55 protein-coding genes, 5 pseudogenes and 1 riboswitch (1 of these 61 cut by a window edge) are annotated in these 55,987 nt (G+C 56.8%); of the genes and pseudogenes, 28 read left to right on the top strand and 32 right to left on the bottom strand.

Annotated features, from left to right (window positions below):
• Window positions 1-187: 187 nt before the first annotated feature.
• The 3 genes and pseudogenes from ACYAR8_RS10920 to ACYAR8_RS10930 form a co-directional block, all read right to left on the bottom strand.
• Entirely contained in the window at window positions 188-1,069 is an 882-nt protein-coding gene (locus ACYAR8_RS10920; RefSeq protein WP_463579916.1) for a methyl-accepting chemotaxis protein, read from the bottom strand.
• Window positions 1,070-1,096: 27 nt separating this feature from the next.
• Window positions 1,097-2,215: pseudogene (locus tag ACYAR8_RS10925) on the bottom strand (HAMP domain-containing protein); the annotation flags it as partial.
• Window positions 2,216-2,323: 108 nt separating this feature from the next.
• The gene (locus ACYAR8_RS10930) at window positions 2,324-3,253 is read right to left on the bottom strand and encodes a S66 peptidase family protein (protein ID WP_463579881.1); all 930 of its coding nucleotides are present in this window, start codon (window positions 3,251-3,253) and stop codon (window positions 2,324-2,326) included.
• A gap of 1,230 nt (window positions 3,254-4,483) precedes the next feature.
• On the opposite strand from ACYAR8_RS10930, the gene ACYAR8_RS10935 reads away from it, so the two are divergent.
• Entirely contained in the window at window positions 4,484-4,696 is a 213-nt protein-coding gene (locus tag ACYAR8_RS10935) for a hypothetical protein (protein ID WP_074893740.1), read from the top strand.
• A gap of 177 nt (window positions 4,697-4,873) precedes the next feature.
• Window positions 4,874-6,367 (top strand): cell division protein ZapE, encoded by a 1,494-nt coding sequence (gene zapE, locus ACYAR8_RS10940; protein ID WP_463579882.1) that lies wholly within the window; start codon window positions 4,874-4,876, stop codon window positions 6,365-6,367.
• Between the two features lie 649 nt (window positions 6,368-7,016).
• Here the strand turns inward: zapE and ACYAR8_RS10945 are convergent.
• A complete protein-coding gene (locus tag ACYAR8_RS10945) occupies window positions 7,017-7,454 on the bottom strand; it encodes a hypothetical protein (protein WP_231986859.1) in 438 nt (145 codons plus the stop codon).
• Between the two features lie 401 nt (window positions 7,455-7,855).
• Here ACYAR8_RS10945 and ACYAR8_RS10950 point away from each other — a divergent pair, with 401 nt between their 5' ends.
• Together ACYAR8_RS10950 and ACYAR8_RS10955 are read left to right on the top strand one after the other, a co-directional pair.
• Window positions 7,856-8,116 (top strand): hypothetical protein, encoded by a 261-nt coding sequence (locus tag ACYAR8_RS10950; RefSeq protein WP_463579883.1) that lies wholly within the window; start codon window positions 7,856-7,858, stop codon window positions 8,114-8,116.
• 627 nt (window positions 8,117-8,743) lie between these two features.
• The gene (locus ACYAR8_RS10955) at window positions 8,744-10,483 is read left to right on the top strand and encodes a hypothetical protein (RefSeq protein ID WP_463579884.1); all 1,740 of its coding nucleotides are present in this window, start codon (window positions 8,744-8,746) and stop codon (window positions 10,481-10,483) included.
• A gap of 51 nt (window positions 10,484-10,534) precedes the next feature.
• Here ACYAR8_RS10955 and ACYAR8_RS10960 read toward each other — a convergent pair whose 3' ends face one another.
• Entirely contained in the window at window positions 10,535-11,254 is a 720-nt protein-coding gene (locus tag ACYAR8_RS10960) for a hypothetical protein (RefSeq protein WP_463579885.1), read from the bottom strand.
• Between the two features lie 384 nt (window positions 11,255-11,638).
• Window positions 11,639-12,550 carry a LysR family transcriptional regulator gene (locus ACYAR8_RS10965; RefSeq protein ID WP_463579886.1) on the bottom strand — a complete coding sequence of 304 codons (912 nt, stop codon included), beginning with the start codon at window positions 12,548-12,550 and terminating at the stop codon, window positions 11,639-11,641.
• 142 nt (window positions 12,551-12,692) lie between these two features.
• Between ACYAR8_RS10965 and ACYAR8_RS10970 the strand changes: the two genes are divergently transcribed.
• From ACYAR8_RS10970 to ACYAR8_RS10980, 3 genes are read left to right on the top strand one after another with little or no spacing between them, the layout of a single operon-like run.
• A complete protein-coding gene (locus tag ACYAR8_RS10970; protein ID WP_463579887.1) occupies window positions 12,693-14,090 on the top strand; it encodes an amidohydrolase family protein in 1,398 nt (465 codons plus the stop codon).
• Between the two features lie 11 nt (window positions 14,091-14,101).
• Window positions 14,102-14,575: a DMT family transporter gene (locus tag ACYAR8_RS10975; protein ID WP_463579888.1), complete on the top strand. Its 474-nt coding sequence runs from the start codon at window positions 14,102-14,104 to the stop codon at window positions 14,573-14,575.
• Window positions 14,576-14,626: 51 nt separating this feature from the next.
• Complete coding sequence (locus ACYAR8_RS10980; protein ID WP_463579917.1) at window positions 14,627-14,782, top strand: SMP-30/gluconolactonase/LRE family protein; 156 nt, start codon at window positions 14,627-14,629, stop codon at window positions 14,780-14,782.
• A gap of 121 nt (window positions 14,783-14,903) precedes the next feature.
• On the opposite strand, the gene ACYAR8_RS10985 is transcribed toward ACYAR8_RS10980, so the two are convergent.
• From ACYAR8_RS10985 to ACYAR8_RS11000, 4 genes are all read right to left on the bottom strand, one after another.
• Entirely contained in the window at window positions 14,904-16,229 is a 1,326-nt protein-coding gene (locus ACYAR8_RS10985) for an NAD(P)/FAD-dependent oxidoreductase (protein WP_463579918.1), read from the bottom strand.
• Between the two features lie 111 nt (window positions 16,230-16,340).
• Entirely contained in the window at window positions 16,341-17,009 is a 669-nt protein-coding gene (locus ACYAR8_RS10990) for a haloacid dehalogenase type II (protein WP_463579889.1), read from the bottom strand.
• 182 nt (window positions 17,010-17,191) lie between these two features.
• Window positions 17,192-18,547, bottom strand: a complete 1,356-nt coding sequence (locus ACYAR8_RS10995; RefSeq protein WP_463579890.1) for an aspartate aminotransferase family protein — start codon at window positions 18,545-18,547, stop codon at window positions 17,192-17,194.
• Window positions 18,548-18,571: 24 nt separating this feature from the next.
• Window positions 18,572-19,657: a phosphotransferase gene (locus ACYAR8_RS11000; protein ID WP_074892781.1), complete on the bottom strand. Its 1,086-nt coding sequence runs from the start codon at window positions 19,655-19,657 to the stop codon at window positions 18,572-18,574.
• Window positions 19,658-19,956: 299 nt separating this feature from the next.
• Between ACYAR8_RS11000 and ACYAR8_RS11005 the strand changes: the two genes are divergently transcribed.
• Entirely contained in the window at window positions 19,957-20,637 is a 681-nt protein-coding gene (locus ACYAR8_RS11005; RefSeq protein ID WP_108119548.1) for a GntR family transcriptional regulator, read from the top strand.
• Between the two features lie 469 nt (window positions 20,638-21,106).
• Here ACYAR8_RS11005 and ACYAR8_RS11010 read toward each other — a convergent pair whose 3' ends face one another.
• The gene (locus ACYAR8_RS11010; protein WP_108119546.1) at window positions 21,107-22,069 is read right to left on the bottom strand and encodes a tyrosine-type recombinase/integrase; all 963 of its coding nucleotides are present in this window, start codon (window positions 22,067-22,069) and stop codon (window positions 21,107-21,109) included.
• A gap of 275 nt (window positions 22,070-22,344) precedes the next feature.
• On the opposite strand from ACYAR8_RS11010, the pseudogene ACYAR8_RS11015 reads away from it, so the two are divergent.
• Both ACYAR8_RS11015 and ACYAR8_RS11020 read left to right on the top strand, forming a co-directional pair.
• A pseudogene (locus tag ACYAR8_RS11015) lies at window positions 22,345-23,106 on the top strand (MCP four helix bundle domain-containing protein); the annotation flags it as partial.
• Window positions 23,107-23,175: 69 nt separating this feature from the next.
• Window positions 23,176-23,964: a methyl-accepting chemotaxis protein gene (locus ACYAR8_RS11020; RefSeq protein WP_407075192.1), complete on the top strand. Its 789-nt coding sequence runs from the start codon at window positions 23,176-23,178 to the stop codon at window positions 23,962-23,964.
• Between the two features lie 125 nt (window positions 23,965-24,089).
• Here ACYAR8_RS11020 and ACYAR8_RS11025 read toward each other — a convergent pair.
• A pseudogene (locus ACYAR8_RS11025) lies at window positions 24,090-24,425 on the bottom strand (DUF1264 domain-containing protein); the annotation flags it as partial.
• Window positions 24,426-24,647: 222 nt separating this feature from the next.
• Between ACYAR8_RS11025 and ACYAR8_RS11030 the strand changes: the two are divergent.
• A complete protein-coding gene (locus ACYAR8_RS11030; RefSeq protein ID WP_003425025.1) occupies window positions 24,648-24,872 on the top strand; it encodes a DUF6555 family protein in 225 nt (74 codons plus the stop codon).
• A gap of 87 nt (window positions 24,873-24,959) precedes the next feature.
• Here ACYAR8_RS11030 and ACYAR8_RS11035 read toward each other — a convergent pair.
• A pseudogene (locus ACYAR8_RS11035) lies at window positions 24,960-25,168 on the bottom strand (hybrid sensor histidine kinase/response regulator); the annotation flags it as partial.
• Window positions 25,169-25,305: 137 nt separating this feature from the next.
• On the bottom strand, window positions 25,306-25,740 hold the full coding sequence (locus tag ACYAR8_RS11040; RefSeq protein ID WP_003425026.1) for a MerR family transcriptional regulator: 435 nt from the start codon (window positions 25,738-25,740) through the stop codon (window positions 25,306-25,308).
• Between the two features lie 91 nt (window positions 25,741-25,831).
• Between ACYAR8_RS11040 and ACYAR8_RS11045 the strand changes: the two are divergent.
• The 10 genes and pseudogenes from ACYAR8_RS11045 to ACYAR8_RS11090 all read left to right on the top strand — a co-directional run.
• Window positions 25,832-26,470, top strand: a pseudogene (locus tag ACYAR8_RS11045) (arsenic resistance protein); the annotation flags it as partial.
• 115 nt (window positions 26,471-26,585) lie between these two features.
• Window positions 26,586-26,909, top strand: coding sequence for a DUF190 domain-containing protein (locus ACYAR8_RS11050; RefSeq protein WP_003425054.1), 324 nt, complete (start codon window positions 26,586-26,588; stop codon window positions 26,907-26,909).
• A gap of 95 nt (window positions 26,910-27,004) precedes the next feature.
• Window positions 27,005-27,077, top strand: a riboswitch (Fluoride riboswitch).
• 80 nt (window positions 27,078-27,157) lie between these two features.
• Window positions 27,158-28,504, top strand: coding sequence for a voltage-gated chloride channel family protein (locus ACYAR8_RS11055; protein WP_011267047.1), 1,347 nt, complete (start codon window positions 27,158-27,160; stop codon window positions 28,502-28,504).
• Window positions 28,501-28,866: a hypothetical protein gene (locus ACYAR8_RS11060; RefSeq protein WP_003317538.1), complete on the top strand. Its 366-nt coding sequence runs from the start codon at window positions 28,501-28,503 to the stop codon at window positions 28,864-28,866. The genes ACYAR8_RS11055 and ACYAR8_RS11060 overlap by 4 nt, the downstream gene beginning before the upstream one ends.
• An 80-nt stretch (window positions 28,867-28,946) precedes the next feature.
• Window positions 28,947-29,270, top strand: coding sequence for a DUF190 domain-containing protein (locus tag ACYAR8_RS11065; RefSeq protein WP_003425060.1), 324 nt, complete (start codon window positions 28,947-28,949; stop codon window positions 29,268-29,270).
• 42 nt (window positions 29,271-29,312) lie between these two features.
• On the top strand, window positions 29,313-29,579 hold the full coding sequence (locus tag ACYAR8_RS11070; protein ID WP_003317536.1) for a hypothetical protein: 267 nt from the start codon (window positions 29,313-29,315) through the stop codon (window positions 29,577-29,579).
• Between the two features lie 94 nt (window positions 29,580-29,673).
• Window positions 29,674-30,015, top strand: coding sequence for a hypothetical protein (locus ACYAR8_RS11075; protein WP_003317535.1), 342 nt, complete (start codon window positions 29,674-29,676; stop codon window positions 30,013-30,015).
• Window positions 30,016-30,088: 73 nt separating this feature from the next.
• Window positions 30,089-31,372 carry a phosphopyruvate hydratase gene (gene eno, locus ACYAR8_RS11080; protein ID WP_463579891.1) on the top strand — a complete coding sequence of 428 codons (1,284 nt, stop codon included), beginning with the start codon at window positions 30,089-30,091 and terminating at the stop codon, window positions 31,370-31,372.
• A gap of 115 nt (window positions 31,373-31,487) precedes the next feature.
• Entirely contained in the window at window positions 31,488-32,033 is a 546-nt protein-coding gene (gene ppa, locus ACYAR8_RS11085; protein WP_003317533.1) for an inorganic diphosphatase, read from the top strand.
• Entirely contained in the window at window positions 32,033-32,635 is a 603-nt protein-coding gene (locus tag ACYAR8_RS11090; RefSeq protein WP_003317532.1) for a uracil-DNA glycosylase, read from the top strand. The genes ppa and ACYAR8_RS11090 overlap by 1 nt, the downstream gene beginning before the upstream one ends.
• A gap of 8 nt (window positions 32,636-32,643) precedes the next feature.
• Here the strand turns inward: ACYAR8_RS11090 and ACYAR8_RS11095 are convergent, their stop codons facing one another.
• On the bottom strand, window positions 32,644-33,813 hold the full coding sequence (locus tag ACYAR8_RS11095) for a TDT family transporter (protein ID WP_010428856.1): 1,170 nt from the start codon (window positions 33,811-33,813) through the stop codon (window positions 32,644-32,646).
• Window positions 33,814-33,930: 117 nt separating this feature from the next.
• On the opposite strand from ACYAR8_RS11095, the gene ACYAR8_RS11100 reads away from it, so the two are divergent.
• The 6 genes from ACYAR8_RS11100 to ACYAR8_RS11125 all read left to right on the top strand — a co-directional run bounded on the left by ACYAR8_RS11100 (window position 33,931) and on the right by ACYAR8_RS11125 (window position 38,943).
• Window positions 33,931-34,827, top strand: a complete 897-nt coding sequence (locus tag ACYAR8_RS11100; protein ID WP_003317531.1) for a LysR family transcriptional regulator — start codon at window positions 33,931-33,933, stop codon at window positions 34,825-34,827.
• Between the two features lie 157 nt (window positions 34,828-34,984).
• A complete protein-coding gene (locus ACYAR8_RS11105) occupies window positions 34,985-35,977 on the top strand; it encodes a beta-propeller fold lactonase family protein (RefSeq protein WP_003317529.1) in 993 nt (330 codons plus the stop codon).
• A 329-nt stretch (window positions 35,978-36,306) separates the two neighbouring features.
• A complete protein-coding gene (locus ACYAR8_RS11110; protein WP_003317528.1) occupies window positions 36,307-36,687 on the top strand; it encodes a COG4315 family predicted lipoprotein in 381 nt (126 codons plus the stop codon).
• Window positions 36,688-37,208: 521 nt separating this feature from the next.
• On the top strand, window positions 37,209-37,880 hold the full coding sequence (locus tag ACYAR8_RS11115) for a hypothetical protein (protein WP_463579892.1): 672 nt from the start codon (window positions 37,209-37,211) through the stop codon (window positions 37,878-37,880).
• A 14-nt stretch (window positions 37,881-37,894) separates the two neighbouring features.
• Window positions 37,895-38,581, top strand: coding sequence for a tetratricopeptide repeat protein (locus ACYAR8_RS11120; protein WP_074892523.1), 687 nt, complete (start codon window positions 37,895-37,897; stop codon window positions 38,579-38,581).
• Between the two features lie 272 nt (window positions 38,582-38,853).
• Window positions 38,854-38,943 (top strand): hypothetical protein, encoded by a 90-nt coding sequence (locus ACYAR8_RS11125; protein WP_425438899.1) that lies wholly within the window; start codon window positions 38,854-38,856, stop codon window positions 38,941-38,943.
• Between the two features lie 44 nt (window positions 38,944-38,987).
• Here the strand turns inward: ACYAR8_RS11125 and ACYAR8_RS11130 are convergent, their stop codons facing one another.
• The 6 genes from ACYAR8_RS11130 to ACYAR8_RS11155 form a co-directional block, all read right to left on the bottom strand.
• Window positions 38,988-39,203, bottom strand: coding sequence for a helix-turn-helix domain-containing protein (locus ACYAR8_RS11130; RefSeq protein WP_074892524.1), 216 nt, complete (start codon window positions 39,201-39,203; stop codon window positions 38,988-38,990).
• Window positions 39,204-39,454: 251 nt separating this feature from the next.
• A complete protein-coding gene (locus ACYAR8_RS11135; protein ID WP_463579893.1) occupies window positions 39,455-40,558 on the bottom strand; it encodes a tetratricopeptide repeat protein in 1,104 nt (367 codons plus the stop codon).
• Between the two features lie 153 nt (window positions 40,559-40,711).
• The gene (locus ACYAR8_RS11140; RefSeq protein ID WP_463579894.1) at window positions 40,712-41,017 is read right to left on the bottom strand and encodes a hypothetical protein; all 306 of its coding nucleotides are present in this window, start codon (window positions 41,015-41,017) and stop codon (window positions 40,712-40,714) included.
• Between the two features lie 103 nt (window positions 41,018-41,120).
• The gene (locus tag ACYAR8_RS11145) at window positions 41,121-42,488 is read right to left on the bottom strand and encodes a glutamine synthetase family protein (protein ID WP_108119543.1); all 1,368 of its coding nucleotides are present in this window, start codon (window positions 42,486-42,488) and stop codon (window positions 41,121-41,123) included.
• A 69-nt stretch (window positions 42,489-42,557) separates the two neighbouring features.
• Window positions 42,558-43,952 carry an aspartate aminotransferase family protein gene (locus ACYAR8_RS11150; RefSeq protein WP_463579895.1) on the bottom strand — a complete coding sequence of 465 codons (1,395 nt, stop codon included), beginning with the start codon at window positions 43,950-43,952 and terminating at the stop codon, window positions 42,558-42,560.
• Between the two features lie 86 nt (window positions 43,953-44,038).
• A complete protein-coding gene (locus ACYAR8_RS11155; protein ID WP_463579896.1) occupies window positions 44,039-44,824 on the bottom strand; it encodes an SDR family NAD(P)-dependent oxidoreductase in 786 nt (261 codons plus the stop codon).
• 96 nt (window positions 44,825-44,920) lie between these two features.
• Between ACYAR8_RS11155 and ACYAR8_RS11160 the strand changes: the two genes are divergently transcribed.
• Entirely contained in the window at window positions 44,921-45,826 is a 906-nt protein-coding gene (locus ACYAR8_RS11160; RefSeq protein ID WP_074892530.1) for a LysR family transcriptional regulator, read from the top strand.
• Between the two features lie 121 nt (window positions 45,827-45,947).
• Here the strand turns inward: ACYAR8_RS11160 and ACYAR8_RS11165 are convergent, their stop codons facing one another.
• The 11 genes from ACYAR8_RS11165 to ACYAR8_RS11215 form a co-directional block, all read right to left on the bottom strand.
• Window positions 45,948-47,558, bottom strand: coding sequence for a gamma-glutamyltransferase family protein (locus ACYAR8_RS11165; RefSeq protein ID WP_074892531.1), 1,611 nt, complete (start codon window positions 47,556-47,558; stop codon window positions 45,948-45,950).
• A gap of 22 nt (window positions 47,559-47,580) precedes the next feature.
• Window positions 47,581-48,360, bottom strand: a complete 780-nt coding sequence (locus ACYAR8_RS11170; RefSeq protein ID WP_463579897.1) for an amino acid ABC transporter ATP-binding protein — start codon at window positions 48,358-48,360, stop codon at window positions 47,581-47,583.
• A gap of 2 nt (window positions 48,361-48,362) precedes the next feature.
• Window positions 48,363-49,139 carry an amino acid ABC transporter permease gene (locus ACYAR8_RS11175; RefSeq protein WP_463579898.1) on the bottom strand — a complete coding sequence of 259 codons (777 nt, stop codon included), beginning with the start codon at window positions 49,137-49,139 and terminating at the stop codon, window positions 48,363-48,365.
• 12 nt (window positions 49,140-49,151) lie between these two features.
• A complete protein-coding gene (locus ACYAR8_RS11180; protein WP_463579899.1) occupies window positions 49,152-49,961 on the bottom strand; it encodes an ABC transporter substrate-binding protein in 810 nt (269 codons plus the stop codon).
• Between the two features lie 76 nt (window positions 49,962-50,037).
• A complete protein-coding gene (locus tag ACYAR8_RS11185; protein WP_108119537.1) occupies window positions 50,038-50,706 on the bottom strand; it encodes a GntR family transcriptional regulator in 669 nt (222 codons plus the stop codon).
• Between the two features lie 343 nt (window positions 50,707-51,049).
• Window positions 51,050-51,403, bottom strand: a complete 354-nt coding sequence (locus tag ACYAR8_RS11190) for a T6SS immunity protein Tdi1 domain-containing protein (RefSeq protein WP_463579919.1) — start codon at window positions 51,401-51,403, stop codon at window positions 51,050-51,052.
• 338 nt (window positions 51,404-51,741) lie between these two features.
• A complete protein-coding gene (locus ACYAR8_RS11195) occupies window positions 51,742-52,305 on the bottom strand; it encodes a hypothetical protein (protein WP_108119536.1) in 564 nt (187 codons plus the stop codon).
• Window positions 52,306-52,457: 152 nt separating this feature from the next.
• A complete protein-coding gene (locus tag ACYAR8_RS11200; protein ID WP_463579900.1) occupies window positions 52,458-52,904 on the bottom strand; it encodes a GNAT family N-acetyltransferase in 447 nt (148 codons plus the stop codon).
• 144 nt (window positions 52,905-53,048) lie between these two features.
• On the bottom strand, window positions 53,049-53,489 hold the full coding sequence (locus tag ACYAR8_RS11205) for a hypothetical protein (protein ID WP_108119534.1): 441 nt from the start codon (window positions 53,487-53,489) through the stop codon (window positions 53,049-53,051).
• Between the two features lie 82 nt (window positions 53,490-53,571).
• Entirely contained in the window at window positions 53,572-54,372 is an 801-nt protein-coding gene (sseB, locus tag ACYAR8_RS11210; RefSeq protein ID WP_463579901.1) for an enhanced serine sensitivity protein SseB, read from the bottom strand.
• Window positions 54,373-54,558: 186 nt separating this feature from the next.
• Window positions 54,559-55,987, bottom strand: the 3' portion of a protein-coding gene (locus tag ACYAR8_RS11215; protein ID WP_463579902.1) for a mechanosensitive ion channel domain-containing protein. It continues 44 nt past the right edge of the window; the window shows 1,429 of its 1,473 coding nt (coding positions 45-1,473); the start codon falls outside the window, past its right edge; its stop codon occupies window positions 54,559-54,561.

Raw genomic sequence — 55,987 nt, forward strand, 5'->3', positions numbered from 1 at the left:
GCCGCGCCCGCCGGGGCCCGCCGCGCCGCGCCCCCCCGCGCCGCCCCCGCCCCCCCCCCCCGCGCCGCCCGCCCGCCCCCCCCCCCCCCCCCCCCCACCCCCCCCCCCCCCCCCCCCCCCCCCCCCCCCCCCCCCCCCCCCCGCTCCTACAGTTTTGCCTCGGATCATTTGTCTACCAAGCCTGAAGTTACAGTTTGAAATGCCCGACCATCCCTTTTAACTCCAACCCCAGTGACGCCAGCTCGATGCTTGAAGCCGCGTTGCCTTGCATCGCCAGCGCGGAGTGATCGGCGATGGCGCGGATGCTGGTGACGCTACGGTTGATCTCTTCCGCCACCGAACTCTGTTCTTCCGCCGCAGCGGCAATCTGCTGGTTCATCTGCTGAATCATCGACACCGCAGCGGCAATGCTGCCCAGCGCGCTTTCGGTTTGCAGCGCATCGCTCACCGCCAGTTTGACCAGCTCGCCGCTGCTCTGAATCTGCGCAACCGACGCCTGGGCGCCGCTTTGCAACCGGGTAACCAGCCGCTCGATTTCTTCAGTGGACTGCTGCGTGCGCTTGGCCAGCGCACGGACTTCATCGGCCACCACCGCAAAGCCCCTGCCCTGCTCCCCCGCCCGCGCTGCTTCGATGGCCGCGTTCAGTGCCAGCAGGTTGGTTTGCTCGGCGACGCTTTTGATCACGCCGAGCACTGTGCCGATGTTCTGGATTTCCGCGCTGAGGTTCTCGATCGAATCGCTGGCGGAACGGGACGACGAGGCCAACTGTTCGATCCGCTGCATGCTTTGGCGCACCACGGCCTGGCCCGAGTCGACCTTGGTGTCGGCGGTCTGTGCCGCAAGCGCCGCTTCTTCCGCATTGCGTGCGACGTCGTGAACGGTCGCGGTCATCTCGTTCATCGCCGTCGCCACCTGCTCGGTTTCTTCCTTCTGGCTGCTGACTTCCAGATTGGTCTGCTCGGTCACGGCCGACAGGGAATGGGCGGACGTCGCCAACTGCTCGATCCCCGCCTGCAGCCCGCTGACGATGGTGCTCAAGCCGGTGCCCATTTGCTGCATCGCTTGCATCAACTGGCCGATTTCGTCCTTGCGGGTGACATTCACGGTGCGGCTCAGGTCGCCGGCCGCAATCCGCTGGGCCGTGGCAATCACGCTGCGCAGCGGCGCGACGATCAGGCGCGTCATCACCAGCGCCGCGATCAGCCCGACCACCAGCGCCAGCACGGAAGAGCCAATGATCATAATCGAGTTGGCCTGCAACTCGCTCTGCATCGACTGGCCTTCGGCGTCGTAGGCCTGATTGACCTGCTGCACCACAGCTTTGGCGTTGCTCGCCAGTTGCTGCGAGACCTTCGCTTCCGACTCCAACAGCCCGGTGTATTCGTTGAGCTTGTCGCTGAAATTACTGATGTGCCCGCCGACCTCGGTCAGCACCGTGAGGTAACCGGCATCCTTGATCACGCCCTTGAGCTGCTCGGCCAGTTCCTGCGCCTGAACCGCCTGCTCGATCTTGCCGGTCTTGACCTCCTCGCCCGAGCCCGTCTTGCGGCTCTTGTCGAGGCGCACCCGGGCCTCGTCCATGGCTTGCATCATCAGTTTGGACACCTGGCTGACCTGACCGGCCTGCTCGACAAACTCCGCGCCTTGCTGGCCTTGGGAATCCTTCAGCGTGTAGGCGCCATCATCGGCCAGTCCGGCCTGCAACACGTCGAGGTTATTGGCGACGCTGGACACCGACCAACTGGCCATTTCCAGCGCCAGGTCCTTGCTCTGACTGATGCTGACGAACTCGTCAAACGACGCACGATAGGCCGCCAGCGCCTGCTGCACCTGGCCCATCACCTGCTCGTTGATCGGCGCACCACCCTTGAGCTGCTCCGCCTGGGCATTCAGGCCGTCGAGCCCGGTGTGAACCTGATCGACCACCTTCGGATCGCCATGCAAGGCGTAATCCTGCTCCAGCAGCCGCACGCGATTCACATCGCTGTTGAGTGCGGTCATCGCCTTCAGGCTGTCGAAATGCGCGCTGATGGAACGCAGCGACCAGACCCCGATGGCCGCGACCAGCGCGGTCAACAGCAGCACCAGCACGAACCCGATGCCCAGCTTCTTGGCCATCCCCAGATTGGCGAAACGCGTCTTCACGGCCGACATCATCAGTTTCCGCTCCACAGCTTGAGGGCGCACATGGCAAAGCCATCCGCGCACGGCCATTCGATATCCGTGAAGATTCGCAATGCCCACGGGGCAAAACAAGATGCTGGCGCCAGAATGATGGCAAATCGCTAGGGAGAGGTCGCTTACAGAACGGTGATCGTCGTACTAGCGCGCGGCCGGGGCCACCGTCAGCGTGCCCGCCTCGGTGTCCAGCACCGCGCGACTACCCAGCGCCACCGCCAGATTCCGGTCACCGTGGCCGATGGACAGACCGCCCAGGACCGGAATACCCAGCTCGCCCAGACGCTCCATCAAGACATCGGGCGGCCGGATCGGGTTATTGCCGTGACCCGGCTCGCTGAACTGTCCCAACGCGATGCCGCCGAGCCGTTGCAGAATCCCGCAATTGAGTAGATGAGTGATATTGCGGTCAACCCGATACGCCAGCTCGCCGACGTCTTCGAGCAACAAAATTGCGCCCTCCAGATCCGGCATGAACGGCGTGCCGATGCAGGTACTCAGCATGCTCAAGTTACCGCCAAGCAAGACGCCCTCGACAGCGCCCGACGTGCGCACGGTGAAGGTGGGCTCTGATGGATCGGCATGGATGATGGAAGGCTCGGTGCTCATCAACGCGTGCTTGAGCGTGCTGGCAATGATGCCGCCTTTTTCCAGCTGCGCGGCCACCGGGCCATGAACCGTGGCGAGGCCTGTGTGGGTCCAGAGTGCGGCGTGCAAGGCGGTAATGTCCGAGAAACCGACCACCAGTTTCGGGTCGCGAAGCACGGCGTCGTAGTCGAGTTGGCCGAGGATGCGTTGAACGCCGTAGCCGCCCCGGTTGCAAAGGACTGCGCGGATTTCCGGGTCGGCCAGGGCGTCGTTTAGATCGGAAATGCGATTGGCGTCGGTGCCTGCCAGGAACCCGATGTTGTCCAGCGCGTGGGGGTACACGCGGGGGCGTAAACCCCAGGAGGTGAGTTCCCGCACGGCAGCTTCCACCCGGGCTTCGGCGACTGGGCCGGCTGGGGAAACCAGCGCTACGGCGTCGCCAGCGCGGAGAACTTTGGGGTGTAGGGTTGGGCGGGAGGCAGGCATTTTTGTGGGCTCGGCGGGTATTTGGTGATGGTGGAATGTAGAGCACTGGGGGGAGTGAATCCAGTGGGGGGTGCATACGTGCTTTCTAGGAGCGGCTGGAGACGTGATTGTAAAAGTAGTACCTGTATGCTTCGTTGGCGTTTGGACCTTAGCCGCTTCGCGATTATTTGAGTGGCAGCTATCGGCCAAAAGCAGTCACTGGGAATAGACTTGCTCAGCGCGTTTCGAGTAGCGTCTGAAGCGAATTCGTTCGCGCATCTGCGAAGCTATCGTGGCTCTCCACCCATGGTGCATGACTCCTTATAAGGTCATCCGACCGCTGCAACACCCGAACAAGAAGGGGAAAGCAAAGAGGACAAGGAATGTTATCCACCAAACCCGTGAAAGCGTTATCACACCATTTGGTGTCTATTTAATAGTTAGACAATGGCATTCCGCTTAATTAGGTTTCGCACCGCGTACATTCGCAACATCGCTCCACTGCTCTCGGGTTTACAGCGGTTCAAGATTTGCGTTTACTGAACGTCCGCCGCCACTATCGGGGCACGTTGAAATTGCAGTTTGTCAGCCACATCGAAACATCAAATTTATTGCGTTTTGCCAGGTTTATCGCGCAACGCGCTACAAGCAGGAAAGTGGTGCTTTAAATTATGCGTACATCCGAGCGTCTAACAACTGGTTCAAATCAAACGTTAGACGTTCATGTTTCCAAAGCTTGTTTTTGTAATGAGTACACCCGTAACAACGCACGTTTGCTTGCGAGGTTTTCACGTTTTGAAATGTGCATTACCAGAACGAACGCCCGTTATATTTGTGGCATTGTTCAACACTGCGTTAAGGTCGTTACATTGCAAACATTGGATTTATCGCGCTTCATCCGTTGCGTCATTGTTGTTCGTAAGGCCGCACGATTGCTTTCGGGGCTTTCTCGGGTTTAGTCTTGCGGCATCTGTACTTACGCTGTTTGCCATCGAGGCACGTTGAAATCGTGGCTTTTCAGTTGCATTGCAAACATTAAATTTATTGCGTTTCGCCAGATTCATCGCGCAACGCGTTACAAGCTTGAAATCGGTGCTTTAAATTATGCGTACATCCGAGCGTCTAACAAATGGTTCAAATCGCTCGCTGCGCTCGCTGGGACGGGCTAAAGCCCGCCCCTTAACCAAACGTTAGGCCACACATAGAAACCGTGGGTCATCCACACAACCCCTATCTCACAAGGAATATCTAATGGACATAAGTGAACTCTTAAATAAAATTCATCCGAAAGATAATGAAGGAAATCAAACTAACGCCAATAAGGGCTCGGCTGGCACAAACCTGCAATATGACCAAGCGCAAGGGAATCGTGGAAAACAACTTAATCCAAACCAAAATAAAGCAAGTCCAGACGCCGACGACATGGATGAGGGCGATGTTTTTTGGCACGACAGCAGTGATTAATTAACCAGTGAAAGCCTAAATAAATGTTAGGACGCAAATGGGACGGAAATCGGGGTCAGATTAAGGTTTCCCATTAATCTTCTTCTGACCCCAATTACTCGTAGACCTGAGACAATCGAAAACAGCGGGAAGAAGCGGACTTGATCGTACTTTCCTTACCATGTTGATAAACTCATCATGTTGATTATGAAGACGGTGATGAAGAATATGGCAGCACAACATCGCGTTGCTCGGCGGTCCCTCCCGACAGGCCCCGTGACAGCGGCGTATGAACGCAAGGTGGATGCGGAGGAGGTGCGACGAGATGACGCGCAAGTCGCTCTGGCGGCAAAACTCGATGCCCTGCACGAGTCTCTTACCTCGCTCCCACCAGTACCCCTGCGCACCGACAGACCGACAGAGAGCAGCTCTACAAGCAGCAGTCCGCTGTTACTGTTACTGACGCGATCCTTGGCATCCGCTCAGTCCTTTCTTCGAAAGAAATTCCATTTGTGGTCTTTTGGTCCACCACCGCGAGGCATGTACATTCATGGACCGGTCGGGGTCGGCAAGAGCTTTCTAATGGATCTCTTTTACGCGTCGGTTAATGTTCCTGATGATTCTTGCTGTAATAATGACAGCCACAGCTTCAAACACGTCAAAATTACCAAACGCCGTGTCCACGTTCATGAATTCATGCTAGACGTCCATCATCGAATCTTTGTCTACAAACAGAAGCACCCACGAGATGATGCGATACCCATCATTGCGCAGCAATTGGCACAGGAAGCCCAACTCCTCTGTTTCGATGAATTTCAAGTAACAGACGTTGCCGATGCCATGATTTTGAAACGACTTTTTTTATTATTATTAGATTGGAATGTCGTGGTGGTGGCCACCTCGAATCGCTCCCCCGATGCCTTGTATGAGGGAGGCATTAACCGATCCCTCTTTTTGCCATTCATAGACATGTTAAAACACACGTTCGACATTATCTCCATGGAGGATTCCGCCAAGGATTATCGACTCGAAACTCGAGCTGATGGTCAATCCTATTTTTGGTCAAACAAGGATGTTCACGGCGATAATAATAGTGATAACAACATGCAGGCGCAGTTGAAAGAAATATTTGGTGGCACTGCATCCGAAACTGAGGCCGAGGCCATTCACGTACCCTTCGGTCGCACCGTCCAGGTCGCCCGATTGAATGACCGGTGCGCCTGGTTTGACTTTTCCGAGTTATGCTACCAACCTCTCGGCGCGGCCGATTATATTTCCCTCTGCGACCGATTTCAGGTCCTCATCATGGACCGGGTGCCGCAATTAGACGCCAATCACCTCGACGAAGCGCGACGATTCGTGACCCTCATTGACGTGTGTTATGAATCTCGCACCCGCTTGGTGCTAGCGGCAAAAGTCCCGCTCGATGAATTATTTGTCGAGTTTGAAGCGCAAGTTGAAAGCAGTGATGGAAATGAAGAGTTGTTTGTCAGTGAGAAGGGGGGAAACTCGAGTTCCTTTGCGACGACCATGATTCGCACCAAAGAGGGTGAACAATTTGAGTGGTCGGCGACGGGTCGAAGTGGCGTGTCACTGGCACAATTATCGGCCGCCAATGATCTCGCCTTTTCCTTTCGACGAGCCGCGTCTCGGTTGGTAGAAATGGGTGGAAAGGAATGGGGACGGCAATGACGAAAGCTCTTTACCTTGCAAACCATTGAACCTATGGCAGATTTTTACCTAGGGAACACACGGAACGTAATTGGGGTCAGATGAAGGTTTTCGCCTAAATGTTCATCTGACCCCAATTTTCCCGCATTGGTGCGTTCATCATGTGAATAGCCCCTGTTTCTGTAGACACCTGATGACCGCTATTGGCCGATATCTGCCTGTAGCGAGGACCGTAATCGACCCAGAGCGGGTGCCCAGACATTCAAACCAAATGAGTAGATAATCGACTGCTATACCAGCCATTTCGAGTGCGTATGAGCAACGAATCTTCCCAGCGCGAATCTACCGACAGTGCAGCATATAACCTTGCGCAGACCCACGGTGCCCGTCCCCTGTCCGTTGATGGCTATCATCAAACGGTAGAACTGTGCGGTCGGGTCGCCTGCGGCTGGCTGTTCCGTTATAGGATCATTTGCAGCTTGGACATCCCAGCGTATGACCAAGAGTCATTCGCTGGCGCTGTAGGTTGCTTGGTTGCTGACGACGGAGAGATACGTGATCTCTCAGGTCCGATGTTCATAGACATGCTTCATATGCTGGCATAGCTCGCGGGTCCACCTTGACCGAACTCTGCCGTTCACTATGGGCGGGAGTCGACCCATAGCTGTCATTAAATTGAGGTAACGAAGCGGGTTTCGAGACCTACACTTACTGGCGGTAGCGCATTAATCAATACGACGGCGTCGTCGCCCTGGTTAAGGTAGATCAATGAGTCACCGGTCTCGAACGTAACTCTGAATCCGGCCAGCCAAGGCTCTTGCCCGTTGAAAGAGTCAAGAATCCCCTCAACTGCGCAAATTTTTGTGTTCTCGAGGTGGGTTGCTGATAGACCTGCAAGTAGGTTTTCCCTCTTCCAGGAGCAGGTCACGTTCGGCTCTATCTCGAAGGCAGCCGGCGTATAAGAAGGCAACAAGTCCGCGCCTACTCTCTCGCCATCACTCAAGAGATACATGGATACAACTTCTCGCTCGCCAAAACGCCACTCTAGAGAACCTATGTCTCCCAGATCTTTCTCGTCGTTGAAATAGTACTGATCGTGCAGCAGCACACTCAGCCGCTTTCCCAAAAGCGAACGTACGTTTTGCAGGTCTAGGGCAGCTCTTGTAGGGGATGGGGAGTGTCGGCTAGACATCGGGCACCTCATACAGGTGGGAAGAGAGGCAGATACTACACAAACGCCAATACGTCCGCTTCTGGCCGGAAGCCGCCCGTCGGAGAGGCAGCAATCGGCCAGAAGCGGTCATCGCGATGATGCAGTACGATGCATGCCTACCGGTAGATCATTAGGGCTAGCCCATGCAAATCCAGGGTTTCGTATTCGGGCATACCGAGGTTGAGATTCACAGCCGTGCATACGATCTGCATAACTTCTACCAAGCCAGCGCCATCAGTTACGACATCTTGGATCGGTCGGCTGTAGTTAGCTTTACTCGACGGAGTGACTCTTGGATGCCGACTGAAGAAGCACGCAAGATTACTATCAGCTTCCATGAGGTTGACTACTTTTCAGCGAATGGGCGGGATGAAAACTCGACTGACAGTGACGATAATGTTCTTCATTCGATTGGAGCGGTAGAGTCCAGTGCTGAAACACAAACCTTCTACCTAACAGATAATATCCAACCAAATCATCATCTTGTCATGCGCTTCGAGTCTGGTCTGACATTACGAGTACAGGCCGTCGAAGCACGGTGCGAAATCGTTTTCTGAGCGGCGCATAACTAGGGCCCTCAACGTGTGCTATGGGTCGGTAGCTGCCGTTGCGTAGTTACGGCAGCCAAGCTCGACACTGATTTTGGTGTGGTGAATGCCTCCACACTGTTCGCTAGCGCCCGCTGAATCAAGCTTAAGTAGTCGCTGATGCAGCATTTTTCGTAGGGAGCTGCCAATTCGCTGAGGTGAGATAGATATCAGGGCCTTTTGCCTCGCCTTTGAAGACGGTGAATCATCGGCTTCAGGTTGGGCTGATGCGATGCAGTTCCCTATAAACAGGACGTGGGTGGTTACTCCGCAATAAGCGTAGATCAAATATCGGTCGCCTACGTAAGGCTTGCGCAGGCAAGCCCAGCGCTCTGAAAAAGTTCTGAACGACCCGCTTGTCATCTTCCACTGCTGCCATGGAATGCCTCCCGTGAATGCACCGTTGTGGCCATGGACCGGACTCCATTCATGTAGATCTTAGCAAGCAGCAAATCGTCATCATCCTGAAACACAACCGTCAAATACCACCCCTGCAATAGGAACCAGAATCGTGCATTCAGCCACACACCCTCTGGAAAACCACCCTTGATAGCAGGGATGCCATGCTGCATCCCCAGAACCAGAGAGGACCTCACCATGCGCGTATCTGGCCAGCAACCCCCCGCTCCCTCCTCCCCCATCGAACTTCAGCAACGGTCAAATTCGACGGCTGCCACCGGCCAGGCTGCCGTGGGGCAGGGCCATCCTCAATCCGCTGAGGTCAGCGCAGCGGCGCTGACTCAAGCCCGTGAAATGAAGCACTTGCTCACTGACTACATGACCCGTCAGTTCCAGCCCTACAAGGATCGTCTGGATCCGGAATCGCCGCACCGGGGCGAGATCGATCGAATCGTCGAGAGCCGAGTCGACAAACTGATGGCAGAGAACATCTCGTTCGAGGAGCTTGGAGCGTTGATGGAGAAAGCCAAGAAAATGGACCGCAACGCTTCAATGGTGTCGGGTACGGCTGGCGGCGTGCCTTTTGCGGTGGCGTCGTCGCTCCAGGCGGCCATTCCCGCGATCACGGGAATCGGGGCAAACATACAAAACCCGGTGGGAAAAGCGGCAGCCCTGGGCACGATTTCGCTCGCGGCGGCGTCAGTGATGGATCAGGTCGGCGGCGCTTCCATGAAGAAACTTCGAGAAGACGCGTACTACCTGCATGCGCCCGAGGACAAACTGCATGAGTCGTTGAACGTCGCCCTGAAGACTATCGATACCACAGCGAACCTGGCCATCCAGAACGCCAAAGAGGCGCAGACGTTCACGATCCGGAATGGCATCAGGACGGCGGTTGGCCCGGTGGTGGCGGCGATCAATCCGAAGGCCGAGCCCTTTGTGGACACAACCCTTGCTATTGCGGGAGGTCTTGCTGCGGGTACCGGTACCGGGTACTTCGCTAACAATCGGCGCACCGACCAAGGCACCAGTGGTCCCGCGCTGCTGTTGGGACGCAGAGATGCCGAGTCCAAACAGGATCTGAGTCAGGAAACAGAATGGTTCGACGCGTTGAAGGCATTGCGGGACGCGAAAACCGTCCGTACGCCTCTCGCCAACGGAGCAGGACGTCTGGCCGACGCGGGCCGCACACTGGTATCCGATCCGCTCGGGGCGATATCGAGAACCGCCAAAGCCACTTTCACTCCTTCCGGTGCCGCCAATGTCAGCACACTGACCGGTGGTTTCGCCGCGCTGGAAGCCGGTAAAGGCGCTGCGGTCAGCGCCTTGAGCAAGCAGCACCCTGCCTTGGGTTCATTGGCGAAACACGCCGTCAATACCGTGGGCGGCGCGGCTGTGTTCGGCGGCAACGCCGCCAGTGTCGCAGTCGCGGACAAGCTGGTTGACGACTTGAGGTCGCGAGGCAAGAAAACAGCGGAACCTGCGACAGGCGCTACCGAGACTGCTCAATCCGTGCATGAAGACCCGGCCGACGCTCCGGGTGAGTCTCCCGGCGAAGAGCCAGCCCGTGTCAGCAGGCCTTCCAGTCAACGGTCCCAACGAGCGGCGTCTGATACGGCCTCTCTTCCGCGAACCAGCCTCACCGGCAACCGGATCACGAATGCCGAGAACACGGCACCCGCCTCTACCAAGTCTCCAGCAGGCAGTGTTCGGGCAAGCCTCAAGGGCGAACAAGCGCAACCCGCGATCAGCGGCGGCCCCTCCAGCGAGACAGCGCGGCCTGGATCGGCGTCTTCGGCGGCACCTGCCCCGCTCCAGGCTCAAACCCCGGTGCGGGCAGATGATTCCTCGGATGACGACGCCAGCTTCCACACTGCGACGCCGGGTTCTTCAGACAACGGATCGGTCTACCACACTCCGCCGCAAAGTCCGGGTTGATTGCAAGTTCGGAAGAAGCTGCAGCACCGCCCGGTCTTACGCCCTTGGCCGTCAGTCGGGTAGGAACTCCAAGGTTGCACCTAGGGCCTCCAGCCGTTGGCGCAACTGGCGCAGTTGGAGTCTTGTGCCGCTTCCGGCCTTGAATCCAGGGACTTCGGCAAGTGCCAGCGCTTCTTTTAATGACAATCCGCGTGCTTTGCTGACTAGCTGAACGACCTTGAGTTTCTGGAGGCCTAGGGCAATAACGATCAAGTTGCCGCTTTCAAAATCAGCCGGATCATAGGCACTGATTTCGGGCGGCGACTGCTCCAACCCCCCTGCTTCATGACGCGCCTCGATTACGTCGCGCCAGTACTGATGCGCAACGCCGCTCTCAATCGTGATCAGGCGGACGAATTCTGCGGTGTCATCACTTACCGCTGATAACGCTTCCAGCAAACGGCGAAAAGCAATAAGGCTCGGTGCTATCTGTACTGCGTCCCAACGACCTGCGCCGTGAGCTGCGGTATAGACGGGATAACCGCTCGGGGCTTCGGTCGCGTCAATAAACACCGGATCATCCAGCCCGGTCATGGCGAGGACATACCAGTCGGGGTGCCATCCCCCATCAGTTTTGGATACCAGGTTTTCGCCGGTATTCCCGTGGGTCCGGAAGCCGGTCTGAAAATCATCAAGACGATCGAATTTGGCGTAGTGCATGGGTAGAAGAAGATCACCCACCACAATGCGATGAGTTAGAAACTCTTGTATGTCTTCATTGGCTAACTTCATACGTCAACACATCTTCACATGGAGTTCACGTGCACCGTAACGGCATGGGCATCCGCCCTGCAATCATCGGTTTTAGCCAATAGTTGCATGAGTCAGCTAGTGATCAAGCGCCTGACTTTGGAGGCGTGATTATTCAAGCCATCGGATCCGCAGTGCCAATCGGCAATCAGGCGGGTAAGAAACGTGAGACCGTCTTCAACCGCCTATTAACACGGCGGCACTTTCAGGAATGGCGCAGTGCGTCGGCTACCTGATGGCAGCCGCAGGCCCCTTGCTGCTGGGCCAACTGCACGACTGGACCGGTGGCTGGACAGCACCGCTGCTGATCACAGCCGCAATCTCCGTAGCCGGCGCATTCACCGGTATGCTGGCCGGGCGCAATGTTCAACTTGAACCTGCTGAACCATCGTCGCGAACAAGCCCGGCAATCCAGTCAGCGAATGCGCTCACAGCTGGCGATAGGAAGCGCTGATGAGGGTATAGCAGGTGCACAGGAACCGATGCGGGCTGCCAGTCAGCAAGCACTTCGACCAGCCGCCCTTCTCGCAGATGCTCGCTGACCACGTTTTCAGCGAGCTGCACCAGCCCGAAGCCTTCCAGGCACATTTTGATGTAAAGCCCGGTCTCGTTGACTGCCGCAGTGCCGCTCACCGGGACTGAGATTTTTTCGGTGCCACGGGCGAAGCGCATTTCGCCTGCTTGCCTTGCGCGGCCCGAGAAGTAATGGATGGCCCGGTGGTGAGACAAATCTTGCGGAGTTTGCGGAGTACCGTTCTCTTCGAGGTAGGCGACAGAAGCACAGGTCACCCAGCGAAACCGGCCGAGGGGGCGCGCAACGAGCGTTGAGTCATCGAGCTCGCCTGTACGAATGACGCAATCGACACCCTCCTGAATCAGATCAACCTGCCGGTCATTGACGCCTATCATCAGGTAGATACCTGGGTAGCGCCGGTAAAAGTCTTGAAGATTTGGCATGACGATGAAGTGTGCAATGCCACCCGGCATATCGACACGCAAACGCCCCTGTGGCCGTTTTACGGAGTCCGTCAGGCTGGCCTCTGTGTGTTCGATCAGATCCAGTATTTCCCTGCATTGCGCCAGATATTGAGCGCCCTCAGGTGTCAGGCTGACTCGCCGCGTGGTTCTGTTCAGCAAACGCACCTGCAGGTACTTCTCAAGATTCTTAACGCTGCTGGTGACCGTCGAGGCTGGCAAAGAGAGCGTCTGCGCCGCCTGGATAAAGCTTCCTGCTTCAGCCACACGGACGAAAACCTGCATCGCTTGAATACGGTCCATGACGGTTAGCAACCTCAAAGCAGTGATCGGGGAGCCTTTACTATTCGTAAATATTGAATAGTAAAAACAGTTTTACCATCTTTTTCCCGCAGTATCGCCTTGCGTACATTGCTTCCAACGAAATTTGAAGAGGTGTACTGAAATGGCTGAATACAACCGCAGCATCGTGCAGGCACCGACCGCTCCGGCCGCCCGCACACTTATCCGCGGCGCCACTGTGCTGAGCATGGACGGTGATATCGGTAATCTGGTGCGCGGCGATATCCTTATCGAAGGCAGCACCATCACAGCCATAGGGGAAAACATCGAGGCCGGTGACGCTGTTGTTATCGAGGCATCGGGCATGATTGCCATGCCCGGCATGGTCGATACGCATCGTCACTCCTGGGAGGGCCAACTGCGTCGAATCAATCCGAATGCCGAAACCCTGGAAGACTACTGCAACGCCACACACTTCTCTTTCGCCAAATACTATCGCCCGGCTGACATGTATATCGGCAACCTGCTGACTGCGCTGGGCTGCATCGATGCCGGCATCACCACCGTGGTCGACAACTCGCACAACAGCCGCACTGGCGCGCACTCCGACGCTGCGGTCGAGGCACTGCTCGATGCTGGCATCCGGTCTGTACACGCCTCCGGTGCGCCAGTTGCTGGCGAGTGGGACAAAGCCCACTGGCCGGGCAACCTGGAGCGTCTGCAGGAAAAATACGTCAAGAACGGTGACAACCCGCTGCTCTCGCTGGCGGTGATGGCGCAGCTGGAACCGGAGCTGTGGGCTGAAGCCCGGCGTCTGGGGCTGCCGATCATCACCGAATTTTTTGGCGGGGACATGGCAGCTGAGTTGGAGGGTTTACATCGCGAGGGCCTGCTGCGCTCCGATAACATCTTCAACCACTGCACCGCGTTGCCGGACGCCGGCTGGAAAATCCTTCGCGAGGCTGGCGTGCGGGTCAACGTATGCCCGCGTTCAGATGCCCACTACGGCATTGAGGATGGAATGTTCGCCATGCAATCGGCCCAGCGTCACGGCATCAGCCCGGGGCTGAGTGTCGATAACGAAACCTCCTACAGCGGTGACATGTTCATGGAGATGCGGGTGGCGTTCTACCTTCAGCGCGTCATGGGCATGCACCAGCAGCGCTGCTGCGGCGAAGAACATCATCCGGTGACCCTGCCCGCTCATGGCCTGCTCAAAGCCGCCACTCTCGACGGCGCCACCTGTGCCGGATTGCAGGACAAAGTCGGCAGCCTGGCCCCCGGCAAACAGGCCGACCTGATCCTTATCAATGCGCAGGACATCAACCTTTACCCGTCGGGTAACGCATTCGGCACCGTTGTACACGCGGCAGAACGCAGCAATGTCGACACGGTCATGATTGGCGGGCGCATCGTCAAGCGCGGCGGCAAAGTGGTGGGCGTGGACAGTGAAAGGCTGCGTGCCGCAATCGACGAGTCCCGTGAGCATCTGTTTGCTGCTGCAGGCTATCAGCCGGATATGTTTGCCGAGAAATTCCTGCCCCTTGAGTCAGCCAAGTAAGGAGGCGCGAGATGAACGCAGCCTACTACCTGCTGGCCATCGCCGCAGGCCTTGGCATCACCCTGCAGACCACGTTGAATGGTCAACTCGCTAAAGGCGTGGGTGGCGATTCGGTCGCGGCGGCGCTGTTCTCTTTTACTGCCGGAGCGGTATGCCTGGGTGTCTTTTCATTGATGCGTGGCGGGATAGTGGCCTCACTGGCGGCTATACCCGCCCAGCCCTGGTGGAGCCTGGTGGGCGGTCTGCTGGGTGCCGGTGCCTTGCTTAGTTATGTGGTGCTTGCGCCAAAAATCGGTCTATCAGCCCTGCTGGGCCTCGCTATCGCAGGGCAGATTATTTCGTCACTGGTTATCGATCATTTCGGATTGATGGGGGCATCGGAACGACCGGTGTCTCTCGTCAAGTTGGCCGGGACAATGGTGATGCTCGCAGGCCTGGCCATCGCCCTGTTCGGTGACAGGTGGTCAGCGCTTTTCCCCAACTGACTGCCTTGTTTGCGCCATCGTGTTTCGTAGGACGCAACCACTTTTTAAATCCTGACCGACACCACCAGTCTTCTTGGCGAGTATCCTGTCTGGTGTGAAAGAACCGAACGTCTGTTCTGGACCGACATCCCCGGCTGCGAGTTGCGTGCTCTGGACACCGAAAGCGGCGAAGTGCAGCGTTGGTCAATCCCGGAGCCGCTCGGATAATTTGCCCCGGTGTTAGCGGGACCTGTTCTCTCATAAAAGACATCAGGTCGTACCGGAAGCCAGAAGGCAGATGCAAGTTGCGTTCAGGGCCGCAATCTGGTCTGTGGAGCAATGCAGTCGATCAGAAGTCCGCCACTTTACTCCAGGCTGATTTCCGGAATCGGTCCGGGTGATAGGGTAGCGGATCGACGATCGGCTGTGCGCCGCTGACAATATCGGCAATCAGGTGCCCCGCGCCGGGCCCGATACCGAATCCATGGCCACTGAACCCGGCGGCGATCACCAGACCTGGAAGGCTGGACATCTCGCCGATGCCTGGCACACCGTCCGGGGTACTGTCCACATAGCCCGCCCAAGCCGCAGTGACTGAAGAATCTTTCAGGGAGGGAATCAGCTCTACGGCACGTTTGTATGTCAGATCAACCGCGCGAGCATCAGCCTTCGGATCGAGAATTCGCATCTTCTCCATCGGCGTAGGCCGGTCCAGGCGCCAGCGCTTCAAGCTTTCATGTCCCGCCTGCACCCCATCAAGCCCACCAGGCGCCAGGTTGCGCCAACGGCGCTGAAACATCGGCAGGAATTGCGGGGCGAAGCGCAGCAGTTGCGCGGTGGGGTCAACGCGCCCTCTGCCGCTGATGGCCAGCGTGTAGGTACCATCGAAGCGGCGCGTCATCGAGGCGTTAGCCGTGTGCAGTGCACTGGGGAGTTCCTGATGGGGTCGGGAAACCGAGAGCACGGTTTGGCGAATCGTCGCCTGAGGAAAGCGGATGCCGTATTGGCGGCAGAACGAGGACGCCCAGGCGCCTGCGGCCAGCACCGCGACCCGGGTGCGGATCGTGCCTTTTTCGGTAACCACCGCAGACAGTCGACCGCCCTCGGTTTCGATGCCACGCACGGCGCAGCCCTGATGCACCGTGCTGCCAAGCGCCATAATGGCGCGGGCAACCGCCGGGGCTGCGCGGGATGGGTCGGCGATACCATCAGTGGGCGAAAACACCCCGCCTTTCCACTGTTTGCCCGTCGCTTTGCCTCGCTCAGCGGCTTGCTGCGCGCTGAGCATACAGGTCTGCACGTTGGCGGTGCGGGCAAACTCACCCCAGCGCGCCCAGCCGGCAAGCTCTTTCTCGTCGTTGCTCAGGTAGAGCAGCCCGCACCGGGTAAAGCCGGTTTGCTCGCCAGTTTGCGCAGCAAACTGCTCCCACAAATCCAGGCTTTTGGTGGCCATCGGCAACTCGCGCGCATCGCGATTCTGCTGACGACACCACCCCCAGTTACGACTCGATTGTTCCGCCCCAATACGACCCTTCTCGATCAAGGCGACCTTCATGCCGCGCCTGGCCAGGTAATAGGCGGTGAACGCTCCGATAATGCCACCGCCGATCACCACCACATCAGCGTCCGATGGCAGGTCCGGGGAGGTTTGCACGAGAGTTAAAGGCGCAGGCATAAGCTCAATATCCGTGGTAGGTCGGTGATGGAAGCTGATTCTGAATCTGCTGTGCATGGGCAACACACGCGGGCTCTGCAGCACGAAGTCCTCCATGAACCGTGCTTGGTTCTAAAGACCGACCAACCCTGGCAATCCGCCGATATCCGGGATCTGGTGGTAGCCGAAGGCGGCATCCGCCGGCTGCTCATGGCCACGGGCGACGAAGGCTTTGTGCTTGATCTTCATGTCATGGGCCGACATCAGGTCATAACGGAAGCTTGAGGATACGTGCAACACATCCTCAGGTGCGCAGCCAAGGCTATCGAGCATGAACTCAAACGCTGCCAGGCGCGGTTTGTAGGCTTGAGCCTGTTGGGCGGTGAACACTTTGTGGAACGGCGCTCCGAGCTTGTCGACGTTGGACATGATTTGTTCGTCCATGGCGTTGGAGAAAATCACCAGTGGAATCTTTCCGGCGATTTTTGCCAGGCCCGCCGGTACATCCGGGTGCGGACCCCAGGTCGGCACCGCGTCGTAGTAGGTCTGGCCTTCATCGCGGTATTCGATGCCCCATCGCGTGCATGTTCGCGCCAGGGCGGTTTTGAGAATCTCATCGTAGGGCCGCCAGTCCCCCATGACATGGTCCAGGCGATAGGCAGCGAAATCCTTGATGAATTGCTCCATGCGCCCGGAGCCGATGCGATCGGCGAACAGCTCGCGCGTCAGGGCCGCCGTCTTGAAGTTGGTCAAGGTGCCGTAGCAGTCGAAGGTGATGTACTTGGGACGAAGAAAGTTCATGAATGCAGTCCTGAATGAATACCGCGATCAGCAATGAAGTGGTGCTCCGGCAGTGGCTCATCATGGAATGATTACACCACCATGACGCGATGCATAAACGGTAAAAGTAAGGGATACGCGCAACAAAACGCTGTTTAAGTTAATCGCCCCGACAGACTTTGCCGTTGACGCGAGCCGATGTTTTATAGCTCCGCGAAGGCGCTCTCCAGCGCATCAAGCAGGCGCCCCGCCTCTCGTACAGTCCAGATCAATGGTGGGCGGATTTTCAGGATGCTCGCATCGGGGCCTGTGGCGGAAATGAGCACGTGCTTGTCGCGTAAATGATTAACGACCTTCAGCGCGCTCTTCATGTCAGGCGTTTTGGTGCCCCTGTCGGTGACCAGTTCGACGGCGAAATACATCCCCGTGCCTCGCACGTCGCCAATGCGCTCATAGCGCAAAGCCAGGTCGGCAAGGCCGGCCATGATCAGACCGCCCACGTGCCTGGCATTTGCCATGAGGTGTTCTTGCTGAATAACGTCCAGGGTTGCCTGGGCAGCAGCGATGGCAACGCTGTTGCCGCCAAAGGTATTGAAGTACCGCATGTCACGGCCAAAACTGGCGACCACGTCGGGCCGCACCATCAGCCCGGCGACGGGGTAGCCGTTGCCCATCGGTTTGCCCATGGTGATGATGTCCGGTGCGACGCCGTGGCGTTGGTGGCCCCAGAAATGGGTGCCGCTTCGACCAAAGCCCGACTGAACTTCATCGGCTATGAACAAGCCACCCGCCTTTCGCACCACCTCGGCAATCGGTCCGAACACGTCGACCGGATCACAGAACAGCCCGTCGGACGAGAACAGGCAGTCAGCGATGAACGCCGCGACACCGCCGCCATGACGCTGAATGTCCCTGATCTGCGCAGCGACCTGATCAGCCATGTAACGGCCCAGTCCCTCACGCGGAATACGGTAGGAATCCGGAGACGGCACCCGACGCACATAAGGGTCAAGCTTGGCGTTGACCCCCAGAGACGGTGAAAAAGCCGCCACGGTGGCCGAGTTCCCGTGGTAGGCCTCGCTGGTCACGATGACGCCGGTATTGCCGGTGTGATGGCGGGCAATACGGATGGCCAGGTCGTTGGCTTCCGATCCGCTGCAGGTGAACATCATCTGACCGTCATCCGCCATCCCACCGTCAGTGGTGGCACGCAGCTGTTCGGCATAATCAAGAATGCCGTCCTGCATGTATCGCGTGTGGCTGCACAGGGTATTCATTTGCTCAGTGATTGCCGCCACAACGCGCGGATGGCAATGCCCCACCGACACCACGTTGTTGTAGGCATCGAGATACTCTTTGCCGTCTTTGTCGTACAGGTAAGCACCTTTGGCGCGAACAACTCCGACCGGCTCGTTGTAGAACAACCGATAGCCCGGGCCCAAGAGATTCACTCGGCGCTGGATATGCTCGCGCGCCGAGGGCGCCAGGTGGTCGGTGTGGGCAGGGTTGAAGCCGTTGGGCATGTCGCCACGGACAGCCTCTATTTTTGAGTTGCGCATTTAATCCCCTTTAACAAGGATGAATCAGTCGGCGAAAGACGTCAGCAGTTCTGACATGTGTGACGGTGATCGGTTAAGCATCCAGTCAAGCTGAGCCCATCCCGGGGCGGCATTTCTCAAGATATAGGCGCTGTTTTGCGGGAACAGCTGCGAGCGCCATGTCGTCATCAACGCCCTGGTGATCAGGCGCGCCATCGCGAGATGCGGGATAAGCGAAAGCTCTTCAGGGGTCAGGTCGGCGACACGTAAATAACCCCTCAAGACATCTTTTGCAGGGGCAAAAATATCCGCGTCCACGTCAGGTCCGACTGCGCTCAACTGGTTCATCATGGCGGTCGAGACATCGATGGCGATGGCGGTCTTGACCGTGTCGCCGAAATCGATGACGCCGCTGACAAACTGTGGGCTGCGCGTATCAACCACGATGTTTGATGTATTGAAGTCATTGTGCAAAACCTGCTTTCGGCAGCCTTCGATCAGGCCTTCAACCCTGGAAAATCGCTCGAGCGCCCTTTCCAGCAGTTGCCTGCGTGTGGGGTCATCCACACAGCTGATCAACGGCGCAAGCACGCCCAGGTTTTGAACATCCCAGCACACCTTGCGCGACTCCCCCGGATGAGAAAAGTCTGCGGTCGCCAGTCTGAGCCCGGCCAGTAGTTCGCCAATGTGCTCGCGCCCCTTCGAATCCACGCTTGTTTTATCCAGGGGCGTGCCTGGCAGGAAGCTCATCAGCCGCAACTGCCTTGATTCGCCGTTGCCTGTCTCGATCCGGGCCAGGTACTCGCCGTCCAGCGCTTGAAACATCCTGGGGATCGGAAGTCGTGGCGCCTTACGCGCTATGTGCCGCATGACTTCGATTTGCAGGGAAAGCTCTACCGGATCTTCCTGGGGGTTGGCGATCTTAAGCACGTAGGATTTGCCACTTGCGCTGTCGCATCGAAACGTATCGTCCTTTTCCGTTGCGAAACGCGTCAGAACAGCAGCGATCCCATACTGCTCATGCAAAATCTGAGCAGCCTCCTCCAGCGGAACGTGAGTGAAGGACGCCGCCAGATCGCCCTGCAATGCGGTGAGCTCTTCACTGAACTGTTTGTTTTCAACTGCACGCATCGTTGAACTCCAGGCCTTCGGCATGCCTACGTTCGCATGCTTTGATGGCCGGATATTGTGCTACAACTTTTAATATTGGAAGCGGGAAAGCTGGGATTTTTTAGAAGAAAGGACCTAAAACCGCCGTATATGATCAATATGTTATTGATTTAATGGATATTTAAAGAATTGATCTTTTTTCCTGAAAAGAACTATTTTGTAGAACACTTATCTGGGCAGGCCCACTCATGACTGGTGCAGCAGCACAGATGCGTAATAGAATCAGCCTCATCCGAGCCCCCACCCTGGTTATGTAAACAATGATTTTTAGCAGCGCGGATACCCAACCACCCTCAGCCAGGCTTTCCGCAGTAGAGGTCCTGGCTGCCAAGCTCAGAGCCAGAATTCTGAATGGGGATTTCGAGCCAGGTGAATTCCTCCGCGATCTGAAAATGGCGGACGAATACGAGGTTGCGCGCAACACATTTCGCAGCGCTGCCCAATTACTCGTTTCGTTTGGTTTGCTGGTGAAGGTGCCACATCGAGGATTTTGCATTCCCAGGTTCGGGCCGGACGAAATCGTCGATATCGCCCGGTTGCGCGGAGTGCTGGAAACTGAAGCAGTGAGGATGGTTATTCTGAATGGAGTTATTCCACCGCAAGCACTGAGTGCAGTAGAAAGATTGCGCAACGCCCCCGCCGATGCACCGCGTTCAGACATTGTGCTAGCAGATGGCGACTTTCATCGGGCGATCATCCGCGCCAGTGGCAGCCCGCGGTTACAGCGCAGCTATGCAATGCTTGAGAGCGAAATTGAGCTACTTTTGGTGCTGCAACAACCCTGCTATGAAGACCCCAAGACCATTGTTTCGGACCATGAGCACTTGATCGAGTGCCTGCGCAGTAGGGATTTTGAAACCGCGCGCACTGCTTTTGTCGAGCATTGGGAGGATTTGAGCACCAAGCTGCTAAGAGCGAATTTTGAGCGGCGCTACTCCTGAGTTACGCCGGCTGGGTATCGCCTATGAGTGCCTGCTCTTGGCCGTTTTCTGCCCTCCGCGAAGGGCAGCTTTGGGTCGAAAGCTGCCGTTAACACGCCGATCAACAGGCGTTGCTTTATTGGTTCGTGCGCATGGCTTACAACTCAAACAAGGGTATGGTTTTGGGCGTATCAAACAGGCCCGCACAGGGCTACCTTCAGCGTCTATCAAATGTACGCTGAGGAGTCGGAACAGTGGAGATTGAACGAGGTATTGAAGAATGGAACGGTCGATGGTCGATCGTTGCCGGACGTGCTGTATGCACTGGCTGCATGGATAGCCAAGCACTGGAAGACTGCGAAACCCCCTTTCTACACGCCGATACCTGCGGCGGCAGTGATGTGGAAGGTCATCATCCTTGGGTAGCGTTACACCACATTCTCGACAATGCGCGTGGGTGAGCTTGTTGCTCAGCCCTCAACGCCTTCTATCAATACTTCACCTTGTAGGTCGGTGAATCCTCCGGCCGGTTCTCACGCCGATCATAGATCTTGGTCGTGCTGATATTGGCGTGACCCAGCCAAGCCTGAACCTTGGCGATATCGGCTTCATGCTCCAGGGCGTTAGTGGCTGCAGTTGCTCGGAGTCCATGAACGCCTAGGCCGTCGACCTCAATACCGGCCTTCTTCGCGTAAGCCGCCACAACGGTGTAGATGCCGTTTGCTGTGATGCCGGCGCCGGTCAGCTTGCCGCGCAACGGTATGAACAGCGGCACTTTCCTGTCCGTTAGATGATGCCCTGAGCTTTCCAGGTACTGATGAATGCGTCCAGCCGCGACCGGGTGCAAGGGCAGATACCTCACCTTGCCGCCTTTACCATGTACCTTCAAATGCTGAATACCGCGGCGTTCCTGGATGTCGCTCACCTGCAGCAGCGCCGCTTCTTCGCGGCGTAGTCCGTGGTAGAGAAGAACAGCCAATATTGCCCGGTCGCGCTGCCCTTTAAGTGTTGCTTGATCCGGCGCCTCGAGCAGCGCCTTCGCCTGGTGATCGCCCAGTGCCGGTGTCTTGCCTTCGTTGCTTTCTATCTTCGGTCGTTTTACCCCGTGCACTGGATTGCCACCGGCGATCGCATTGCTTTCCAGGAGGTGATCAAAAAGGCTGGCCAGCGCGGCCAATTTGCGCCGGATCGTCGCTCCCGCCAAACCGCGATGCTCGAGCTGGGCACGCCAGGCCAGAACGTGCGATCGGGTCACCACACGAAACTCATCGGCCGAAGCCAAACCGACAAAACCGCAGAAGTCTTCTAGGTCATTCTGGTAGGCGCGTCGTGTTCGAGGGTTGTCCAGGTTGGCAAACCACTCGACTGTAGCGGGTACCCGCGCCAGATCCTGGAATTCGACCGCCGTCAGCCTGCGCTGATCGTTCTGGGCGGTTTTCGTCAGTTCCTGCATATCTATCTCTCTGTTGGCACAGCTAAGATCACTGATGGTCAATCCGGTCACCAAAGCAACGAGCAATGCCATCGCTGTGTCTGAAACCGATAAACGGTAATAATTGGTGATAACGTATTTCTTACATTGGTAAGTAACGGCCATAACCGACAATGGTACGCATGCGCCGCCGGGGGACGTGGTGTCAACGAGCTGACGAACAGCCATAATCCTTCACGATTTCTAGCCGATAGCTTCAAGACCAGGCCTCTGGCCATCTTGCAGTGGGAAGTCCTATGCGGCTCAGAAATATAAACCTCGCTCCACGCGCCACCTTGTTTTTTTCGGCCATCATTTTGCTGGTCGTGGTCTTGGGCGTCATCGCCATACTGCAGATGGGCAAGCTTCGCGATACGGAAAAGGATGTCGAACTGAATTGGCTACCCAGTATTCGGCAAACCGCGATGATGAACTCCACCGTCCTTCGCGTCCGGTTGGAGACCCAGCGGGCCGTTGCCGATCCTCAAACCGTTCAGCAGACCATCGTCAAATTTCCTGCCTACCGGAAAGCCATGAAGGATGCGGTCTATAACTATGAGACCCTCATTGCGAGTGACCAGGAGCGACAGTTGTTCTTGGCCGTGAAAAAGTCCTACGACGATTACGCAAGCCAACTGGATCTGCTGGAACCTTTGTTGAAGGCAGGCGACACCGCTTCGATTGTCAAACTCGTCGCTACCGGTATACGTCCCCTCACGAACCAAATGGAAACTCAGGTCGAGGAATTAACACAATTCAATAACAAAGGCGCTGCGCTTGCCGGTGTTCAAGCGACGCAAGTTTATGATTCAGGTCTTTACATCGTCATCGGCCTGATTATCTTCGTCGCGCTCCTGACTCTTTGTTTGGCAACTCTTCTAACCAAAACGATTACGTCGCCCATCGGGAGCGCCCTTAGCGTCGCCGAACGCATTGCCTCAAGCGATCTGACGAAGGAGGTTGAGGTAAGCGGTACCGACGAGGCAGGCAGGCTTTTGAGCGCGTTGGCCACGATGCAGCAGAACCTTCGAAGCACGATCATGCAGATCGCTGACTCCTCATCCCAACTGGCTGCCGCCTCGGAAGAAATGACCGCGGTGACTGAGCAATCCAGCCTTGGCCTGGTGTCGCAGAATGATGAAGTAAATCAGGCTGCAACTGCTGTCACCGAGATGAGCGCTGCAGTGGACGAGGTAGCACGCAATGCCGAATCAGCTTCCGAAGAGTCCAGGAAAGGTCAGGGCTATACGGAGGTTGGTTTGGAGCGTGTATCGCAGACGCTTAAGTCCATCGAAAAGCTGTCGAGCAACGTGCGCGACACCAGCGAGCAGATCACTGGCTTGTCCAATCGTGCACAGAACATTTCCAAAGTGGTTGAGGTGATCAGAGCCATTGCTGAGCAGACCAATCTGCTTGCGCTCAATGCCGCGATCGAGGCCGCTAGGGCGGGTGAACAAGGCCGAGGCTTCGCAGTCGTTGCTGACGAAGTTCGAGCCCTCGCTCACCGCACGCAAGTGTCTACGCAAGAAATTGAGCAGATGATTCAGGCCATTCAGAACGATTCTGACCAGGCCGTGAAGGCGATGGCCACCAGCAGAGAACTGGCTGCAGAATCCCTAAGCGTCGCAGGCGATGCCAGCAGTTCGCTTGACCAGATCGCGACAGCTATTACGGGCATCAACGAGCGTAACATTCTCATCGCCACCGCTTCGGAAGAACAGGCGCACGTCGCCCGGGAAGTCGATCGCAATCTGGTTAGCATTCGCGAGCTGGCCTCCCAAAGTTCTGCAGGTGCAAGCCAGACTGCAAGCGCTTGCAACGAGATGTCGAAGCTTGCGGTTAGTCTGAATCAGCTGGTCAATCGTTTCAAGGTTTAAGGTATTCACGTACGTCAGCGGACTCGTCCGATGTCCTTGGATATCGGACCTAGACTGTCGACTGTGCCTTGGCGATATACCGTCCTCCCTGAGCGTGAGCCTGCAGGGATTGCACAGTCTATTGGCTATTGGGTTGATCGGCTGTTTGTGTTTTGTGGGGTGGGTGACGTTGCGGGCCCGTGAAGATGTCCCGTAGGATCGTTGATCTGAATTGTCTTCCCATGCTGCCATCCATCCGCACCTGGATCTGCTTTGGGGATCTGAATATCGGCTCGTTGAGCTTTGATTACCGACTTGACGATTCCCAAGCGTTGGTTGCGTTGTTGCTGCATTGCGGGATCAGCCTGGCCGTCAGCTGTGAACCCCATCATCAGTTGTGGAACACCTAGGGGAAGTGTTTTGTCTTGATCGGTGTGCCAGGTGTGCCACGTCTTGCCATGGGTATGAGCCAGTCGCTCCACCCGGTCAGCAATCTGAGTGACTCCACAGCAATTGAGCTTCATGGCCTGAAGATTGGTTGATAACAGATCGGGGATTCGCCACTTGCCTTTAGGCCTCAGTGTGGACTAAACACTATGCCGCCATTGCCGGAGCTGGTGAGGTGATTCAAAGAGACGGAACTTAGGAACTTGGGGATTTTCCGAATAAGGGAACTTCGTCACATTCCGGGAAAGGAATTGCCCATGCCACACTCCGCTCATTATCGAATCGAGTACGTGCACAATGGTGCCGACAAGAGCTTTTACGTCAGCGCGGAAATCATGAGCAATGCTGAGGCCTGGCACTGGGCTGCAGTGGATTCGGGGGTAGCGCAGATCCCGAAATATCGCCGAGACAGGGTCCAGATCGTTAGCAAGCCACTCGCCAAGCGGCACGGTATTGTCCAGGTGCAGTGGTCGCACGCTTAGTAGTCAGCTCAGTCTCGCATGGTGTATCAATGCACCATTAGAGCAAGCTGGCGGGCTTTGACGGCTGCACTGAACAAGAACGAATAGTCATCTGACCCCGTTGGGCCCCTCCAGCACTTGCCTCACCTTCTTAGCCAGATCGATGGGCACGTAAGATTTGGATAACATCAAAATCCCCCCGCATCCGTAGGCTCTAGCGAGTTTTCGGAATAACCAGTTTTCAGCGACACCTTTGGAGTGGGGTAAAAGCGCTTGGCTTCCCGGGCCAGCGTCACGCCTTTCATTCCACCAGGAATTGATCAGGTCGTAAGCGTCTGCCGAACACATCTTGTACCAGCCCGTTTGGTGTAGACGGACGCTCGAAACACCCTGTCGAGGCTATCGCGCTATTCGGTTTCGATGGCAGCTTGCTCCCCCTATGCTCTTGACTCGTCTAGGAGCAGCAACCAGAGCGAACCCCAGCAGCAGGTTCAAAAAGTGACTCAACAATCGTGCAGTCTGGAGTGTTCGAACCTAAGCATGTTGACTCACACATACCTGCCATTGAGAGCAGCTCTACCCGGATTTGCTGAAGCTTTGCTACCTTCGACTCTACTTCCGCTAGGTGCTTCTTGACCACCGAAAGCGCGTCAGCGCACGGACGATCAGCATCTGCTGCGAGCGCGATGAGTTCTCGGATATCTTCGAGCGGGAAACCCAATTCACGATTCTGCCGGATGAAGACGAGTCTTGATCGATGCTTTTCAGTATAGATTCGATGACGCCCAGTCGACCGCAGGGCGGGAGGTAAAAGGCCTATTTTCTCGTAGTAGCGAATCGTTTCAATGTGGCAACCCGTTGATTTCGACAGCGCCCCGATTCCTGACATGCAAACTCCCCAAGCATTTTCTTGAACCTGTAGCAGCTACAGATATTAACCTGTCTTCAGAAAATAATTTCACGCGCTTGAAGGGCATTTTGTGGACAGAGAACAGCTAGAGACTAACCAGATTCCCATTTACTTCGTCGCGGTCATTGTCGCGGCCCTCGGAGGCCTGCTCGCCCCCAATGCGTCTGAAGCATTAGGGTCGACGGTGACACCCACCATCGCAGTGCTGATGTACGCCATGTTTCTACAGATCCCGTTCTTGGATCTCCGTAATGGCCTCGCAAATAAGCGTTTCATGGCGGCGCTGCTCACAGCCAACTTCGTGGCCATCCCCTTGCTGGTTTGGGCATTGACGATGGGGATAACCAATCACCCGGCGATTTTGGTGGGTGCCCTGTTGGTCTTGCTGACGCCTTGTATCGACTATGTGGTGGTTTTTACCCATATCGGTAAAGGCGACTCCAAACTCACTCTGGCGGCCACCCCATTGCTTCTTTTGATGCAGCTTGTACTGCTGCCGGTGTACCTGACCTTCATGCTGGGTAACGACTCAACAGTGGTCATTTCTATAGGCCCATTTGTTGAGGCCTTTGTGATGCTGATCGCTTTGCCTTTGGTCTTAGCGGTAGCAACAGCTGCCGGGGCAAAGAGATCACGCATCGTTGAAAGCTGGAACAACGCATGGGCCTGGATGCCTGTACCGGCTATGGCGGCTGTATTGGTCGTGATGGGTAGGCTGCCCTGGGCGCTAGGCTCAGTTTCACTACACGTCGTGGGCTCGCTGGTAATGACGGCTGCCGGGCTTCTGTCCTATCAAATAATCAACACGCGCTGAGGAGAGGAACATGAAAGCTTTTCTGGTGACCTTCTTTACTCAACAGAATCGTCGCTATCAGGGAAAGATGCTCGGCGACTGGGTCGTTGATTTGGCGAAAGAAATGGGACTGCGGGGTGCGACTCTGTCCACAGGTATCGAAGGCTTTGGGCATACCGGCCGGCTGCATTCCTCGCATTTTTTTGAACTAGCGGATCAGCCTACCGAAATTCGTATGGCCATTACCGAGGACGAATCTGAACAGTTATTCAAGCGATTGGAGCTTGAAGATATCTCGTTGTTTTACATAAAAACCCCAGTTGAGCTGGGCTTCGTCGGAACAGAGGTCACCTAGTTTGGCCCTCTTTCGTAAGCGGTGACTCGAAGACGCCTTCGCTTGCCTCGTACTCCGAAACACGATTTTACATTTTGGACAGACCTAGCTAAGATCGGCGCATTGGAGATGGCATTCCTCCATTAACAAACCGCTGCGCCCGTAGCAGCTGATGATGCCTACAGAAACCTGATCAAACCAGGTCTGTAGGCGTTCGCGCTTAGAATCCCTTCTTTGGTCAGGCCCACTTATTTTTTGTGGCTGGCCAAATGTCTAAATTTCGACGACCTGAACAACTCGACTTACTGCCCTATATAGCGAAATGGCTTGCGCTTGCTGGTCTTGTAGCTCTTTTGGCAGGCTCTGCTTCTGCGTTATTCCTGCTTTCTTTGGATCATGCCACCCAGTGGCGAGAAACCCATCCCTGGGTAATCTGGCTCCTGCCAGTGGCCGGCTTTGCTGTGGGACTTGCATATCACTTGATAGGCAAACCCGTTGATGCCGGAAACAACCTGATCATCGATGAGATCCATGATCCTAAGAAGATCGTGCCTTTGCGCATGGTGCCGATGGTGCTGATCGGAACCGTGGTTTCCCACCTTTTTGGTGCATCTGTGGGACGTGAGGGGACGGCGGTGCAAATGGGCGGTGCCCTTGCCGATCAACTGACGCATGTCTTCCGTCTGCGCCGCGAAGACCGTCGGGTGATTCTCATGGCCGGTATCAGTGCTGGCTTTGCGTCCGTCTTCGGCACCCCTCTTGCCGGGGCTTTATTCGGACTTGAAGTATTGGCCATTGGACGTATGCGTTACGACGCGCTTTTCCCTTGCGTGGTTGCGGCAATCGTTGCTGACCAGGTGGGGCAAGCCTGGGGCGTGGTTCACACGCATTACGTCATTGGCGAAGTGGTTCCGGTGCAGCTGTGGAGCGTCATGGCTGTGGTGGCAGCAGGGATTGTCTTTGGCCTTACCGGCCTGCTATTCGCGACTGCGACCCACAAGCTCGGAGCCTTCGTTAAGCGGCTTATCACCTATTCACCATTAAGACCCTTCGCCGGCGGCCTGCTGATCGCAGTCGCAGTGTGGGCGCTCGGTAGTAACCATTACATCGACGTTGATAAGTACATCGGGCTAGGCATTCCGAGCATCGTCCAATCCTTTCAAATGCCAATGGCCCCTTGGGACTGGCTTGGAAAGATGGTGTTCACCGTTGTCTCCCTGGGGACTGGATTCAAGGGCGGCGAAGTCACACCGCTGTTTTACATCGGTGCCACCTTGGGGAATGCGCTGGCTCCCCTCTTGCACCTTCCCTTCGGCATGCTGGCTGGTATCGGCTTTGTCGCCGTCTTTGCCGGTGCAGCTAATACGCCACTGGCAACCATCGTTATGGCCATGGAGCTCTTCGGGCCCGAAATTGCTCCGCTTGCAGCCATTGCCTGTATCGCAAGTTACCTCGTATCCGGACACACCGGGATCTATCACGCCCAGCGCGTCGGCCACAGCAAGCATCACCGTCCTCTTCCGGAGGAAATCCGGCTCTCTGATATCAAGCAATTTCATGCTCAAAGTGAATCCGCCAGCGAGCGGAAAGTGACTCTTGCGGGGGAAGAGAAATGATTGAACATCACCAAGATCGCCTGACAGCTTTGCAACTCTATTTTCCTGGCGCTAGCCGGGCTCGCGTGACCAGCTTCTGGCACCACCTAAGCGCACCTGCACTAGCCCAGCACCTCCTTAAAGTTGCTCAAAAAGCAAGAATTGAGCAGGTCATGCTCAAGACGATTTCTGCAGGTTATTTGCCAGGCCATCGCATCTCCCATCATCACCCGGAGCTTGGCGATATGCGTCATCCCCAGTGTCTGGAATTGCTAGATACAGAGGACAAGCTGCGCGCATACCTGCGCGACCACGCTGACGAGTTACGCAAGGTGCGAGCAGTTCTTCTCTTATGTGAGTTACCGCTCACTGACGCGTCGTAATTCAGTTTGAAAACAGCTCGGAAATGAAGAGGTAAGGCCGACCGAAGCGTCGGTCACTCGCGACATTAGAGGATGTAGCTATGAACGGCTTTCAACTGACGTTTTTCACCGAACAGAGTACCAACTACCAGCACCTTCCACTGGGAGAGTGGTTGGTCGAGTTCGCCAAGCGAGAGGGCGCGTTGGGTGCGACGTTGGTGAGCGGTACAGAGGGGCTAGATCATTTGGGGCATTTGCATACGGCGCATTTCCTCGGCGGTGCCGACCATCCCGTCACGGTGACTATATCCACTGATGAAATTGGGTGCGACAGGTTGCTGGAGGCATTGGCCAAGGAGTCGTTTTCACTGAGCTATATCAAATTGCCCATCGAATACGGTCGAGTGGGCCAGGCGAAAAACTAAAAAACGCACCTTGTTGGACAACCGATAAAAAGGATAAACGCCATGTACCGAGTTTATAACCTACGTCCACAGCCAGCCCCCGCTAACTGGGCTCATGACAACAGGCAGCTCCTCGTAGGACTGGTTTTTTGGTCGCTTTTTCTGGCGGGCATCGCAGACAATCAAAAGATTTCGAGCGAGGGGTGGTACGTCGTCACCCCGCTCGAAGGCGCATTAGTCACGATGCGTATGCCCAGTGAAAAGTCCTGCAAGGCCGACGTAGCCCAGACCTGCGTACCGGGCTACGAGCTGAGAGCACAGCAACATTGAGCGCGATGGCGGTTGGCAATCCAAAGATGAGATCGCGAAATGGAGCTCACCGACGTCGGCTCATCAAAATCATTTTAGAGAATTGGGAGACCACATGAGCGCAGTGACGCTGAGCATCGTATTCGGGCTTGTGATGGGCAGGTTTTTCACAGGATCCGTCTATGAGTTCGCCGCGCTTTTCATCGTAAGCGTTGGAGTGTCCTTGCTGACCTTTCATCTGCTAAATCAAAGGCGCGTCAGGCTACAAGCCCAGACGGCGTATTGCTGCTCTGTAATGGTTGCTTCAAACCAAATGATGGAGCTTTTCCAGATGGCAAAAAGAGGGCAGTTCATGCCCTTGGTGGGAGAGATTCCTGAACTAATTATTGGAGGCTTCTTGGTTCCCGCAATTGCGGTGTCGGCAGTGCAGCTGTTCAGGATACTCATGGAGAGCTGACGTCCGACATAGAGGCCTCTCAACGGATTCAAATGGTTAATGACGCTCCCGAATCGTTACTTGGAGAAGATCAATGAAAACGCAAATCCAGGCCATTCATGCACGTGAAATTCTCGATTCACGCGGTAACCCTACCGTTGAAGTCGACGTCACCTTGGAGTGCGGCGCCATGGGCCGGGCTTCAGTACCGTCCGGTGCCTCTACAGGCGCTCACGAAGCAGTTGAGTTGCGTGACAAAGATACACAGCGGTACTCCGGCAAGGGAGTGTTAAAGGCCGTTAGCAATGTGAATACCGAAATACTTGAGTCTCTGAGGGGCATGAATGCGATTGACCAGGAACAAATTGATCATTTGATGATTAAGCTGGATGGAACCTCTGATAAATCCAGGCTTGGAGGAAACGCGATCTTGGGCGTGAGCCTCGCCGTTGCCAGAGCGGCGGCTTCTGCGCTGAACTTGCCCTTGTTCCAATATCTGGGCGGCGAGCAAGCAGCAAGAATGCCCGTCCCGATGTTCAATATTCTCAATGGCGGTGTTCACGCCAACTGGCAAGGCCCTGACTTTCAGGAATTCATGATTGCACCTACAGGGGCTGGCAGTTTCAAGGAAGCCTTGCGATGGGGCTCCGAGGTGTACCACGAGCTGAAAGCGGTGCTTAAGGACGCCGGCTATTCAACAGCGGTCGGAGATGAGGGCGGCTTTGCGCCGGCACTCAAGAAAAACTCAGACGCCATTGAGCTGATCATCAAGGCAATCGAGAGGGCTGGTTACACCCCTGGATCTCAGATCGTGATCGCTATCGATCCAGCATCCAGCGGCTTCTATGAAAACGGCCTTTACCATCTGCGCTCTGAGGGTCGTAAGGTCGATGCTCAAGAGCTGATTAATCTCTATTCCTCCTGGGTCGACAAGTATCCGATTGCGGTACTGGAAGATGGACTCGCGGAAGACGATTGGTCAGGCTGGAAGCTATTGAATGCAGCTCTGGGTGACCGGATCGAGTTGGTTGGAGATGACCTATTTGTCACCAATGTCGAACGGATTCAGCGAGGCATCACAGAAAACGTCGCCAATGCCGTATTGATCAAACCTAATCAAATCGGAACGCTGACTGAGACCAAAGCCGCCATCGAAATGGCCTATGGGGCAAATTGGGGGGCGATGGTTTCTCATCGTAGCGGGGAGACGGTGGACAGCTCCATCGCTGATCTGACTGTCGCGATGGGGACTGGCCATCTCAAGACAGGAGCTCCATGCCGGGGGGAGCGGGTCGAGAAATACAATCAGTTTCTGCGAATAGAAGAGGATCTTGGCAGCCGTGCGTTTTATGCAGGACATGATGCATTCGTGCGCTGACGGCCTATCGCCGGTAAACCTGTTGGACTGGTTACCGTAAAAAAACGAACCACGTATAGCTGTTGGCAAAAACGTCAGTGGCATTGGCCTTTCCTAGACGCTTGGAGATATGAGCATGAGCTACACGGATATTCCAGCTGGTAACGCGATCCCCGATGACTTCTTCACCGTTATCGAGATTCCTGCAAACCACTCGCCGATCAAGTACGAGGTGGACAAGCCAAGTGGACAGATCTTCGTTGATCGCTTCCTCAGCACACCGATGTTCTACCCGGCTAACTACGGGTTCATTCCAAATACCTTGAGCGATGACGGCGATCCTTTGGACGTCCTCGTGATTTGCCCTTACCCGGTATCACCTGGCGTTGTCATCCGCAGTCGCCCAGTAGGTGTGATGTACATGACGGACGAAGCTGGTGCGGATGCCAAGGTAATCGCAGTGCCTCATGAAAAACTCAGCTCTATGTACAGCAATGTAAAGGAATGCTCTGACCTCCCTGCGTTACTCCTCGCACAGATTCAGCACTTCTTCGAAAACTACAAAGCGTTAGAGCCGGGTAAGTGGGTGAAAATGGGCCGCTGGGGGAGCGCAGACGAAGCGCGGGAAGATATTCGTAAATCGGTAGCGGCCTATAACCTGAAGAAGGAGGCTTCCAAGTAGTGTTACTCAATCAGAAAAGCGCAGAGCAGGAAATTTCTCTTAAGGTAAGAGAAGACTTTTTGCTGCTGCCGAAAACTGCTGAATTGACGCGCTGGGTAATGGCCCAGTCCACGGGCGAAAGAACATTACCGTATTTCGATCCACTGGATGGCGGCGTCTTCGCAAGGGTATTGATCTTGTTGGAATCGCCCGCTCGAACGGTCAGTCTTCCACGGTATGTCTCAAGAGACAATCCGGGGCCTGCACAACGCAACCTGAAAGGTTTCATTGAGCAGGTTGGACTGGCACGTCACAAAACCGTCCTTTGGAATTTGTACCCTTGGTTACCAGATCTCGATAAGCCCAAGGGTCCGCTCCGCAGAGCGCAAATTGAGGAAGGTATCGAGATGCTGATCACGCTACTGACGCTTTTCCCTGATCTCGTCACTATCGTGTTTGCCGGACGTGTTGCCCAGAAAGCCATACCGCGTGTTCGGCTCGCCTTCCCTAATTTTTCATTGCTGGAAATGCCACACCCAAGCCCCCTTTCCGTTTGCACTCACCCGAATGTTAGGCAGCGCATTTTGTCCACACTGCGTCACGCCAAACAGTCGATCAAGTAGCCAAAGGCTCAGGTTTTGCTCGCCTTGCTCAGCGAGTGGATACACGGCGAGACGAACAAGTTGCCGCGATAGGCACCAGCCAGGGTTTTAGCCGCGACGATCATCCACATGACAGTCAGCATCAACACCAGCACCACGCCAAAGAAGCTAAAGAACGTGAGGTGCAGCATAGAGCCCAATTTGAGGGTTGTTACGGCGTACACTCCCAGCGGAAAGGTGAAGCCCCACCAGCCGAGGTTGAAGGGAATGCCCTCCCTGAAGTAGCGCCCGGTAATTAGCAGCGCCAATACCATCCACCACAATCCCAGCCCCCAGAACAGCACACCACCGATCAAGCCAATGCCCTCGGCTACGCCGCCGATGCTTGCCATTCCATGGGCAGCAAAGATTGCTGGAGCATCGTTGCCCAGCAGCAACATCCCCAAAGCCCCGGTACCGATCGGCCCTAAAGACAGCCAGCTCGATGCTGCCATGCTTTCATGAGGTAGTTTGTGCAGAGCCATGCGCAGTAACAGGATCACCAGTATGCTCAAGGCGACGGGCACCGAGTAGGCCCACAGCACGTAGCTGGTGATGAGCATGGTGAACTGTGCGCTCGCATCAGCGAGGTGCGGAGCCAATAGACCGCCACTGGCGGCAGCCACCTCAGCCGCAACTACTGGCAGCAGCCATACCGCTGTCATCTGATCAATGCTGTGCTGCTGGCGAGTAAACATCATATACGGGATCAGCACCCCGCAGGCCAATGCCATGGTGACATCGATCCACCACAACACTTCGGCTAAAGCGACTACCCCACCCCCCCAGCGTGGCAAACCATAAAGGAGAAAACCGTTGATGATGGTCGCCAATCCCATGGGGATAGTTCCAAAAAACATCGATACAGTGGAGTGGCCGAAGATCTGTTTGGCCTCATCGAAGAACAATACCCAACGGCTCGCGTACATCAGCGTAAACAGGCAAAACAGCACGATATTAAAAAACCACAAGGCTTCCCCTAACGCTTTGGGCCACTGCGCAACAAAGGGCAGTTGGCCCAGAGCCAGCGCCAGAATCCCGGTGCCCATCGTGGCGGCGAACCAGTTGGGTGTGAACTGCCGGATCGCTTCTCGTGGATTGGACAAAGCCGCCAGTGGATGGCTGCCGCCCATTATAGCTGCGAGTCGTGTCTCACTCATTTTCGCGCTCCCGCTTCAGTGTGCCTTCGATATGACATGGTTGAAGTATAGCTTGATGGGAATAGCGGTAAAAACGGATAGTATAGGTTTATATGACCTATAAAGAAGGTAGATTACATGAAGCTAAGCCTACGCCAGCTACAAATTTTCTGCGCCGTCGCGCAGCACGGTAGCACCACCAGCGCCGCCATTTCGGTGTCACTGTCCCAATCTGCAACCAGCGCCGCACTGAACGAGTTGGAAAGCGCCTTGGATACCAGGCTGTTCGACCGTGTAGGCAAGCGTTTAGTGCTGAACGATAACGGCCATGCCTTACTGCCTCAAGCCAGAAGGATGCTTGAGAATGCACAACAGATAGAGGCCAGTTTCTTACCCGGCCATGCCGGGCTGAAGACACGCTTGCGGGTAGGATGCAGTACCACGATAGGCAATTATGTTCTGCCATTGATTCTCGGTGAGCTACGTCAATCAACACCACATTTGAGGGTCGATGTCGACATGGCCAACAGCATGGCTATCGCAAGAAGAGTCGCTGATTTCGAGATTGATATGGGCCTGATCGAGGGGCCTTGCCACCTGCCCGAACTCAGTGCCGAGCCTTGGCTAATTGATGAGTTGCTTATTGCCGCAGGCCAACGGCACCCCTTGGCACTAAAGCAGCAGGTCACACTTGATGATCTTCGTACCGCTGAATGGCTACTGCGCGAGCCAGGTTCTGGTACCCGTGAAGAAGTCGAACAATTGCTGCTGCGTCATTTGCACGATCTCGCCGAAACGCGCCAGATCGGCAGTTCAGAGGCCATCAAGCATACCCTCGCACAAGGCATCGGCATCAGTTGCCTGTCCCGCTGGGTCGTTCGGGATCTACTGGCCTCTGAAGTCTTGGTTGAACTGCCGCACGCGTTGCCTGCACTGACCCGACGTTTTTTTCTGATCCGTCACCGGGACAAATACATCTCGCCTGGGCTTGAGCGATTCTGGGAAAAATGCAGTCAATTCGTGAGCCAGGAGTAGCTAGACCTATTTATAAAACAGGTAAGAGCTACCAAAACAAGTTGTTTCCGGAATTTATCAACGACGCATAAAGTCAACTCATTGCCCTGCAGCGATGAACGAGTTGTATATGCCAAGGCGCGACTGGGTGCCTTGCTTACCCTATGAGGAAATTCTGATGAATGTGATAAAGAAAACCGTCACAGCACTGACGTTGGGTGTTGCGTTGGCCGCATCGATGAGCGCGTGGGCCGCGCAAGATCGCTGGACGTTTGACGGCGATATTCACAACAACTCGCTGGCCGTCAGCCCTGATGAAACGACGGCGGTGGTCTCTTACAGTCAGCGTCCAGATGTAGTGGTTTATGATTTGAAAACCGGTAAGGTTCGCCAGGTTCTCACCGGCTACGTCACGCCGCGAAATATTGTGTTTTCGCCAACTGGCGATGTGTTCTACCTCTCCGACAGCAGTTTGGGGGTCGTGCGCAAGATTGACACCAAGACTTTAAAAGTGATCGCAGATATTCCGTTGGGCGCAGGTGCTTTTGGTACCACACTCAGCAAGGACGGAAGCCTGCTCTACGTCAACAATGAAGCGGCCAGCACGCTGTCGGTCATTGACCTTGATCACCAGCGGCCAGTAGCTGTGGTACCTGGCTTCTCCCAACCGCGCCAGGGCATCCGAGTAAGTCCTGACGGCAAAACCGTCTATGTCACCAACTTTCTTGGGGACAAAATTACCTTGGTCGACAGCAAGACCAATACGATTGAAGGTGAGATCACTGGCTTCAACAAGTTGCGCGCCATCTCCATATCGGCGGACGGCAATACGCTGTACGCGGCTAACAGCGGCAGTAACAGCATCGCAGTTGTCGACACTCAAAAACGCGCCATCACAACCACCGTCATTGTTGGCAAAGACCCCTACGGCGCAGCCCTCACTCCAGACGGGCTGCACGTCTACTCGGGTAACCTCGGTGACAACAGCCTTTCAGTGATCGACACCAAAACGCTGAAAGTGACCACCACTGTGACCGGTTTGAAGGCACCCCGCCAGGCCATTGTCTTCACCAAAGACAAGTCGAAGGCGTATGTCCTCAATGAGGACTTGAGTATCTCCACAGTCGATCTCGCCAGCAACAAGGTGGTGTCGACGCTCAAGGCCGACTGATTGAACAGCGCAGGCCTTCATGGGGGCCTGCTGATACTCCACGACCAAGTGAATAATAATGAGTGAAAATGATGAGTCCTGGATGATGGATCGCCGTCGCTCATTGAGATGAGCCAATGATGCTTGACCGTGAGCGTCGCTTTGCTCAATTGAGGAAGGCACAGGGTCCGGGGGGGGGGAGAGCCCAGCATTCCAGCAAAAAATGATATCGGGACGTTTTTTCTATGGAGTCGAATTAACCTGTTTGTGGCTCGTCTATTGTCTGATCGCTTGCCGTTTCAGAGGCAGGTGGGTCTTCTAAAAATTAAAAATGACCAAAGGAAATACATATGTTCAAAAAGATGATTCTCACCGTCGCTGTTGCCGCCAGCTGCATGTCGGGTTTGGCGCTCGCCGATGCGCCAGTCAAGCTTGCTGAAACGGACAAGGGAAAAGTACTCGTAGACGCAAAAGGTATGACTCTTTATACCTTCGGTAAGGACACCTCGGGCAAGTCGGTCTGCAATGGGCCATGCGCTTCAAACTGGCCACCTCTACCGGTATCCGCAGACGCGAAAGCGGGTCATGATTACTCTGTCATCACTCGAGACGATGGCACAAAACAATGGGCATACAAAGGCATGCCACTTTACAGCTGGGTCAAAGATACCAAGCCAGGGGATACAACCGGTGACGGCGTCAACCAAGTCTGGCACGTTGCCAAGCCGTAACGTCAAATAATTAATAGGCTGGCTTACGCCACTGGCTTTGTCAGTGGCGCAAACCAGAAGAATACACACCTGATATTTTCGCCAACATACAGCCGCCGCGCCTCATAAATCTTTGATGGATCATTTCAACGAAAAATGGGGCCGAGGTACGGTACACCTTGGACGTATTCCCGTAACGCCAGCCTGAGGATTTCGTTTGGCCGGGAGTCTGTGACGATGCGCATGGTGGTTCCATCCAGCCGCTAGTGGACCGATATTCTGAGGCAACGCCAATTAGAACGGTAGGGCATCGTAAATATGCGGGCGAAGGTCTGCTTATGGCCGATAGCGGACGCTGGTGACAGGCTGCTACTGGCCGGAAGCGGCCTTGATCGGAAGCAGCGTACGGCCAAGAGCTGATGTCCGGACCATGTGTGCTTTCCGCCAAAACGATTAACCGGGTATTTTCCGCAGACCTGTTTCGCTAAAGTTCGCGCGTCATAAGCCGAAAACCTACGTTCCTACTTCACGGATGATTCCAAATGCTCCGTTCTGTTTTTTCCGGCGTTGCTTTACTTGCCATCGCCGCCGCCTGCACTGCCCAGGCTCAGACCGTCACGACTCCGGAACAATTGCTCACTGAATTCTCTCGTTGTGATGCGCATTTCTTCGAGAGTCTGCGCGACGCGCGCCTGCCGGCCGATACTTTACGCCTGAGTGAATACGGCTTGGTCAAGGCGCCGACCATCCTGAATCCACTGCAAGAAGGCGGCACCTATCAACGCTTCGAAACGCCCCTGATCGTCAACGGCGTGAGTATGGTGGGGTACTACAACCAGGTCCAAACCATTAAGGACTTGGGCAATTTCCTGTTCTGGGGTTTCGTAGCCGATGGCTCGCCGGACGAGGTGGCCGCTAAACTCAAGCCGCTGATCTTCGATAACACACGTTTTGTCAGGCAAGGCAAAGCCGTTGCCCGGGCCGAAATTCGCCGCGTCGGAGACCCGATCGGCCAATGGCGCACCGAAGGATTAACCGGCCCCGGCGTTGCCACGCCATTTGGCTTCGTAGACCGCGTCTTCATCATCGACGCAGCCGATGCGTCACCGCCGCTCGCGGGCCACACCACTGTTCTCTGCTCGCTTCAAGGTACCGTGACCGCGCCGCTTTTGCAGGTCTATCGCCCCGACCTCAACGCTCGGCTGCTCGACTAACAAGGAGGTTTGTCATGAATACTCGCTGGTCCGCACTGATCGCAAGTGCCTTTATCCTCACCGGATGTGCCGGGGTGCCGAACCCGCAAAAAGCCAACTTTGCACACTGCGCAAGTCAGTTTAAGGCGTACAAAGCCGATAACTACCTGCTGGTGCTCCAAGAGGGCGATCTGTGCCTGCAGAACAATACGTTGCCCGCCTCGATTCAAAGTCTGGTTTACGCGTTACAGGCTGAAGCTTACAGCGGCCTCAAGCGCTTTCCCGAAGCCGTCACCGCCAAGGAAAAATCCATGCAACTGGCGGTCAAGCCTGCCCCGCGCGACAACCTGGACTTGAGCGCCATGTACCGCGACGCTGGCAATCCGAAAAAAGCTCTTGAACTCGTGCAGTACAACTTGGACAACCGCCTGGGCGAAGCCGGAAAGGGTTCAGGCTTCCACATGCCAACCTACTATCATCTGGGCCTTGCACTGACAGACCTTGGCCAGTACCGAGAGGCCACTGAAGCATTCAGCACCGGTCTTCAGCGCCAGCCTGACTATGCTTGGGCTTATTATGCGCGCGGCATCGCGTACGACCATTTGGGCGACAGGGAAGACGCCAAAGCAGACTTTTTTAAGTTCTCGCAGATCGTCGACAAGAAATACGTGCAGCAGGAACACAAGGCCAAGCTCGCCGAATACGGCGTTTCCTTGCCTTAACGGGAAAGCGGGCCTGCGCCTTAATGCGGCGACAAAAACAACCGAATGCGTTGGGGCGTCTTATAGCCCTGGCGTCATTGAGTTTGCGGCCTTCTTCGCTATTGATCGCAGCTTTGTAAGCTGCCACGCTTCTTGGAAGTCAGATCCGAGCATCGGGGTTCACTCGGAATGTGCAGGCCGAGTACAGCTTCAGGCTGAAAACATCATTACACTGATCGATCCCCAGAGCCCTCCCCCAGCGTGAACACAAACAGACGCGGCGGCTGCGCAGCGTGAAGATATACAAAAATCCTCACAACGGCGAGATCGTCCAAACCAAGGGCGGGAACCATGCCCCACCTTGTGTGGAAGGGCCGCCATAACGCTGCCGGAACCGGTGAAGCGGCCGAAATCCCACGTGCTGAATTTACTTTGAGGGAAGGGAATTACGTTCATGTGTAGGAGAGCCAAGCGCCTTTACGTGGTTTGATCGGTCACTGCACTTTGGGTTCGCCGCGTTCTGCAATCGCCACTGGACTGGCGTCTGGCCGGTCCAGCGTTTGAATGCGCGACAGAGGGTGCTTCGTTCGGCGAAGCCCCGGCTCGGGCCGATATCCAACAGCTTGCGCCCGGTGTTGGCCACTGCGTGCAGGGCGGAAAAAATATGTGGTTATTCCATGCAGCCCTTGTAATCACCTGAATCAGGACAGATCTTCTTTGGTCTCCTGGTCATAGGATGACTGCTCTTGGCCGATTGCTGCCTTTCACAAGCGCCGGCAATCGATTCGAGGCAGATTTCTGCGACGGATTCTTCCCTAAACACAGGCAGTTACTCGATCACTCCCAGGACAGGACCGCAAATGGTCTAGCGGCTGACCGAGCGGTCGGCGCTTCTTACTGTTCGCTTGCTAGATCGCCTTGCAGTTCCCTGAGACCCGCCGGGCTTGAATAGAGCTTTTCCAGAGCCAATGTCTCAGCCAGTTGTTGCGGTGAAAGCGCTTTCTCTTCCGTCTCCAGCTGCATGCGCATGGGATCTGCGATATCGCTCGGCAGCCTGTGTTTGAGGGCCACACGCAATAGCCCGCAAGCCTTGAGCTTGTCACTTTTAATGCCCTGCCCCTTATCGAGATGAATGGCGAGGGTAACTAGCGCCACAGCGTTTCCTTGAGTGGCCGCCTGCAACAACCAGCGATTTGCCAGTGGATAGTTAACTGGCACATCTCTGCCACTGCTATAGAGGTAGCCAAGGACGAACTGCGCGTTAGCCCGGCCCAGGTCGGCAGCGCGGGTATACCAATCCAATGCGGCGGGTACGTCTTTCGGAGTGCCAGTGCCATGTAACGTGGCCGCTCCCAACATTTCGAATGCAAGGCTATCGCCGGCATTGGCCGCTTGGGTGAGCAATTTCACGGCGTGTTGAGGGTTTACTGCGGTCCCTTTACCAGAGAAATAGAGAGTACCTAGTAGCGTCAGGGCCTCCGCATCGCCTTGAGCGCCTGCCTTGCTGGCCCAGTTGAAAGCCTGCCGGTCGTTTGCCTCGATACCGTTACCTTTGTAATAAAGGATAGCGAGTTGTCGTTGAGCTTTTGCATGACCTTGCTCCGCAGCCTTGCTGAACCATGTCGCAGCGTGGGCAAAGTCCGTCGGCGTATCTACGCCCGCAATGCTGGCAACACCCATAAAATATTGGGCGTCTGCGTTCCCGTGATCGGCCGACTCAGTGATCCACTGAAGACCCTTTGGTCGATCAACGTCGATGCCTCGACCGTAATATTGAAGGATGCCAAGTTTGAACTGCGCGACACGGTCCCCTTTTTCTGCTGCGCGTAAGTACCAGTCTGCGGCTTTGCCAGGGTTGCGGCCAACTACCAGCCCCTCCTCATAGGCAGAGGCGATCAAGACAGTGAGGCTGTATGGGCTTCGCCACAGGGTGACAATGAAGGAAAATAGAACAAACGCCAACACGCTGAGGAGCAGAGCAACTAAGGACCGGCGCAATTTCGAATCCGTTCATGAATGGTGAGCGGGAAGTGTATCGATGCTTCTACCTACTGCCTATGAGTGCCCGCTCGTGCCGACTCTGGTCCCTCTCCACCAACAGCGTTCGGCCCATAGAGCGCAAGCACCCCAAACGTGCTACTTCCACCAAATTCAAACAGGAAGAAACGCCAGCGTCCCGCAGTCGATCTCAGCGTAGCTCCCCAAATCCCCCTTATAGAGCCTGATCCTGGAGACGCCTAACTCCGCCTGCAAGAAAGAGACGAGCTGTCTAAGGTTAGCGTTGGTATGCATCGTAGTTGGACGCAAGACCGTCGCCCGCCCAGGCTCGTCATCGTAAGTCCTGATCAGGAACAGCTCGCCTTCGTGCTGCACGCTGTAGTTATAGCCGCGGTACTCATACTCGAGATCAACGTCGACATCGTCAAAACGGATGGTTTTCACTGTCTTCACAGCCATATCCCATTTGGGTTTTACAGGACGGTCACTTCGGGAAGCGCTTAACACATGAGAAGTAAGCGCCGCCAGCAGTCCACTTCAAGACACACTGACGGCGCAACATTCAGGCGTGAGTGAGGTACCAGCGCCAGTCCTGCTCTCCGACTTCTGCATTGAATTGACGGAACTCGCGCCATTTGATTGCCAGGAACACCTTCAGGAATTCAGCGCCCAGCGCCTCACGCGCCCACGTTGAACGTTCCAGGGCCTGCAATGCTGTCAGCCAGTCGGTAGGCAGGAAATCGGTCGCCTGTTCATACCCGTTGCCCACAATCGCCGCGCCGGGATCGCTCTGATGCGTGATGCCGTGGTGAATGCCCGCCAGTAACGCGGCGGCCGCGAGATAGGGGTTGGCATCGGCGCCGCAAATACGGTGTTCGATGTGTCGACTGAGCGCAGGGCCGCCGGGCACCCGGAACGATACCGTACGATTGTTGACGCCCCAGCTTTTGGCCAGTGGCGCGTAACTGCCGGTCTGAAACCTGCGATAGGAGTTGGCGTGGGGGCAAAATATCGCCAGCGCGTCAAACAAGGTTGCCATCATCCCTCCAATGGAGTGACGCAGCAGCGGCGTGCCCTGCGGGTCTTCGCTCGCATACAGATTGTTGCCCTGCTCGTCCGCCAGGCTGACATGCAGGTGCAGACCGCTGCCGGCCTGGTCGCTGAATGGCTTGGCCATGAAGCACGCTTGCAGCCCATGTCTGTTGGCAACACCTTTGACCAGCCGTTTGTAACGGACGCCTTCGTCAATGGCCTGGAGTGCGTCGAAACGATGCTCAAGGGTCAACTCAAGCTGGCCCGGCGCATACTCGGAGATCGCCGTACGCACCGGCAACCCCTGCAGTGCGCACGCTGCGTAGAGATCATCAAGAAACGGTTGAACCTGTTCGAGCTCGTGGACGCCATACACCTGCGGAGCGACCGGGCGTACGCCATTGGTTTGCTGCGCCGGCTGCGGCCGACCATTGACGTCGCGCTGCTGGTCCAGCAGGTAAAACTCCAACTCAACAGCCATGACCGGATGGAAGCCATCGGCTTTGAGCCGCTCGATGGTGTTCACCAGCACATGACGCGGGTCCGCCGGTGCGGCGGGAATACCTTGGGCCGGGTGCATGCTGACCTGCACTTGGCCGGTGGGACGGGTGCGCCAGGGTTGCAGGGTCAGGCTTCCCGGCAAGGGGTAGCTCCAGCAATCAGCGTCAGCGACATCCCAGACCAGGCCTGTGTCGTCCACGTCCTCACCCTGCATGGTCAGGGCGAGAATGGAGCTTGGCAGCGGTCGACCATTTTCGTAGATCGCCAGCAGCTCATTACGGTGCAACAGCTTGCCCCGAGGGACGCCATTGGCGTCGATAAGGAACAACTCGATGCTCAGCACTTCAGGGTGTGCGGCCAGATAATCCTCGGCCTCTTTTCGATCAGCAAATTGCATGTCAAACCTCGTGGCGCCGCTTCAAGCGCCTTGGCAGTGTCTGGAAGAAAACGGAGCGTCACCGTCCAGTTATGAGGAGGTGACCCGAGCTCCCGGCAGGGCAAGCAGCGTGGTCAGCGCGTTGTCCAGCTCACTGATCAGCCTGTCGATATCCGCCTCACTTGTTTGCGGGCAGCACAGGGTCATGTTGTGAAAAGGCGTGATCAGGATGCCGCGATTGATCAAGTAGAGGTGCAGCGCCATTTGAAGACTGTCGTGAAAAGCGGCCTCGGCTTGCGCACCGGTTCTGGGCGACGTGGCACAGAACTGAAACTCACAGCGAGCGCCCAACTCAGTGACAGACCAGTTCAGTTGGTGGCGCGTGAACAACGCTCGAAACCCCTGCGCCAGTTTTGAGGCAACCGCCAGCATGTGTTGGTAGGCAGCATCGGTCATGACCTCTTCAAGACTGGCGCGCATGCAACGCATCGCCAGCGAGTTGGCAGACAGCGTTGTTCCCATACCGCTGTGCCCGTGGCCGCCGCCTTCTGCGTTCATCAGCACGTCGCGCATGGCCTGGGCGACCTGCTCGGTCATGCCAAACACAGCGCAAGGCACGCCACCTGCGACGGGTTTACCCACCACGAAAAAGTCGGGTTCCAACGCCCATTGGCGCGTGCATCCACCCAGGCCGGTGGAAATCGTGTGGGTCTCATCGATGACCAACAGGCTGCCATAGTGGCGGGTCAACTCTCGGCACTTTTGCATGAACCCGGGATCAGGCAGGACCATGCCGATGTTCGTCATGGCGGGCTCGCACATCAGCGCGCACACATCGCCTTGGGCTAACGCAGCCTCCAGGGCAGCGACATCGTTGAAGGGGATGGATCGACTGTATTGCGCCAAATCGTAGGCTTGGCCCACGAGGCCTGGTCGGGGCACTGTTTTGCCGTCGCGGTAGCGCACCATCACGTCATCCACCGTGCCGTGATAACAGCCGTCGAACACCAGCAACACATTGCGCTTGGTGATGGCGCGAGCCCAGCGCAGCACGTAGCGATTGGCGTCAGTCGCATTGGCGGTCACCTGCCAATAAGGCAGCCCGAATCGCTCAGCCAGCAACTCGCCGCAGACCACCGCGTCTTCGCCAGGCAGCATCGTGGTCAAGCCGTTATTCGCCTGCTCGACGATGGCGCGGGCAACAGGATCCGGTGAATGGCCAAACATTGTGCCGGTGTCGCCCAGGCAGAAGTCGATGTATTCATGGCCGTCAACATCGGTGAAGCGCGCCCCTTTGGCACGCTGGACAAACAGCGGCGAAGGCATCGACCAGTCGCTCATCCAGTGCATGGGCACACCGTTGAACAGATTCGCCCTGGCGCGCTTGGCCAGCGCCATTGACGTCGGGTTGCTTTCTATAAAGCGCTCACGCTCGGAGGAGGTAAAAGCAGCAATCGCTGATTCACTGATTCCACTTTTCGACATGATCAAACACCCTGTGTTAATGACAAAAATGAGTTAAGAGTCGTTGCCGCTCGGACAGCAGCGCGCCACCGCCCTGGTTCTTGAGTTCAGGCGCCAGGAGCTTTGTTCTCGACCAGACAGTTCCCGCCATCCACCACAATGACTTCACCGGTGATGTAACTGGATTCAGGCGACGCCAGAAACGCAACCGCCGCAGCCACTTCGCGAGGACTGCCGGCCCGCCCCATTGGGGTGAAGCGCCCCGCTTCAGCTTCAACGGCTGAGGTGGACCCCGTCGTGATCCAGCCAGGCGCGACGCTGTTGACGGTGATCCCTTGCCGGGCGACTTCAAGTGCAAGCCCCATGCTCATGCCCACCATCGCGGCCTTCGCGGCGCTATAAGCCGCCTCGCCCGGATTGCTGCAGCGGGTGCCTGTGACGGAGCTGATATTCACAATGCGCCCATAATTTCGCGCCCTCATACCGGGCAGAACGGCTTGCGTCAGAAGAAAGGCTGTCGTCAGGTTTCTGCCCAGTGAAAGATTCCATTCCTGCAGTTTCATCGTGGCCAACGCCGAGAACACCTCGGGGCTGCCTTGCATGGCCATGCCGGCATTGTTCACCAGAATATCGACCCGTCCCCAGACCGACTCTGCCCACTGGCTCAATTCACGCACCTGACGTTCATCGGTAAGGTCAGCGGGTCGGCCTTCAACTTCAAACCCCTCAAGGCGTAACTCTTTAACCCGATCCGCAATGCGATTGCTGCTGGCAGTGATGATCAGCTTCGCCCCGGATTCACCCAGCCTGCGAGCAATCGCCATACCGATCCCGGCGTCACTCCCGGCACCACTCACAAGTGCCACATGCCCCCTCAATGCTGTGCCAGACATGGTGTGTCCCACGTATTTAATGTGAAAGAGAGTGGAAACTAAGCCAATGAACCTGATACATAAAGACGACCATTATCAGAAAAACTGACGACCCCCATGGCATTCACCAGCGAGTCCCTCAGAATCTTCCTCTGCGTCCTGGACAGCGGCTCTTTTTCCGCCGCAGCTCGACATTTAGGCCGGGTCCCCTCGGCTGTCAGCATGGCGGTGTCGCAGCTTGAAGCAGAGCTGGATTTGTTGCTTTTTGACCGATCAACCCGCAAGGCTATTCCCACGGCAGTCGCCAAAGCACTGGAGCCCCAGGCACGACAGGTCGCCAGCCAGCTAAACCTGTTGGACGCCCATGCGCTCCAACTTCATCAAGGGTTGGAGGGGCGCCTTGTCCTTGCGATGGCGCCGGAATTGCAAACAGGCCTGTGGAGTCGTCCGCTGGCCGTTATCGCCAAGGAGTTTCCCACCCTAGAAATCGAGATTCGCTCCGCGTCCCATCCGGAGGCGATGCGGATGCTGCATGAGGGGCACGTGCAACTGGCACTGGGATTTGAACGTCCAGGGCTTGACGAGAGGGAGACGTTTCTGGAAGCGGGCAGCCAGTTGTTAGTGGCCGTTGCCTCCCCAGACCACCCAGCGGCAGCGGGCAAGAAATGCCCTTTAAGTGAAGAGCAACTGGTCAACGTTCGGCAGATCATCGTCGCGACCGGAGGACCGACAGACTCCGACCCACGTGTTGTGCTATCACGGCGGATTTGGCACAGCGACAGTTACCTGGCAACGCTGAATCTGGTGCAGCAAGGATTGGGCTGGGCTTATCTACCACAACCGCTGGTGCAGCCTCTTCTCACGTCGGGCGCATTGACGGAGGTGGTATTTGACTACATGCCGAGTCAGATGCGGTTGTGGGTCGATATCATCTGGGTCAAGAACCGCCCCCTGGGGCTGGGCGCGCTTCGTTACCTGAGCCTCATGCGCGAAATTGCCCAGGGCGAACCCCGTCGTGTTTGACGCGTAAACATGACGGGACTTCTCCACGCCCAACCCCAGGGTTTTGTCAGCAGGGTCACACCGCCCTTGCTGGCGCAATAGGCTGCGGCGTTTCCTTCGGGTTCAGTGCCTCTGCAGCCACTTACCAAGCCGCGATATGCGAATCCGCCCTGGGCTCAGTCCCCCCGCACAGCACCCCGGTGATCGGGTCTCGCAGGATGATTTGCCCCCGCCCGTAGTCGGTCAGATCGCTGTCGGTCTGCACTTTATGCCCGCGTCGCACCAGCGCATTGACCAGGTCCCGCGAGGCGCCATGTTCGATACCGACCTTCATGTCGCCCAGCCATTGCCAGCGCGGTGCGTCGAGGGCCGCCTGGGGGTTGAGGCCGAAGTCCACCAGGTTCATCACCATCTGCACATGGCCCTGGGGCTGCATGTAGCCGCCCATCACGCCGAACGGGCCAAGGGCCTGGCCGTCTTTGGTGAGAAAGCCCGGGATGATGGTGTGGAAGGTTTTCTTGCCCGGTGCCAGGCAGTTGGCATGCCCCTCATCGAGGCTGAATTCCTGCCCGCGGTTCTGCAGGGCAATACCGCTGTCAGGCAGCACCACGCCGGAGCCGAAGCCGTGGTAGTTGCTCTGGATGAACGAGACCATGTTGCCTTCGGCATCCGCCGTGGCCAGATACACCGTACCGCTGGCGTGGGGGTCGCCCGGCTTGGGCGGCTGGGCCTGCTCGCCGATCTCGCCACGGCGACGGGTGCTGTAGTCATCACTGAGCAGGTCGGCTACCGCCACGCGCATATGCGCAGGATCGGTGATGTAGTGCAGGCCGTCGCTGTAGGCCAGCTTCATCGCTTCCAGTTGGCGATGCCAGGTCTGCTGGCTGTCGCGGTGATCGAAATTGAAGCCTTCCAGGATCTTCAGCGCCATCAGTGCAACGAGTCCCTGGCCACTGGGCGGGATCTCCCAGACATCCACGCCTCGGTAATTGATGTGGATCGGTTCGACCCATTGCGCGCGGTAATCCTTGAGGTCGCTGGCGCGCAAGTAGCCGCCGCTGGCGCGCGAATGCGCATCCAGGCGCTCGGCCAAGGCACCCCGATACAGGCTTTCACAGCGCGTGTCGGCGAGGTCTTCGAGCGTACGGGCTTGGGCCGGGTTGCGGAACATCTCGCCCGCCAGGGGGGCACGACCATTGAGCAGGAAGGTGTCGAACCAGGCCTGCAGCACTTCATCGCGGTGCGGGCTGAATTCGTTCAGGGATATCTGCCATTGATGGGCAACCACCGGCGACAACGGGAAACCGTCCCGCGCCAGGCGGATGGCCGGCTGCAGCAACTCGGCAAACGGCAACTTGCCGAAGCGTTTCGACAGCTCTGCCCAGGCGGAGGGGCAGCCAGGCACGGTCACCGGAGTCCAGCCATACAACGGCATCTTTGAATGCCCGGCGGCCTTGACAGCCTCGACACTCAAGGCCGCCGGCGCGTGGCCATTGCCGTTCAAACCATGCAACTGGCCTTTGCACCACACCAGGGCGAACGCGTCGCCGCCCAGGCCACAGCCGGTGGGTTCAACCACGGTGAGCGCCGCCGCCGTGGCGATGGCGGCGTCGATTGCATTGCCACCCTTTTGCATGATCTGGATACCGGCCTGGGCGGCCAGTGGCTGTGAGGCCGCGACCATGCCGCGACGGGCGAACACACTCTGGCGTTGCGAAGGATAAGGGTATTCGTGAGCGGAGAATTTCAACATGACGAAGGCTCTTCAAAAAAGGTCATAGCACGCGGCTGAGAAATGCCCGGGTACGCGGGTGGCTGGGGTGGCTGAAGATCTGTTCCGGTGGCCCTTGCTCGATCAATTCGCCCTGATCGAGCACTACCACGCGGTCGGCGACTTCACGGGCAAAGCCCATCTCATGGGTGACCACCACCATGGTCATGCCCTCCTCGGCCAGTTCCTTCATCACCTGCAGAACCTCGCCGACGGTTTCCGGGTCGAGGGCGCTGGTGGGTTCGTCGAACAGCATCGCCAGCGGCTTCATCGCCAACGCGCGGGCGATCGCCACCCGCTGCTGCTGGCCGCCGGAGAGCATCGACGGGTAGTGGCCGGCCTTGTCCGCCAGGCCGACCCGCGCCAGTAAGCCGCGTGCCTGTTCCAGCGCCGCCGCACGCGGGACGCCGAGTACCTGGATCGGCGCTTCGATGATGTTTTCCAGCGCGGTCATGTGCGGGAACAGATTGAAGCGCTGGAACACCATGCCGATGTCGCGGCGCTGACGGGCGATGTTGCGTTCCGAATCGCGCACCAGACTGCCATCGGCGCGTTCGCGATAGCCCATGGCGCGGCCGTTGACCCGAATGCGTCCGCCCTGGATGTCTTCGAGCAAATTGATGCAACGGATAAAAGTAGTCTTGCCAGAACCGGAGGCGCCGATCAGTACCACCACTTCGCCGCGCCGCACTTGCAGGGAGATGCCCTTGAGGATCTGCAACTCGCCGAACGACTTCTGAACATCCAGTGCTTCAATGATCAGTTCTTCACTTTGGTGCGCCATGGTTAACGTCCCCTCAGCAGTTGCAGTGCGCTGCGACCGAACATACGGCTGGCGGCCGGCGGTGGCGCCGAAGGTCGATCGGACTGGCCGAAGCGGTTCTCGAGCCAGCGTTGGAAAAAGCCCCACAAAGTGGTCAGTGTCAGGAAGTAAATCGCGACGACCAGGTACAACTCGAATACGCGAAACGTCGCCGAGGTGACCATCTGCGTGCTGAGCAACAACTCCTGTACCCCGATCACGCTGACCAGCGTGGTGTTCTTGAGCATGACGTTGAATTCATTGCCCAGCGGCGGCACGATCACCCGAAACGCCTGGGGCAAAACGATGCGCCGCATCAGCTTGCCGAACCCCATGCCCAGAGAACGCCCCGCCTCGTATTGGCCCTTGTCCACCGCCCCTATGCCGGCGCGGATGATCTCGGCCATGTACGCGCCTTCATTCAAGCCCAGGGCAATGATCGCCGCCTGGATATTGCCGGGGATGATCAGCCCGAACAGCTCGATGTCCTCGAAGCGGAAGATCCCGCCCGCTGCCAGTGCGGTATACAAAAACACGATCTGCACCAGCAGCGGCGTGCCGCGCATCAGCCACACGTAAAGGCGCACCGGCAGGTGCAGCAGCGGGTTCCTCGACAGGCGCAACAGCGCCGCCGCCAGGCCCAGCGCACAGCCGAGCAGCATCGCCAGCACGCTGATCAGGCAAGTCAGCCACAGCCCGGTGAGATAAACCCCACTGGGCTGCAGCAGGTATTGCCAGAACACATCCCAATTGAAATTCATCGTGGTGGAACCTCAGTCGAGTGTGTCGCTGCTGACATGCCATTTGTTGAGCAATTGCACATAGCTGCCGTCGCTGCGCATGTCACTGATGATCTGCTGCACGGCGGCGGTCAGTTGCGGGTCGTCCTTGCGCATGCCCAGGCCGGTGAGGATGCGGCTGAATGCAGGCACCCCTTCCTGAAAAAGCTCCGGGGCCATCGCAGCGTAGTAGCCGGCGGTTTCCACGGTGGTGCCATAGGCGTCGACCTGGCTGATGCGCAGCGCCTGGAAGGCATCGGTGTCGGTGTTGTAGACCACCAGCTTCATCGGTGGCTTGCCGGCCTTGGCGAGGCTTTCGTTCTGGGTGTCGAGCAGGGTCTTGATGGTGGAGCCGTTGAGCACCGCCACCTTGTGCGCGGACAGGTCGTCCAGGGTCTTGATGCCTTTGGGGTTGCCCTTGGGCACCACCACCGCCTGGCTGGAGTACATGTAGTTGACGATGTCGATCACCTGGCGGCGCTCGGGCTTGTCGAACAACTGGTCGACGATCATGTCGCACTGCTGGGCAAGCAGCGCGGGCACCAGACCGGAAAACGGAATGACCCGCCATTGCACGGTTTTATTGCCCAGGCGCTTGGCAATTTCCAGGCCCAGGTCGACGGTGAGCCCACGCGGTTTCTGGGATTCGTCGAAGGACACCAGGGGCGGTGAATCCATCCCCGAGCAGTAGATGAGTTTGTCGACGCTCTTCAGGCGCTCAGGCACCTGGACCGCGGCGCAGGCCCATTGTGTGCAGAGACCGAGGGTTACAGCCACCAGCAAGGCGCGGCGTTGTTTATGCATGACCAGACACTCCACTTCGTTGAATAACGGGGGCAGGACTAAAGTCAAAACACGGACGGCTTGGAACCCGTCTCTATTATTTTTTCGATTGCAGAAACTGAATCAGCAGCGGGACAGTGCTTTCGATGTGTTCGCGCACCACGGCTTCGACGCGAGCGGCGTCACCGGCGCGAATCGCGTCCAGGATCACCGCATGTTCCTGGCGCGCGCTCAGGGGTTTTTCGCTGTGCTGCAGCCACAGGCGCATGGGTGCCTCCACCAGCGAATACAACGCGGAAATCTGCTTCATCAAGCGCGGGCGGCCGCTAAGGCTGCACAGGTATTCATGAAAGGCACGGTGGCGACGGACCCACGCGGCGCTCTCGTCACGGTAGTCATCCATCTCGTCCAGCAAGCGCTCCAGAGCCGCCATCTGGCGCTCGCCAATGTGGGCGACCGCAACGCGCACGGCCAGGCCCTCAAGGGCGCCACGCATCTCGAACACTTCATGCAGCTCATCGATATCCACACCGCTGACCACCGCGCCACGGTTGGGCCGCAGCGTCACCAGGCCCAGGGCATCCAGGCGGCGAAATGCTTCGCGCACCGGCATGCGGCTCATGCCGATCTCGCTGGCGATATCCTCGGCGATCAAGCGGTCGCCCTTGCGGTAGCGGCCGCCGCAGATGGCGTCGAGCAAGAAACTGTAAGCCTCCTCCTCAGCAGTAAGGGGCTGGCGGTCTACGTAAGCGGTGGCAAATTGCACTGGCAGCACCTTTGTATTTTTGTATCCAATTATCCACAAACACAGCAAAGCATGATGTGTGCCAATACCTAACCTGGAGTTAAGCAGCTGATTAAGAGGAGTTTTTGTTTATGCGGGGAAAAGATGTGCGATGCAGGCAGGCGATAGTGCTACTGAATGGCACACCGACTCCCTATTTGCGTGCAGGAAGGTAATCTCGAAGCGATCAGGATCACTGGCAGAAGACAGGTGAAAGCCATGAGGCTCGGAGCCCTCTATATGGCAGCCCACTGGCTTGCTCCGTGAGCCGCGGTATACGGGCTTTGCGTGCACCGCCTTTCGGTGTCAGTGAGCCGCCTTTTAGTTAGGCGCCGCCCTCGAGGCCATGCATGTGGGCGACAACGTGCATGAAGACCCAGGCATCACCCTTTTCGTATGTCTCCAGGGCCTCGCTGCCGCCAAGAAACGGGTACGGCTGGGGGATGTAGACCTGATTTTCAGCAAGGGGACCCAGATGCTGGAATAGATCAGTCACGTGATCAGAACTCAGGACATACAGCTCGAACCCGGGCTCCTTCAGTATCTCTGCTTCAAAATCTTCGACTGAGGGGAAACTTCCGTACGACTTTGCCGCGCACTGAAAAGGGTGCAGCACGAGGTACTCTGAGTCGTGTGGATTGCGAAGAAAGAAATGGCCGAGGCTTGAGTAACCCACCACCTCAGTGTGGTTGGGGAAGCTGGCGGCCCACGCGCCCAGATCGCTCGACGCTCTAATCGGAAAGAGTGCGTAGAGAGCAGGTCCGGATGGCTTTCCGAATAGTTTGGAGAAAAGTCCCAAGGTAGAACCTCAAGGTGAGCGCTTGGTAGCAAGAACGCGCTGGTGAATTGGTGTGGTCGAAAACGACAGGCCGCCCTGTTTGATTGGGCGAACTGCCGCAGATCTCACGTCTCGTCGCAAGGACTTTGAAGTCGTCCTGGCTTGAGCCCGACACCGCGATTTGCTTGCAAAGCCACATGCCGGTGCTCGGGTTCCTTAAGGCGATTACCCGCGGGGTCCTAACGCAATTCCACCTCAAAGCGATAGTTGATATCCACCTTGCTGGCATCTGCCGGCAGAGCGGTTTTAGTCAGTACAAACTCGAATGCCGGCTCGAAATATTCATCACGCAAGATTTCACCCGCTAGTACTTCCACTTCATACCAACCATTCTCGAGTTCAACAGTCGGCCTGTTTGATTGCTTATAGCGCTCAAGCAACTCATCGAGATTCGCATCCGTGAACGCCTGCAGAATACGCCACGTGAACAAATGTATGCGACCGTGCTCGACACGCAGCGAATAACCGCCGCGACGATGCTGAACCCGACCTTCGTGCCGGGGCATTTGAGGTTCAACGCCGGCCAACGTGAAAACAACGGTGTAAGGATGGTTTTCCACACCGGCGAGCGGGATGAGGACGCCATCAAGAACGGCCTTGTCGCCGCTTTCACCGGACACAAACTCACCGGCCATATCGTCTGCAAGTTGATGCTCTTGCTTGAAGCGCCTCAACAGTTGAAGGTCACCGAGCAGGAAGTAGTCGATGAGGTCATTAAGGACTTCGGAAAACATATACTGCATGAGGGGGGCATCCTTAGTCTCACAGTGGCAAAGTAAAAATGCAGCCAGTCAGCGTTGTCCCGCTAATTCATCGCCTAGTACGGGTTTGCGTGCACCCTATCGGTCGAGGCATCTGCGCTGCAATCATTAGTCTTGGCCTACAGTCGTTTGGGTCATGTATTGCTCAAGCACATCACGTGCGTGGCATGGTCATGATCTGTTCGCATGAAGCCACACTTCAGATAAAACGCGTTGCTGGCGGCGGTATCGGTGAAAAGGCACACGCTCTGAAAGCGCAGCGCGGCATGTGCAACGAGCGCCTTTACCAGCGTTCTTCCAACGTGATGCCCTCTTGATGAAGCGCTGACATAGACCCGTCGCAGCCTAGCCATATTCTTTTCAGCGTAGGGATCAATTGAGAGGCCTCCGATGCCCACTAGCTGCTGGTGTTGATAAGCGGCCATAAGACACTCGCCAGGGGCATTGAAGCGATTCGCTCCCGACTTCCATTCGTCGATCAGGCGGGTAAGAAACCGGAAGCCTTCTCCAGCCGCCTCTTTCTCTAGCGCCTGAATCTCCGGGGGCAGATGGGTGATCAGTTGAATGTCGACCTGGCCCATGGATCTTCCTTGATTGGGTGGAGAGCTATCTGGCTTAGTAGATGCTCTTGAAGTGCATTGCTATTGGTAGTGCAAGTAGCGACTGTTCGACTCGGGAAGACCAGCGTTCAATTTGAGGGCGGCACGCTTCTTCAGAGTGAGGCGTCAGTACAGGCCTGTCGCGCTATCAGGTTCGCGTACCGGAACCTGGTGCACGCTGACCATGTTGTAGTTGAGCATGAAGCCAACACCACCCTCGGACTCCATCACCTGAGCCACCCACCCAATTGGATTTATAAACAATGAGTTGTCGTGGTTGAGCACTCCTACAGCAGCAGTCGTCTCATCATAATCCCAAACGACATCGCCCCAGTGCCAGCCTTGTCCTTCTACGTACTGGTTACCTAGCAACGCTCCAAGCGCGTACATTTCCTCTTCGGACAGCGTTGTGCCAGTCGCTTTGCAATCGCGCACCCGCTCCGTAATCGCCGCAACCACATCGGCCGGAGCATCATCCCCAGTAAGGCCGAGTAAGGCGAGTCCCTCGCGGCTCAGCACTTTGATCTGATCTACCAATTCAGCGGGCACTTTGCTGATTTCAGCCATTCTTGTTTCTCCATTAAAAAACTGCACATCCCAACCAAGATTTCGCAAGCCTGCTCTGCGAGTAACGAGGGCTTGATCTCTGTCACGCTTTACCAAAACCAAGCACTGACCGAAGCCACCCTGCCGACTTCCTTTCATAGAAAGGTGTTGTTTCCTTGAGGAAGTAATCGCTAAGGCCTTCCCCCCCTTCGGTCACGCGATAGAGGTCAACGGGTTCGCCTTCCGGGGCGGTATCCCCGGCAACGTTACCGGCCTCGCGCATGACCCGTTCAAAATCTCCGTCCGCTTCAATACCAATGATCAGATGAGGCTTTTGATCAACCGATGGGTCATGCATCAACGCCAGAAATGCACGTTTTACGTTGCGATGTTTGGCGAGTAACTGGGTGAGCGAGTGGACCATCCTGGACGGGTATTGCGACGGCTGTCCGAGCAGCACGTTCGTGTCTTTTTCGACCGTGCGCTGCGCCGGCTTCTGGCCGATCCCGTCGGAGAGCAGATGGCGCACTTCCTCCGGCAAAAACTCTTTCCCGTAAGGGGACTTCGGGTTGAGGAAAAGAGGCGCGCCCAATGTGATTTCAAACAGCGATCTGGCCGGAATCTCTACATAGGATTCTTCGCTGTCGATGGAGGCTTGCAGGGTCTGCAACGAAGAAAAAAACGGGATGACAGGTGAGCCGTAAGCCCTGTGCCAATTCGCGATGCTGATGTTGCTGCCCGCTTCGAGCGTGACATGACCCTTGCCGGCCCCGGCAGTGCCAAGGACGTAGACAATTGAGTTCAACAGCGTCTTGAAAAACTCAGGTCGATGGGCCGGCTCATCGGCCGCCAACCTGAGTGATTGTTCGAGGGCGTTTTCTTGCTGGTTGTTCATGATCTCCATCCGTGGCTCCATCAAAACAGACAAAAAATGAGTGCAAAGCGCGCGTAGTTTTCCACGGGATTGTGAAAACAGGAAGAACAGTAAGCGAATGAATCTGAGGCATGCACAAGCCACCCTGACCGGACTTCCAGTGAGAGTTCCTGCCTATCAGTGGTGGGCGGAGAGCCAAATGCGGTTCGTCTTTTGTCAGCGCTTCTTGTCATTGGACCCCTGCCCCCGCGTCACCTCAAATCGCCTCACATTCTTGCGCAACCAACCCAGAAAACCATTGGCATCAGCAACCACCGGCTTGGCCTCCAGCATCGCCGCCCTCGCCTTCGCGCGGTACTTCGCTAACCCGGCCAACGCACCCAGCAACTCCGGATGCTCCGCCAGCCACGGTTCCAGGTCGGCCTTGTCGATCCGGTAAATCATGCAGTCGGTGTACGCGCAGAACCGCGCCACCGTCGGCGTCCCGTCAATGAAACCCGTCTCACCCAGCAACTCGCCCGGCCCCATGCGCCCGACTTCCAGCCAGCCGTCCGGCCGTTGCAGCGACGCCGACACCACACCGGACTCAATAATGAACAGCGCATCAGGCACCACGCCCTCGGCCAGCACGATGTCTTTCGCCGGATACGCACCCAAGCGCATGTGCTGTTCCAGTTGCGCGCGGTCGGCGTCGCTGAGCATGCGCAGCGCATTCACGGTATTGAGCACGGCAGACTGGCGGGTGGCGGGGCGTTGTTGGTCCTGGCGGGTTTCAGTGGAAGCCAGCTGCCGGTGGATCAGGTCGAACAATTGGTTGCGCACCGCTGAACGCCGGTCCCGGGATTTTACGTAGCCGGTGACTTCGTATTCGACGATGCGCAGGCCGGACTTGACCACCACTGCCGATGGCGCGGGTTGGGCCAGTAATTCGCGGCAGCCGAGCAGCGCTTTCTCCAGGGAGTCCAGCACCAGGCTGGGTCGCAGGCGGGTCGACAGTTCGATGGACAGGGTGACCGAGTGGAAATGGTCCGGCCGGCTGAAGTTGACGATGCGGGTCTTGGCGGCCATGGCATTGGGGATCACGGCCATGCTGCCCTCGGCCGTCAGCAGGTGGGTGGAGCGCCAGTCGATTTCGATGACTTTGCCTTCGATGTCGTCGACGCGAATCCAGTCGTCCACCCGAAACGGTTTGGTCGCGTTGAGGACAATGCCGGAGAACACGTCGCCCAGTGTGCTTTGTACGGCAAGGCCGAAGATGATTGCCACCGCGCCGGAGGTGGCCAGGAGGCCTTTGACCGGAAGGTCGAGTACGTAGGCGGCCGCCGCCACAGCCGCAACGAGGAAGATGATCGCGCCCATGACGTCTTGCAGCAAATGGCCCTTGCCGCCGATGCGTGGCTCCATGACCACGACGGCGAGCACGGTCAGGGTTCGCGCGCCGTAAAGCCACCAGGCGATGGTCAAAATGGTGGCCAGGACATGCCGGGGAACGGACCAGTCGGCGGGCACCGCATACAGCGGACTCAGCCCGCCATCGAGCAGCGCCATGCTGAACAGCACGAACAGCACCAGCCGGCACATGAGTTTGCGACGCAGCCAGCGCGGGTGCAGCCACTGCCAGAGCGTGAGGTCGATGACCAGCAGC

This window comes from Pseudomonas sp. HP_01 (assembly GCF_055284355.1).

What these genes read in the sequence shown, in the direction of transcription:
- ACYAR8_RS11030 (WP_003425025.1), top strand. Translation starts at nt 24,648, where the DNA reads ATGCCACACTCCGCTCATTATCGAATCGAGTACGTGCACAATGGTGCC.
- ppa (WP_003317533.1), top strand. Translation starts at nt 31,488, where the DNA reads ATGAGCTACACGGATATTCCAGCTGGTAACGCGATCCCCGATGACTTC.
- ACYAR8_RS10985 (WP_463579918.1), bottom strand. Translation starts at nt 16,229, where the DNA reads ATGCCTGCGCCTTTAACTCTCGTGCAAACCTCCCCGGACCTGCCATCG.
- ACYAR8_RS10970 (WP_463579887.1), top strand. Translation starts at nt 12,693, where the DNA reads ATGGCTGAATACAACCGCAGCATCGTGCAGGCACCGACCGCTCCGGCC.
- ACYAR8_RS11180 (WP_463579899.1), bottom strand. Translation starts at nt 49,961, where the DNA reads ATGCATAAACAACGCCGCGCCTTGCTGGTGGCTGTAACCCTCGGTCTC.
- ACYAR8_RS11075 (WP_003317535.1), top strand. Translation starts at nt 29,674, where the DNA reads ATGAGCGCAGTGACGCTGAGCATCGTATTCGGGCTTGTGATGGGCAGG.
- ACYAR8_RS11145 (WP_108119543.1), bottom strand. Translation starts at nt 42,488, where the DNA reads ATGCAATTTGCTGATCGAAAAGAGGCCGAGGATTATCTGGCCGCACAC.
- ACYAR8_RS11165 (WP_074892531.1), bottom strand. Translation starts at nt 47,558, where the DNA reads ATGTTGAAATTCTCCGCTCACGAATACCCTTATCCTTCGCAACGCCAG.
- ACYAR8_RS10995 (WP_463579890.1), bottom strand. Translation starts at nt 18,547, where the DNA reads ATGCGCAACTCAAAAATAGAGGCTGTCCGTGGCGACATGCCCAACGGC.
- ACYAR8_RS10975 (WP_463579888.1), top strand. Translation starts at nt 14,102, where the DNA reads ATGAACGCAGCCTACTACCTGCTGGCCATCGCCGCAGGCCTTGGCATC.
- ACYAR8_RS11160 (WP_074892530.1), top strand. Translation starts at nt 44,921, where the DNA reads ATGGCATTCACCAGCGAGTCCCTCAGAATCTTCCTCTGCGTCCTGGAC.
- ACYAR8_RS11120 (WP_074892523.1), top strand. Translation starts at nt 37,895, where the DNA reads ATGAATACTCGCTGGTCCGCACTGATCGCAAGTGCCTTTATCCTCACC.
- ACYAR8_RS11115 (WP_463579892.1), top strand. Translation starts at nt 37,209, where the DNA reads ATGCTCCGTTCTGTTTTTTCCGGCGTTGCTTTACTTGCCATCGCCGCC.
- ACYAR8_RS11060 (WP_003317538.1), top strand. Translation starts at nt 28,501, where the DNA reads ATGATTGAACATCACCAAGATCGCCTGACAGCTTTGCAACTCTATTTT.
- ACYAR8_RS10930 (WP_463579881.1), bottom strand. Translation starts at nt 3,253, where the DNA reads ATGCCTGCCTCCCGCCCAACCCTACACCCCAAAGTTCTCCGCGCTGGC.
- ACYAR8_RS10960 (WP_463579885.1), bottom strand. Translation starts at nt 11,254, where the DNA reads ATGAAGTTAGCCAATGAAGACATACAAGAGTTTCTAACTCATCGCATT.
- ACYAR8_RS11155 (WP_463579896.1), bottom strand. Translation starts at nt 44,824, where the DNA reads ATGTCTGGCACAGCATTGAGGGGGCATGTGGCACTTGTGAGTGGTGCC.
- ACYAR8_RS10965 (WP_463579886.1), bottom strand. Translation starts at nt 12,550, where the DNA reads ATGGACCGTATTCAAGCGATGCAGGTTTTCGTCCGTGTGGCTGAAGCA.
- ACYAR8_RS11065 (WP_003425060.1), top strand. Translation starts at nt 28,947, where the DNA reads ATGAACGGCTTTCAACTGACGTTTTTCACCGAACAGAGTACCAACTAC.
- ACYAR8_RS10990 (WP_463579889.1), bottom strand. Translation starts at nt 17,009, where the DNA reads ATGAACTTTCTTCGTCCCAAGTACATCACCTTCGACTGCTACGGCACC.
- ACYAR8_RS11100 (WP_003317531.1), top strand. Translation starts at nt 33,931, where the DNA reads ATGAAGCTAAGCCTACGCCAGCTACAAATTTTCTGCGCCGTCGCGCAG.
- ACYAR8_RS11010 (WP_108119546.1), bottom strand. Translation starts at nt 22,069, where the DNA reads ATGCAGGAACTGACGAAAACCGCCCAGAACGATCAGCGCAGGCTGACG.
- ACYAR8_RS11055 (WP_011267047.1), top strand. Translation starts at nt 27,158, where the DNA reads ATGTCTAAATTTCGACGACCTGAACAACTCGACTTACTGCCCTATATA.
- ACYAR8_RS11195 (WP_108119536.1), bottom strand. Translation starts at nt 52,305, where the DNA reads ATGCAGTATATGTTTTCCGAAGTCCTTAATGACCTCATCGACTACTTC.
- ACYAR8_RS10920 (WP_463579916.1), bottom strand. Translation starts at nt 1,069, where the DNA reads ATGCAAGCGATGCAGCAAATGGGCACCGGCTTGAGCACCATCGTCAGC.
- zapE (WP_463579882.1), top strand. Translation starts at nt 4,874, where the DNA reads ATGTTGATTATGAAGACGGTGATGAAGAATATGGCAGCACAACATCGC.
- ACYAR8_RS11105 (WP_003317529.1), top strand. Translation starts at nt 34,985, where the DNA reads ATGAATGTGATAAAGAAAACCGTCACAGCACTGACGTTGGGTGTTGCG.
- ACYAR8_RS11150 (WP_463579895.1), bottom strand. Translation starts at nt 43,952, where the DNA reads ATGTCGAAAAGTGGAATCAGTGAATCAGCGATTGCTGCTTTTACCTCC.
- ACYAR8_RS10955 (WP_463579884.1), top strand. Translation starts at nt 8,744, where the DNA reads ATGCGCGTATCTGGCCAGCAACCCCCCGCTCCCTCCTCCCCCATCGAA.
- ACYAR8_RS11140 (WP_463579894.1), bottom strand. Translation starts at nt 41,017, where the DNA reads ATGGCTGTGAAGACAGTGAAAACCATCCGTTTTGACGATGTCGACGTT.
- ACYAR8_RS10935 (WP_074893740.1), top strand. Translation starts at nt 4,484, where the DNA reads ATGGACATAAGTGAACTCTTAAATAAAATTCATCCGAAAGATAATGAA.
- ACYAR8_RS11040 (WP_003425026.1), bottom strand. Translation starts at nt 25,740, where the DNA reads ATGTCAGGAATCGGGGCGCTGTCGAAATCAACGGGTTGCCACATTGAA.
- ACYAR8_RS11000 (WP_074892781.1), bottom strand. Translation starts at nt 19,657, where the DNA reads ATGCGTGCAGTTGAAAACAAACAGTTCAGTGAAGAGCTCACCGCATTG.
- ACYAR8_RS11095 (WP_010428856.1), bottom strand. Translation starts at nt 33,813, where the DNA reads ATGAGTGAGACACGACTCGCAGCTATAATGGGCGGCAGCCATCCACTG.
- ACYAR8_RS11205 (WP_108119534.1), bottom strand. Translation starts at nt 53,489, where the DNA reads ATGGCTGAAATCAGCAAAGTGCCCGCTGAATTGGTAGATCAGATCAAA.
- ACYAR8_RS11170 (WP_463579897.1), bottom strand. Translation starts at nt 48,360, where the DNA reads ATGGCGCACCAAAGTGAAGAACTGATCATTGAAGCACTGGATGTTCAG.
- eno (WP_463579891.1), top strand. Translation starts at nt 30,089, where the DNA reads ATGAAAACGCAAATCCAGGCCATTCATGCACGTGAAATTCTCGATTCA.
- ACYAR8_RS10950 (WP_463579883.1), top strand. Translation starts at nt 7,856, where the DNA reads ATGCCGACTGAAGAAGCACGCAAGATTACTATCAGCTTCCATGAGGTT.
- ACYAR8_RS11110 (WP_003317528.1), top strand. Translation starts at nt 36,307, where the DNA reads ATGTTCAAAAAGATGATTCTCACCGTCGCTGTTGCCGCCAGCTGCATG.
- ACYAR8_RS11005 (WP_108119548.1), top strand. Translation starts at nt 19,957, where the DNA reads ATGATTTTTAGCAGCGCGGATACCCAACCACCCTCAGCCAGGCTTTCC.
- sseB (WP_463579901.1), bottom strand. Translation starts at nt 54,372, where the DNA reads ATGGAGATCATGAACAACCAGCAAGAAAACGCCCTCGAACAATCACTC.
- ACYAR8_RS11200 (WP_463579900.1), bottom strand. Translation starts at nt 52,904, where the DNA reads ATGGGCCAGGTCGACATTCAACTGATCACCCATCTGCCCCCGGAGATT.
- ACYAR8_RS11020 (WP_407075192.1), top strand. Translation starts at nt 23,176, where the DNA reads ATGACCGCGGTGACTGAGCAATCCAGCCTTGGCCTGGTGTCGCAGAAT.
- ACYAR8_RS11175 (WP_463579898.1), bottom strand. Translation starts at nt 49,139, where the DNA reads ATGAATTTCAATTGGGATGTGTTCTGGCAATACCTGCTGCAGCCCAGT.
- ACYAR8_RS11050 (WP_003425054.1), top strand. Translation starts at nt 26,586, where the DNA reads ATGAAAGCTTTTCTGGTGACCTTCTTTACTCAACAGAATCGTCGCTAT.
- ACYAR8_RS11070 (WP_003317536.1), top strand. Translation starts at nt 29,313, where the DNA reads ATGTACCGAGTTTATAACCTACGTCCACAGCCAGCCCCCGCTAACTGG.